This window comes from Temperatibacter marinus (assembly GCF_031598375.1).
Taxonomy (GTDB): domain Bacteria; phylum Pseudomonadota; class Alphaproteobacteria; order Sphingomonadales; family Kordiimonadaceae; genus Temperatibacter; species Temperatibacter marinus.
The window spans coordinates 1,655,001-1,712,671 of sequence record NZ_CP123872.1; the positions used below are offsets into that span (position 1 = coordinate 1,655,001).

General features: G+C 44.7%; 40 protein-coding genes, 1 tRNA gene and 2 rRNA genes (2 of these 43 cut by a window edge). 28 read left to right on the top strand and 15 right to left on the bottom strand.

Going from position 1 to position 57,671, the window contains the following annotated elements:
- From QGN29_RS07430 to QGN29_RS07440, 3 genes are all read left to right on the top strand, one after another.
- Window positions 1–2,141 (top strand): 23S ribosomal RNA (locus QGN29_RS07430) (it extends 606 nt beyond the left edge of the window).
- Window positions 2,142–2,222: 81 nt separating this feature from the next.
- Window positions 2,223–2,337: ribosomal RNA gene (gene rrf, locus QGN29_RS07435) — 5S ribosomal RNA — on the top strand.
- A 206-nt stretch (window positions 2,338–2,543) separates the two neighbouring features.
- Window positions 2,544–2,620, top strand: a tRNA-Met gene (locus QGN29_RS07440).
- A 661-nt stretch (window positions 2,621–3,281) separates the two neighbouring features.
- Here the strand turns inward: QGN29_RS07440 and QGN29_RS07445 are convergent.
- Together QGN29_RS07445 and QGN29_RS07450 are read right to left on the bottom strand one after the other, a co-directional pair.
- Entirely contained in the window at window positions 3,282–5,423 is a 2,142-nt protein-coding gene (locus QGN29_RS07445; protein ID WP_310797218.1) for a peptidase domain-containing ABC transporter, read from the bottom strand.
- A 9-nt stretch (window positions 5,424–5,432) separates the two neighbouring features.
- Complete coding sequence (locus QGN29_RS07450) at window positions 5,433–6,656, bottom strand: HlyD family secretion protein (RefSeq protein WP_310797219.1); 1,224 nt, start codon at window positions 6,654–6,656, stop codon at window positions 5,433–5,435.
- 410 nt (window positions 6,657–7,066) lie between these two features.
- Here QGN29_RS07450 and QGN29_RS07455 point away from each other — a divergent pair, with 410 nt between their 5' ends.
- From QGN29_RS07455 to QGN29_RS07465, 3 genes are all read left to right on the top strand, one after another.
- Window positions 7,067–7,507: a hypothetical protein gene (locus tag QGN29_RS07455; protein WP_310797220.1), complete on the top strand. Its 441-nt coding sequence runs from the start codon at window positions 7,067–7,069 to the stop codon at window positions 7,505–7,507.
- A 16-nt stretch (window positions 7,508–7,523) separates the two neighbouring features.
- Window positions 7,524–7,856, top strand: a complete 333-nt coding sequence (locus tag QGN29_RS07460; protein WP_310797221.1) for an SdpI family protein — start codon at window positions 7,524–7,526, stop codon at window positions 7,854–7,856.
- Window positions 7,857–8,082: 226 nt separating this feature from the next.
- Window positions 8,083–9,399: a radical SAM family RiPP maturation amino acid epimerase gene (locus QGN29_RS07465; protein ID WP_375164591.1), complete on the top strand. Its 1,317-nt coding sequence runs from the start codon at window positions 8,083–8,085 to the stop codon at window positions 9,397–9,399.
- 42 nt (window positions 9,400–9,441) lie between these two features.
- Here the strand turns inward: QGN29_RS07465 and QGN29_RS07470 are convergent, their stop codons facing one another.
- The gene (locus tag QGN29_RS07470) at window positions 9,442–10,740 is read right to left on the bottom strand and encodes a glycosyltransferase (protein ID WP_310797223.1); all 1,299 of its coding nucleotides are present in this window, start codon (window positions 10,738–10,740) and stop codon (window positions 9,442–9,444) included.
- Between the two features lie 696 nt (window positions 10,741–11,436).
- Here QGN29_RS07470 and QGN29_RS07475 point away from each other — a divergent pair.
- Together QGN29_RS07475 and QGN29_RS07480 are read left to right on the top strand one after the other, a co-directional pair.
- The gene (locus tag QGN29_RS07475; RefSeq protein ID WP_310797224.1) at window positions 11,437–12,261 is read left to right on the top strand and encodes a sulfotransferase; all 825 of its coding nucleotides are present in this window, start codon (window positions 11,437–11,439) and stop codon (window positions 12,259–12,261) included.
- A 146-nt stretch (window positions 12,262–12,407) separates the two neighbouring features.
- The gene (locus QGN29_RS07480; protein WP_310797225.1) at window positions 12,408–22,853 is read left to right on the top strand and encodes a DUF4347 domain-containing protein; all 10,446 of its coding nucleotides are present in this window, start codon (window positions 12,408–12,410) and stop codon (window positions 22,851–22,853) included.
- Window positions 22,854–23,094: 241 nt separating this feature from the next.
- Here QGN29_RS07480 and QGN29_RS07485 read toward each other — a convergent pair whose 3' ends face one another.
- Window positions 23,095–23,304, bottom strand: coding sequence for a cold-shock protein (locus tag QGN29_RS07485; protein ID WP_310797226.1), 210 nt, complete (start codon window positions 23,302–23,304; stop codon window positions 23,095–23,097).
- A gap of 760 nt (window positions 23,305–24,064) precedes the next feature.
- On the opposite strand from QGN29_RS07485, the gene QGN29_RS07490 reads away from it, so the two are divergent.
- From QGN29_RS07490 to QGN29_RS07505, 4 genes are all read left to right on the top strand, one after another.
- Window positions 24,065–25,429 (top strand): alkaline phosphatase PhoX, encoded by a 1,365-nt coding sequence (locus QGN29_RS07490; RefSeq protein ID WP_310797227.1) that lies wholly within the window; start codon window positions 24,065–24,067, stop codon window positions 25,427–25,429.
- A 353-nt stretch (window positions 25,430–25,782) separates the two neighbouring features.
- Complete coding sequence (locus QGN29_RS07495; protein WP_310797228.1) at window positions 25,783–28,890, top strand: efflux RND transporter permease subunit; 3,108 nt, start codon at window positions 25,783–25,785, stop codon at window positions 28,888–28,890.
- Between the two features lie 20 nt (window positions 28,891–28,910).
- Window positions 28,911–30,002, top strand: coding sequence for an efflux RND transporter periplasmic adaptor subunit (locus tag QGN29_RS07500; protein ID WP_310797229.1), 1,092 nt, complete (start codon window positions 28,911–28,913; stop codon window positions 30,000–30,002).
- Between the two features lie 57 nt (window positions 30,003–30,059).
- A complete protein-coding gene (locus QGN29_RS07505; RefSeq protein ID WP_310797230.1) occupies window positions 30,060–30,752 on the top strand; it encodes an aspartate/glutamate racemase family protein in 693 nt (230 codons plus the stop codon).
- 35 nt (window positions 30,753–30,787) lie between these two features.
- On the opposite strand, the gene QGN29_RS07510 is transcribed toward QGN29_RS07505, so the two are convergent.
- The 3 genes from QGN29_RS07510 to ppdK form a co-directional block, all read right to left on the bottom strand.
- Entirely contained in the window at window positions 30,788–31,423 is a 636-nt protein-coding gene (locus QGN29_RS07510; RefSeq protein WP_310797231.1) for a glutathione S-transferase family protein, read from the bottom strand.
- Window positions 31,424–31,460: 37 nt separating this feature from the next.
- Window positions 31,461–32,012, bottom strand: coding sequence for a class I SAM-dependent methyltransferase (locus QGN29_RS07515; RefSeq protein WP_310797232.1), 552 nt, complete (start codon window positions 32,010–32,012; stop codon window positions 31,461–31,463).
- A 130-nt stretch (window positions 32,013–32,142) separates the two neighbouring features.
- Entirely contained in the window at window positions 32,143–34,806 is a 2,664-nt protein-coding gene (gene ppdK, locus QGN29_RS07520; protein WP_310797233.1) for a pyruvate, phosphate dikinase, read from the bottom strand.
- 248 nt (window positions 34,807–35,054) lie between these two features.
- Between ppdK and QGN29_RS07525 the strand changes: the two genes are divergently transcribed.
- Entirely contained in the window at window positions 35,055–35,453 is a 399-nt protein-coding gene (locus tag QGN29_RS07525; protein ID WP_310797234.1) for a DUF4399 domain-containing protein, read from the top strand.
- Window positions 35,454–35,462: 9 nt separating this feature from the next.
- Here the strand turns inward: QGN29_RS07525 and phaR are convergent, their stop codons facing one another.
- The gene (gene phaR / locus QGN29_RS07530) at window positions 35,463–36,068 is read right to left on the bottom strand and encodes a polyhydroxyalkanoate synthesis repressor PhaR (protein WP_310797235.1); all 606 of its coding nucleotides are present in this window, start codon (window positions 36,066–36,068) and stop codon (window positions 35,463–35,465) included.
- 152 nt (window positions 36,069–36,220) lie between these two features.
- On the opposite strand from phaR, the gene QGN29_RS07535 reads away from it, so the two are divergent.
- Genes QGN29_RS07535 through QGN29_RS07545 form a run of 3 tightly spaced genes read left to right on the top strand, consistent with a single transcriptional unit; the run spans window position 36,221 to window position 38,307 of the window.
- Window positions 36,221–36,394 (top strand): hypothetical protein, encoded by a 174-nt coding sequence (locus QGN29_RS07535; protein WP_310797236.1) that lies wholly within the window; start codon window positions 36,221–36,223, stop codon window positions 36,392–36,394.
- A complete protein-coding gene (locus QGN29_RS07540) occupies window positions 36,387–37,598 on the top strand; it encodes an alpha/beta fold hydrolase (RefSeq protein ID WP_310797237.1) in 1,212 nt (403 codons plus the stop codon). Before QGN29_RS07535 ends, QGN29_RS07540 begins: the two co-directional genes overlap by 8 nt.
- Window positions 37,588–38,307, top strand: coding sequence for a methyltransferase domain-containing protein (locus tag QGN29_RS07545; RefSeq protein WP_310797238.1), 720 nt, complete (start codon window positions 37,588–37,590; stop codon window positions 38,305–38,307). The genes QGN29_RS07540 and QGN29_RS07545 overlap by 11 nt, the downstream gene beginning before the upstream one ends.
- Here QGN29_RS07545 and QGN29_RS07550 read toward each other — a convergent pair.
- From QGN29_RS07550 to QGN29_RS07560, 3 genes are read right to left on the bottom strand one after another with little or no spacing between them, the layout of a single operon-like run.
- The gene (locus QGN29_RS07550; protein WP_310797239.1) at window positions 38,291–39,028 is read right to left on the bottom strand and encodes a carbon-nitrogen hydrolase family protein; all 738 of its coding nucleotides are present in this window, start codon (window positions 39,026–39,028) and stop codon (window positions 38,291–38,293) included. The genes QGN29_RS07545 and QGN29_RS07550 overlap by 17 nt on opposite strands.
- Window positions 39,029–39,049: 21 nt before the next feature.
- Entirely contained in the window at window positions 39,050–39,244 is a 195-nt protein-coding gene (locus QGN29_RS07555; protein WP_310797240.1) for a helix-turn-helix transcriptional regulator, read from the bottom strand.
- Between the two features lie 11 nt (window positions 39,245–39,255).
- Entirely contained in the window at window positions 39,256–39,645 is a 390-nt protein-coding gene (locus tag QGN29_RS07560) for a hypothetical protein (RefSeq protein WP_310797241.1), read from the bottom strand.
- 233 nt (window positions 39,646–39,878) lie between these two features.
- On the opposite strand from QGN29_RS07560, the gene thiE reads away from it, so the two are divergent.
- On the top strand, window positions 39,879–40,520 hold the full coding sequence (thiE, locus tag QGN29_RS07565) for a thiamine phosphate synthase (RefSeq protein ID WP_310797242.1): 642 nt from the start codon (window positions 39,879–39,881) through the stop codon (window positions 40,518–40,520).
- Window positions 40,521–40,587: 67 nt separating this feature from the next.
- On the opposite strand, the gene QGN29_RS07570 is transcribed toward thiE, so the two are convergent.
- The 4 genes from QGN29_RS07570 to QGN29_RS07585 form a co-directional block, all read right to left on the bottom strand.
- Complete coding sequence (locus QGN29_RS07570; RefSeq protein ID WP_310797243.1) at window positions 40,588–41,145, bottom strand: peroxiredoxin family protein; 558 nt, start codon at window positions 41,143–41,145, stop codon at window positions 40,588–40,590.
- 124 nt (window positions 41,146–41,269) lie between these two features.
- A complete protein-coding gene (locus QGN29_RS07575) occupies window positions 41,270–41,764 on the bottom strand; it encodes a DoxX family protein (protein WP_310797244.1) in 495 nt (164 codons plus the stop codon).
- Between the two features lie 107 nt (window positions 41,765–41,871).
- Window positions 41,872–43,287 carry a protein adenylyltransferase SelO family protein gene (locus QGN29_RS07580; RefSeq protein WP_310797245.1) on the bottom strand — a complete coding sequence of 472 codons (1,416 nt, stop codon included), beginning with the start codon at window positions 43,285–43,287 and terminating at the stop codon, window positions 41,872–41,874.
- Window positions 43,275–43,856 carry a nitroreductase family protein gene (locus QGN29_RS07585; protein ID WP_310797246.1) on the bottom strand — a complete coding sequence of 194 codons (582 nt, stop codon included), beginning with the start codon at window positions 43,854–43,856 and terminating at the stop codon, window positions 43,275–43,277. The genes QGN29_RS07580 and QGN29_RS07585 overlap by 13 nt, the downstream gene beginning before the upstream one ends.
- Before the next feature lie 72 nt (window positions 43,857–43,928).
- On the opposite strand from QGN29_RS07585, the gene QGN29_RS07590 reads away from it, so the two are divergent.
- The 11 genes from QGN29_RS07590 to QGN29_RS07640 form a co-directional block, all read left to right on the top strand.
- Window positions 43,929–45,209 carry a PQQ-dependent sugar dehydrogenase gene (locus tag QGN29_RS07590; RefSeq protein ID WP_310797247.1) on the top strand — a complete coding sequence of 427 codons (1,281 nt, stop codon included), beginning with the start codon at window positions 43,929–43,931 and terminating at the stop codon, window positions 45,207–45,209.
- Entirely contained in the window at window positions 45,202–45,579 is a 378-nt protein-coding gene (locus tag QGN29_RS07595) for a c-type cytochrome (RefSeq protein WP_310797248.1), read from the top strand. The genes QGN29_RS07590 and QGN29_RS07595 overlap by 8 nt, the downstream gene beginning before the upstream one ends.
- On the top strand, window positions 45,545–47,548 hold the full coding sequence (locus tag QGN29_RS07600; protein ID WP_310797249.1) for a TonB-dependent receptor: 2,004 nt from the start codon (window positions 45,545–45,547) through the stop codon (window positions 47,546–47,548). Before QGN29_RS07595 ends, QGN29_RS07600 begins: the two co-directional genes overlap by 35 nt.
- Window positions 47,549–47,673: 125 nt before the next feature.
- Window positions 47,674–49,686, top strand: coding sequence for a sensor histidine kinase (locus tag QGN29_RS07605; RefSeq protein ID WP_310797250.1), 2,013 nt, complete (start codon window positions 47,674–47,676; stop codon window positions 49,684–49,686).
- 153 nt (window positions 49,687–49,839) lie between these two features.
- On the top strand, window positions 49,840–51,384 hold the full coding sequence (locus QGN29_RS07610; RefSeq protein ID WP_310797251.1) for a peptide MFS transporter: 1,545 nt from the start codon (window positions 49,840–49,842) through the stop codon (window positions 51,382–51,384).
- Window positions 51,385–51,535: 151 nt separating this feature from the next.
- On the top strand, window positions 51,536–52,966 hold the full coding sequence (locus QGN29_RS07615) for an amidohydrolase family protein (RefSeq protein ID WP_310797252.1): 1,431 nt from the start codon (window positions 51,536–51,538) through the stop codon (window positions 52,964–52,966).
- 11 nt (window positions 52,967–52,977) lie between these two features.
- On the top strand, window positions 52,978–54,294 hold the full coding sequence (locus QGN29_RS07620; RefSeq protein WP_310797253.1) for an amidohydrolase family protein: 1,317 nt from the start codon (window positions 52,978–52,980) through the stop codon (window positions 54,292–54,294).
- A gap of 97 nt (window positions 54,295–54,391) precedes the next feature.
- Window positions 54,392–55,585 carry a pyridoxal-phosphate-dependent aminotransferase family protein gene (locus QGN29_RS07625; RefSeq protein ID WP_310797254.1) on the top strand — a complete coding sequence of 398 codons (1,194 nt, stop codon included), beginning with the start codon at window positions 54,392–54,394 and terminating at the stop codon, window positions 55,583–55,585.
- Between the two features lie 4 nt (window positions 55,586–55,589).
- Complete coding sequence (locus QGN29_RS07630; protein ID WP_310797255.1) at window positions 55,590–56,084, top strand: GNAT family N-acetyltransferase; 495 nt, start codon at window positions 55,590–55,592, stop codon at window positions 56,082–56,084.
- Window positions 56,085–56,096: 12 nt separating this feature from the next.
- Entirely contained in the window at window positions 56,097–56,765 is a 669-nt protein-coding gene (locus tag QGN29_RS07635) for a nitroreductase (protein ID WP_310797256.1), read from the top strand.
- A 109-nt stretch (window positions 56,766–56,874) separates the two neighbouring features.
- Window positions 56,875–57,671, top strand: partial view of a GGDEF domain-containing protein gene (locus tag QGN29_RS07640; RefSeq protein WP_310797257.1) — the 5' end (the start) only. Its footprint extends 1,021 nt past the window's final position; only the first 797 of its 1,818 coding nucleotides appear in the window; the start codon lies at window positions 56,875–56,877; its stop codon lies off the right edge, out of view.

The window sequence follows — 57,671 nt, forward strand, 5'->3', positions numbered from 1 at the left end:
CGTAGCGAAAGCGAGTCTGAATAGGGCGACTGAGTACGATGCATTAGACCCGAAACCCGGCGATCTAGATATGAGCAGGATGAAGGTGCAGTAACATGCACTGGAGGTCCGAACCCACACCTGTTGAAAAAGGTCGGGATGACTTGTGTCTAGGGGTGAAAGGCCAATCAAGCCGGGAGATAGCTGGTTCTCCGCGAAAACTATTTAGGTAGTGCCTCGGATGAATACTAACGGGGGTAGAGCACTGGATGGATGCGGGGGGCGCGAGCCTTACCAATTCTAACCAAACTCCGAATACCGTTAAGTAATATCCGGGAGACAGACTGTGGATGCTAAGGTCCATAGTCGAGAGGGAAACAGCCCTGACCACCAGCTAAGGTCCCTAAATCATATCTAAGTGGGAAAGCATGTGAGACGGCCATAACAACCAGGATGTTGGCTTAGAAGCAGCCATCATTTAAAGAAAGCGTAACAGCTCACTGGTCTAATTAAGCTGTCTTGCGGCGAAGATGTACCGGGGCTAAAGATATGTACCGAAGCTGTGGATTCAATCATTAGATTGAGTGGTAGCGGAGCGTTCTGTAAGTCTGTGAAGGTGTGGCGCGAGCCATGCTGGAGATATCAGAAGTGAGAATGCTGACATGAGTAGCGATAAAGAGTGTGAGAGACACTCTCGCCGAAAGTCCAAGGGTTCCTGCGTAAAGCTAATCTGCGCAGGGTTAGTCGGCCCCTAAGGCGAGGCCGAAAGGCGTAGTCGATGGGAAACAGGTTAATATTCCTGTACCTTGTGGGATGTGACGGATGACGTAAATTGTTCTTCCTTATTGGATTGGAAGGGCCGTGAAGTTGTCCCTGGAAATAGCCCCACAATAATGACCGTACCCTAAACCAACACAGGTGGACTGGTAGAGCATACCAAGGCGCTTGAGAGAACTCTGCTGAAGGAACTCGGCAAATTACCTCCGTAAGTTCGCGATAAGGAGGCCCTTGTAGAAGGCAACTTTTATGAGGGGGCACAAAAGAGGGGGTGGCGACTGTTTACTAAAAACACAGGGCTCTGCGAAGTCGCAAGACGACGTATAGGGTCTGACGCCTGCCCGGTGCCGGAAGGTTAAGAGGAGTGGTGAGAGCCGCGAATTGAAGCCCCGGTAAACGGCGGCCGTAACTATAACGGTCCTAAGGTAGCGAAATTCCTTGTCGGGTAAGTTCCGACCTGCACGAATGGCGTAACGACTTCCCCACTGTCTCCAGCAGAGACTCAGCGAAATTGAATTCTCCGTGAAGATGCGGAGTACCCGCGGTTAGACGGAAAGACCCCGTGCACCTTTACTACAGCTTCAGTGTGGTATTAGGGACAATATGTGTAGCATAGGTGGGAGGCTTTGAAGCAGGAACGCCAGTTCTTGTGGAGCCAACCCTTGAAATACCACCCTTGTTGTCTCTGATATCTAACCACGGCCCATGAACCTGGGCCTGGGACCCACTGTGGCGGGTAGTTTGACTGGGGCGGTCGCCTCCTAAATGGTAACGGAGGCGCGCGAAGGTAGGCTCAGAGCGGACGGACATCGCTCGTTGAGTGCAATGGCATAAGCCTGCCTGACTGTGAGACTGACAGGTCGAACAGAGACGAAAGTCGGTCATAGTGATCCGGTGGTTCTGCGTGGAAGGGCCATCGCTCAACGGATAAAAGGTACGCCGGGGATAACAGGCTGATACTGCCCAAGAGCTCATATCGACGGCAGTGTTTGGCACCTCGATGTCGGCTCATCTCATCCTGGGGCTGGAGCAGGTCCCAAGGGTATGGCTGTTCGCCATTTAAAGAGGTACGTGAGCTGGGTTTAGAACGTCGTGAGACAGTTCGGTCCCTATCTGCCGTGGGCGTAGGATACTTGAGAGGAGCTGCCCCTAGTACGAGAGGACCGGGGTGGACGTACCTCTGGTGGACCTGTTGTTGCGCCAGCAGCATTGCAGGGTAGCTATGTACGGAAGGGATAACCGCTGAAAGCATCTAAGCGGGAAGCCCCCCTCAAGATAAGGTATCCCTTGAGAGCCGTGGAAGACCACCACGTTGATAGGCCAGGTGTGGAAGCGTAGCAATACGTGAAGCTTACTGGTACTAATTGCTCGATAGGCTTGAGAATTCCCCATAGCCAATGATAAGAATCATTACACAAAAGAACTTTAATCAACTTTCTCGAAAACTTATAAGACTTATATGATGATCTGGTGGTCATAGCATGCCTGTCCCACCCGATCCCATCCCGAACTCGGAAGTGAAAGGGCATCGCGCCGATGGTACTTCGGCTTAAGCCGCGGAAGAGTAGGTCGCCGCCAGATCTTCATATCAGTCTTATCCTTATAATTTATCACAATAAAGTCCATTTAAACCAGCCAAAGGCTGGTTTTTGCTTTTTATAAACCAGTCTGGGTATAAAATTATCTACCGCGGCAGGGCGCGCCGCAAAGCTTTGAACACTCAAAGCCGAAAATAAGCTCCCAGGGAGTATTCAGGATTATCCAGGGTTATCCCTTAACTATACCGACGCGGGGTGGAGCAGCCCGGTAGCTCGTCAGGCTCATAACCTGAAGGTCGTCAGTTCAAATCTGGCCCCCGCAACCAATTAAAGGCCCAAGGCACTCAGTGCCTCGGGCCTTTAACTTTGTTACGAGGACACAGCTTTTAACTGTGCACGCTAGCAGGAAAGGCTAGTGTGCCAGTTCGGCCAAAGTGAGCAAGCGAACGGCGGCAACGTGAGGATCGCAGAGCGACCGCAAACGGTAAATCTGACACCGCAAACGTCGCGAAGCGGACGGAGTATAACGACGTCAACTAAGGCCCGTTAACTCAATAAGTTAACGGGTTTTGTCGTTTTAGAAGGGCTACAGATCCGAACACCACGGTAGCAATGCGGAAGCAGGGGAAAGGCTCAATCATTCCCTTTAACGTTCATTATAAAAGCCTTTTAAGTCTTCATAGGTTAGTAAAACTGTTTTGAGGAATTGTTCATGATCATCACATTATGTATCACGTAAATTTTTAAAATTAAAATATATAATAAAAACATATAGTTAAATATATACTTATCAGGCTCATAAACCAAAGGCTGTACCTTTATGGTGTGGCGGATTCATCCAGATAGTATTGCGATCTTTTGGCTTCAAAGAATATTCAGCATAGACTGTTAACTAGCATAAAATTAATATTGATTGATGAGAGACCTTATTTTCGTGGACATGCTTTTTACGGAACTCCCTCTCAAGAGTTTTGTTTTTTATAAGTATTATGTAGTGTAATTCTTTAAATAGTTTTGCATGTATTCATGTTTGTTTACTTCGACTAGCCGCCCAGCCTGTGTCTGAAATACTCTATCGGCTGCCATAATAGTATCTATTCTATGTGCAATTGTAATTCGAGTCACTTTGAGCTCTTTGATTGCGTGAATAATTTTACGCTCGGTTTCGTAGTCCAAGTGTGATGTGGCTTCATCCATTATTAAGATATTGGGAGATCGGTATATCGCACGAGCTATTAATAACCTTTGCCTTTGCCCTCCTGAAAGAGCAGAGCCAAATTTCCCAATTGGCGTGAAGTATTTCATTGGCATTTTCATAACTTCGTCTTGTAGGCCAGCTTTCAAAGCCGCACTTTCCACGCGCTCCATGTCCAATGTTTCATCAAATAGTGCAATTGATTGAGCAATGCTTCCATGAAAAAATCCGCCATCCTGAAGAACAGCGCCACTTTGCCTTTGTAGATTTCTAATGCCAAATTGCTTTAGTATTATTCCATCAATCAATATTCCTCCCTGGGTAGGTTCTAATAACCCCAAGAGCAATTTTGCAATAGTAGTCTTCCCGCCACCAGAAGGGCCAGTGATAGCAATATGCTCTCCCTTCCTTATACGCAAATTAATTCCAGCTAGGATAAATGGGTCGTAATCAGAATACCTGAAGTAAAGATCTTTTAGCACTATGCTTTCTTTTAAATTTTCAGATTGGTAGTCGTCCTCAGAGAAACATTCGTCCTCTGATGTCAAAGCGATGTCAGCAACTCGGTCGAAATGAAGCGTTAGCATTCGATAAGCTACAAATTGGTCAACCAATCTCCCGGAGCTGTTGATGAAGCTATTTTTATATGCTGTATAGGCAAACAACATACCCAAGCTGAATCCGCCTGCATCTAAAATGATTTCTATTGCTAAGTATATAATTACTATATTTTCTAAACCAAATAGAAGACTATAAATAGCTTCCTGAATATTTTTTATTCTCTGAAGAATGATGTTGGAATTGAAGGAGTTTGTTAGCTTATGGAGCCATGAAGCATGCTGGCCCGCTTCAGAGCCGAAAACTCTAAGAGTTTGAATGCCTTCAACATTCTCTATCATCTCAGTTTGCTCTATAGCTGCATCAACAATAGAATCTTCTGTAGCATTACGTTCAAAATATAAAAAAGAATACTTGATTAGGAAGTACAGAGACATAAAAGCAATGCTCAACATCGCTAAAATTGTACTATAATAAAACATTAAGATTACTGTTGTCAGAGCTAATAGCCCATCGATTATAATAATTACAGCCCCCTCAGTTAATGTCTGATTTATTGGGCCAATTGATTGAAAACGAGAGAGAATGTCACCAGTATGTCTTTTTTCAAACCAAGTTATTGGCAAGCGAAGAAGCTTGAATCCTGTATCGGCCGATATGGAAATTCCAAGAATTGCGCCAATACGAAGCATAATCATAGATCTAAGAAATAGGGCGATAGATTGGATAGTTGTGAATATAACAAAACCTATAGCTAAAGTGCTTAGTAGATTAAAATCAAGAGAAGGAAGGACCGTGTCGACAGCTACCTGCATGTAAAAAGGTGACGCAAGTACATAAGCTTGTAGTACAAGGCTTAAAAGTATGACTTGTGCTGCCGATATCCATATACCATTGATTGACCTAATGAGGCTCCAAGGCCGAAAATTAAGTTTTGGCTTTAGTGTAGATTGTCGTGGTATTGGTTGAAATTCTGCCGCAACACCAGTGAAGTGCTTAGCTATAGTCTCCTCACTTAGCCATCGAGACCCTAATGCGGGGTCATGGATCAGATAATTGTTCTTCTTGATGCGTTCAAGAACTACAAAGTGCTTTAAATCCCAGTGAAGAACAGCAGGCAATATCATTTGTTTGAGCCCATCGAAGGTTGATTCGACAGCTCGGCCTTGAAGCCCCATCTTTTCCCCTTGCTGGAGCAATGACTTAATACTCAATCCTCTAAGAGAGGGGTTGAGTGATTGCCTAAGCGTCGCAAGGTTTGTTTTTGTGCCATAAAAGTTGGAGATCATGGCTAATACGGCCAATCCGCATTCTGTTATTTGTGTTTGTTTTACGAGTTGTACGCGTTTTTGTCCAAAAATGGATAAATCTAACATTGATATACTCTATCGTTTTCTAATAGCGAAAATGGGTTCTAGAAGCCATTCATAGAAAGTTTGCTTCTCAGCTATAATCCATGCGTTTACCGTCATTCCAGGCAATAACTTATATTCGGTTCCATAGGCGAAGATTGATGTTGCATCAATTTCGACGTCAGCTTTGAAGGTCGGGATAGCGAACCCGTTTTGCAGGTGAGTATTTTTAATGCTTGTGCTTACAAAGCGTATAGTCCCATCTAAAGTTCCAAATTTTTCATAAGGAAAAGCATCAATAGCTAATTTGACACGTTGGCCTTTATTTACAAATCCAATGGCTGCGGGAGAGATTGTAAGTTGTGCTTCAAGTTGTGCTTGAGTTTTTACTAGTTGCGAAATAATTTGATTCCGCGCGACAAACTCTCCTTTTTTTATGTGGAGTGCAGAAACATTACCATTGATTGGTGCCCTTAATGTGTAAACTTGATCCGCTTTAAGCTGGGCAATTGATTGTTGGGATTGCTCATAGATAGCTTTAATACTTGATACGCGCCCACGATTTTCAGCTTGCTTTCTTTTAATGAATTTATTGAATTCGGCCAGTTCAAAAATTTTCAGATCAAGTTCCTGTTTTATACGATCAACAACAATTCGCTCGGATAGCATAGTCATTTGACGACTCTCTAGTTCTCGTTTACTCATATTTCCGGCTTCAAATGTTTTTGTTGCTCTGGTAAAGTCAGTTGTGACATTTTCCATTAACGTTTCGTGTAATTTCAATCTTTGACGTAGGTGATATAGGTTTTTTTCAAGCCTCTTTTTGCGAAACGTGAGTTCCATGTTTTCAATTTTCATAGATTCGAGGAGGGAACTCTCTTGTTCACTTATTAATTGCGCTTGTAGATTTAGGGATCGTTCAATGGCTTCGTTATTTCGTTTAGTTGAAATGCCACCTTCGCCTGTTGCGATAGTAACAATTATATCTCCAGCTTTAACTTGATCCCCTAATTTGATATGTACTTTTGAAATTATACCTTCCCGTATTGGCACTATGTTTGAGACGCCTGTAGAGGGGTAAATGGTTCCGTGGACTCGAATAATTCGGCTATAATTTGCTTGGAATACATAGGCCAAAGCTACAAATACAGTTGCTACAAGAAAATAAACTACATATGCGCCACTATTTGGAAGCTGAGTAAGGGGGGTCCCTAGATAACGGATTTGCTGCTCGTCAATCACTTGTTTTCTGAACATTGGAATCCACTTTCAAATAATTGGTCTATGTAATCAAATTCTTTTGAGGAATAATTAATTGCTAATATAAAATTGAGTATATTCTATAAGTACTATTTTCTAACTTATTGTATGTAATATCAAACATTTTCATTATTCCTGTAGTTAGAGACAGTGATCTATCATAGATTTATAAATACTCCCCAAGAGCACTTAAATCCTGCATAAAAATGCAGAATAGTGAAATTTTACAATTCTAATTAGTATTATTCAATTTATAAATAATAAATACAATAATAACTCTATAAAATACATCAATGGTGTATAATATTCTTATTAGAGGAATTATACACTTGAAACTAATATTAGAATATGATTTAACTTATTTGTAGATTTATTGCAACTAATAATAGTAAGTTATGGAGGCAATCATGACGGATTGTATTGAAACATTGGAAGGTCTTAGTGAGGCAATCAAAGCAAACCCTGCCCTAATTGATGAAATTCTCGTGGACAAATTTGACCTTTCTTCTTTTGTAGAGGGTGCCTCCCAAATTGGTTTTGGGATGAGTGAAGAAGATATCGAAGATTATTTAGTGGAAAAATTCCCATCAACGTTGTCAGGAAAAGATACCACTTACTATAATAGGAATCCTGACACTGGAGAATTGCGCGAACTCACTGCCGATGAAATGGAAGCCGTTGCGGGAGGGACTACTGTGATTGCAGCAGTCGTTGCAGTTTATGTGTTTATATATGCAGGTGCTGTGCTTGTGGTTGCTGCGGTAATAAACACTGGTGTAGCCGTTGGTGTCGGAGCTATTGCATATGCAACTGTCGTGACGACCGTATCTGGTTCCTCTAGCGAATAATTGTTGAGATAACTGTATGGAAAATCTACGCTGGTTGATTTATCTGCCGCATGTAATTTCTGCAGCATTTGCAATATTGGGTGTGCCTTTGGCCTTAGGGCTGGTTGCACCGAATGGATTGTATGGAATCCGAACACATAAAACATTAGAGAATTCAGAAGTGTGGTACCTAGCCAATACTGCTGGGGGAATAGCAATGATTGTAGCGGGTGTTGTATCTGTGTGTATTGTTATTTTGCTTCACAAATATGTGGGGATAGATAATGTCCATAAACTTGCATTGCCAATGTTTGTACCCGTGCTCATGATATTATTATTGCTTGTGCCTGTATCATTGCATTTTGCATGATTAGTGTGATGGATCAAATGTTAAGTCCATACCCAATGTACCCACAATAATTTTAGCTAGTCTTGAAGATGCCTCGGTCCTGCTATTTCTTATATGGGAAAGAATTTTAATGAAGTCACCTTATACAGAATATCTTGAGTCAAAAACTGAAACCGAACTAAATATAATCGCACATATAAAGCGATTTTTGGAATGTTTTGTAGGGGACAGAGAGTTCAGGGAGAGCGTGTCTGATAGCAGCCAGTCAACCGATGCACTGGCTCTAGAAAGAGGTATTCAGTTAGAAAACCTTGAATCATTAAGGCCTGTTTACGATCAGGAATTTGCTCACTTTCGTAAAGATGCTACTGTTGAAACTTGGACGCTAACAGCACTTTGGGATGAGTATCATGGTACTCTTACTGCAAGTCTGCCCTTCTACGCTTGGTCTGGTGATAGTGATGGGGTCACTGAAGACTTTGATAATTGGCGTCAAAAACAAATGATTCGGACAGCATTCGATGTGGGTGCGGCAGCTCGGGGATTAACGCATCCACCTGTCGCCTTTGAATTGTCAGATGGATGTAGTGTTGGATGTTGGTTTTGTGGTATCTCCGCAAAAAAATTTGGCGGGCATTTTCCCCTTGACGCAGTTGGTGTTGAACATTGGCGCGAAATTTTGGAGGCTACTCAATCGGTAATTGGGAGAGGGATGGTAGCTGGATTTTGTTATTGGGCAACGGAGCCTCTAGACCACCCTGATTATGTCAAATTTTTGGAAACCTATTATCAAGTTACAGGTGTGATCCCTCAGACAACGACAGCAATACCTCTTAGAAATGAGGAGCTCACCCGAAATGTTTTGTCACTATGGGATAAGTCTAAGTTTGTACCCAATCGATTTTCTGTTCTAACTACTCCTATTCTTAGACGCATTCACAATATATTTACGCCTGAAGAATTGTTAGGTGTCGAATTGGTCTTGCAAGGTTTTGAGAGCCTGACTCCAAAATCGAATGCGGGTAAGGCATATGAAAACGGTGAAAATAAAAGGCCAGTGAAATCTAAATCTGATAATATGCAAGAAGGTACCATTGCTTGTGTTACTGGCTTTTTAGTTAATTTACCTAATAGCACTGTTAGGTTAGTAAGTCCGACGCTTCCTAGTAAAGAGTGGCCGGATGGCTATTATGTATTTAGCTCAGCAAAATTCAAAGATCCAAGTGACCTAGCTCAGAAAATGAGAGAAATGGCGTTCGCCGAAAGTCGAAAAATGTTGAGTAGTAAAACGCCTATCTCACTAAGTAGCAGTTATCGTTTTGAAAATGAAGGAGAAGCGATAAAATTAAGGAATGATATATTCGGATTTACTATGGATATTTTTTCCATTATTGGCCCAATGCTAGATAGTGGGAAATACTCTCCCAATGAGATTTTGAAAAAAGCAGTTGCTGATGGATATGATCCAATACTTGTCATGAAAATCATGAGCGATTTGACAAATAGTGGTTTCGTTGGTGATGTCCTCCGTCCTGCATCTGCGTCTGTAGAAGAATTAGTGTAAACTGGGACTGATCCTGCAAATAATATTCTGGGCCTATATATTTTAGTTGTCCTTGGATGGAAGACCCTTTTCGATCAAATCACAGCTTTCTTTAATTCCATTGTTCTTACTAATTTGAATAGCATAGTAGTGTGCGGCTTCAGCAACTTTCTTTGATTCTAATAATGCGACTATCTTGGATGCAACCCGTTCAATAGTGAATTCTTTCTCCAGCAGATAGTCACCAAGATTGAGCGCTTTTATTTTGTCGGCATTATCAAATTGATCGAAAGCAGTAGGTCTAATTAACTGAGGAATGCCTGCCTGAATTGCTTGAGACATTGTTCCAATTCCTCCATGGTGAACAGCTAACAGTGATTTTGAAAAAACATACTCAAAATCAGCATAGTTTAAATGCAGACACTTATTAGGAATCTCGATGTTGACGCCTTCAATATCTCCTCCAATAAAAATGCAGGGAAGCTTCAGTTTGTCACTAACTATCCATGCAATATGAATGAGAGAGGTCACATTAGTATAGCCAGTTCCAAAACTAAAAATTATTGGAGCCCCATGACTGTCGATAAATTTATCGACATAACTTCTACTTTTAGGTTTTACGTCATTAAATAATGGGAAATTTGTTAGCGTAAGCTGTTTTGGCCAATCTTCAGCGGGCTCACCGTACCATGGGGGGAATAGTGCTATTTGTTGAAAAGTAGGATTGAGGTGCATTTCGACTGACGCTTTGCCTATAGATGAAAGTCCCAGCTTCTTACGCAATTGGTTTGCCTCTCTTATGTGAGGTTTCATGAGTTTCCGTCGTTCTTGCTTATTAAGCTCGTTTTTGAAATATTTTGCCTTCTCACCACTAGGTAGCCATGCTGGAATCAACCATTTAGTCGGGGCTGATGGCGATAGGGCAGATAATATGACTATGGGAGACAAAATGAAATGGACAACTGGCAAGTCGAAACTTTCTGCGGCCCAAACTGCACCATTAAGTGAAGGGTTTGAGCACATGATAATAGGCTTCTTATCAAATTTTGTACGGACCGACTTTACATATTTGTATGAGGTTCGCAATGACGAACGCCCTAGAATAGGCCATGTAATTTGCCCTGCACCTTTGCCAAACATCCAAAACCTCTCATCTCTGATTAACTTATTGTGATTGTCTACTGTGCCGGTGCTAACATGTTCAAAACCTTCTGCTTTCACAAGGTCGCAAAAACGATCGTTACTTAAAAAGATGATGTGCGCGCCTCTGGCGGAAAGCTCCTTACCAATTCCAATTAGGGGATAGATATCACCGCTCGTCCCCTGTGCTGATATGATGAACGTTTGTTGGGAAAGAGCCATTCTAGTATTATCCAGAAAAATATACGAAAGCCAGAAGCATTGAGATTAATTTGACTGTGTGAAGCTAAGTAATTACTATACACTATTAAGTAGACTGGGTGTGGGTCAAGATGATAATCTATGTTAAATAGCACAGTCTCTAGTTTAAAGTATCTTGGTGGATTTCCATTTTTTTTCATAGAATGAGGTCAACATAGTACGGTGTGAACATTTCAAGATCTAAGGAATACAATGATTGCAACCAGAGTGATACAAGTAACCCTCTGAAAATGTTGTTCTTCTAAAGAAGTTGGATTTAATCGAGGAGATAATGTGCTTGGTCACTGATTATCACACTTTATATCACATTATATTTATAAAGTTTATTATATACTATGATATCAAGTAGTTAAATATATACTTATCAGGCTCATAACCTGAAGGTCGTAGGTTCAACCGCAGGAGCAGCGAGACATCGTCTCGCGTAACAGCGACAAGGTCAGGAAGCCTACATAAAATGTAGGCGCACCTAAATCTGGCCCCCGCAACACCTCATCAACGTCACTCATAACAATACTGTCGTAAGAATGTCGAAGAGGGACTGTATCCCAAAGGGGAGGAGCCGGGACCGAAGCGTGATCCTGTATTTTGCTCTTGCTCTCTTTCCTTAGGCCCCATAGGGTACTATGCTGTTACCAACCGGTTGGGGAGGCCATCATGGATCAGACATTACATTTCATTTCGGGCCTGCCGCGTTCAGGCTCTACACTTCTAGCAGCCTTGCTGCGCCAAAACCCAAGGTTTCATGCGTCTATCAGCAGTCCTGTTGCCGCATTGATGAATGGGATGCTTGAACAGATCGGAGCAGGGAGTGAATTTTATCGGTTTTTTGATCAGGACAAGCGCAGGGCTCTTTGTGAAGCTTTGTTCAAGGCTTATTATGCAGAACATCAAGGGGAGACCGTAATTTTTGATACCAATCGATCCTGGACAGCGCGGATGCATCAGCTTGAGATGCTATGGGGTGAGTTTAAAATGATCGTTTGTGTGCGGAACCCCGCTTGGATCGTGGACAGTTTCGAAACCCTTTATCGCAATCATCCTCTGGATTATAGCCGTGTCTATTCGGGAAAAACTCGCGGCAACATCTACAGCAGAGCGGAAAGTTTAATGGCTCATTCTGGTGTTATAGGCAGCGCTTGGGCGGCGTTGAAGGAAGCCTATTACGGCCCTCTCTCAGATCGGCTTTTACTGGTGGATTATGAATTACTTGCCAAACATCCTGAAAAATGCCTTTCGTTGGTTTATGACTTTCTTGAGGAATCGCCCTTTAAGCATGACGTTAACAAAGTTGCTTTTGAAGATGCAGTATTTGACCGTGATGTGGGGGTTGAAGGGCTCCACTCCGTGCGAGGAAAGGTTGAGCTTCAAACCCGTGCCACTCTCTTGCCGCCTGACGTGTTCAAAACATATTCTGAGATGGCCTTTTGGCATGACACCAAAGGGACGAGGGCAAATCTGATATCGCATAAATCTTATTGATATATCTTTAGTTTGTAATTGACTCTCATAAGAATATTATTAAAGTTTTAACTTAACTTAGTACCTGAGTAGTTCTATTTTTTTCACTTTACTGATTGCTCATGCGCCAGCCCTGAGTGATTTATTATTGCTCAAGGGGCAACGATATGGATTCTTCTCACATCACAATTGAAACAAGTTCATCTGACGACGTGCTCACCATTGAAAGCGGAGAGGATGCGACAGTTACACTGGTTATCGTAGACGGCAGCATTCCTGATAAAGAAACTTTCATAAAGGGGCTTGCAGCGGATACAGAGGTTGTGGTTCTAGATGGCGAAGTTTCTGGTATCAAGCAAGTGATTGAGTTGCTTTCAGGTTATTCAGGTCTAGACAGTATACATTTTGTGACCCACGGTGCTGAAGGGTCTTTCAGTCTTGGAACAGATAGGATTGACGCTGAAGGCCTCAAGCAAGACACAGCCTTTTTGAAAGCCATTGATGCGGCGGTGAAAGACGGCGGTGATATTCACCTTTATGGGTGTCATGTGGGTGCAGGAGAAGAGGGCGCAGAACTTTTAGAGATATTCGCAGCAGGCGCATCTGTGGATATGGCTGCAAGCGATGATATCACAGGAAGCGGCGGAGATTGGGATCTAGAGATTAAAACAGGCGCGATTGAGAGCGGTACCCCTTTTACGGCGCAAGCGTTACAAGATTTTACACATGTTCTGAGTGTGGATGACGAGGATTTTAACGGTGAAAACTTCTTTCCGGCTGCAGGCAGTATCACGGTTAACGGGTGGACTGTAGGCAGTACAGACCCAAATTCCTACATCATTGATGGCCCTGGCGGTGAAGGTGTTCTTGTTGAGGATACGTCCTTTTCAAATGAGAATATGTATTTCAAAAGTACAGATGGCAGTGAGTTTAAGCTGGATAGTTTCTATCTGTATACTGGTATTGCAAATCATACTGTCACTGTCTATGGCTATAAGGATGGGGCGAAGGTTAGCGGCGCAGAATTTACAGTTGATATCACCTCCTTCCAAGGAGAAACTGTAAATCTATCCGGTCAGTCACAGTCCATTCAAGATGCCTTTGGTAATATTGATGAGGTGGTGATTAAAGCAGCTGATATCTCACATATACTCGATACCATTCGTGTGTCTGCCGCCGAGGATAATGGCGGAGGCGGGGGCGGAGACGTTAATAGTACTCCGACAGTGTCTGGTATGGATGCTCTAGACCTTGATGTTGTCTATAATACAGCGTCAATCCTTGACCTGTCTGGGGTCTCTGTTGATGATGCGGATACAGACGATGCGCTCACTTTGACGCTGACATTTGGCAGCGGAACTCTCGCTGTCACAGGCGCAGGCAACGACGTCACTCTTGGAGGGGATAGTACGTCTACAGTCACCCTTTCCGGAACCGAAACAGAAATTAATGCAGCCCTGAGTAGTGGCACGTTCACTTTTAGTCCAGCGGCTGATAGTGCAGCGGATACAACGTTGACCCTCAGTGTGGCAGACGACGAGGCGGCGACGACCACAGCGAATGCTGTAGCGATTGTTGTGAATGCCGCGCCTGAGATTATTGAAGGGGAAGCACCGACGGCCGTTACAGAAGATACGGCGTCTAATGTCGATCTCTCAGAATTTGATGTGAGCGACCTTGACGGGGGTGTGGTTACGCTGACGCTTGCTGTTGATTCTGGTACTTTAACCGCTGCAGCAGGCAGTGGTGTTACGATCACTGATAGTGGTTCTAGCGAGCTCACCCTTGAAGGAAGTGTGGCTGATCTGAATAGCTATCTTGATACAGAGACTAATATAAAATTTACGACAGAGGAAAATGCCACAGATGATGTGACCCTGACCATCACGCCTAATGACGGTACTGTTGATGGGGTTGCTGTTCAAATAACCCTTGAAGTGACTGCTGTTGATGATGCCCCGACACTGACGGATAATACAGGCATAGATGGTGGCCTAACCGAGCTTGAAATTGTCTCCGAAGATTTAGGTGAATTCGATGCTGGTCAGATCCTCGAAGATACGGCTACAACTGTTGATCTCTCGGGCATTGATATTGCAGATATTGATAGTGAAAGTGTGACCCTCACGCTGACCTTGGAGGATACAGACGATGTCTTTGGTGACACCAATGCAGGCATATTCACAGTCATTGCTGAAAATGCCGATAGCTTCTCATCATCAAATGATGGAGATGTCACAATTGGTGGCAATGGGACAAGTGTCATTACACTGACAGGGGCGCCAAATGCAATTAATGAATTACTGGGGACAAGTGATGCTATTGTCTATCAAACATATGACAATAATGAAGACACTGAAACCCTGACCATAAGCCTGTCAGACGGCACCACGACAGTTAGTTTAGATCCGATTAACGTGAATATTACAGGCGTGGATGATCCGTCTGTTGTGACGGGATTGCCTGATGACTTGACAGCCACCGTCAACACAGAAACCAGTGTGGTCTTTTCTGATGTGAGTATTACAGACGTGGAAGACTTAGCGTCAATTACACTAACCATAGCGGGTGTTGGTGAGAATGCTGCAGGATCCCTGTCCCTTAAAGAGTCTGATCTCTTTTTCCTTGAGGATATCACACCCTCAGGCGGTATTTATGCCGGTGTGACCACAGTGACGCTCACGGGGACGCCTGAAAATGTGCAAACTTACCTAAGCACGGAAGGGAATATTACCTATACCCCCGCCACCGACGTGGAAGGCGACAGCACCAATACACTCACCCTCACACAGGATGCGAGTGACGACCAAACGCTGACCATCGCAACCATCGATATCGATGTGGATCCAGTGGATAGTCCGACCACATTGACGGGCGATTTATCGCTGCCAGCCATTAGTGAAGACTTTGGTCCCTCTTCAGGCCTTGGAAATATTGGTGTTCAGATTGTTGACGCAGACGATGAAGTCACTATTATTTTGTCTGTCAGCCAAGGAGGGATTGGTCTTTTCGTTACCACAGATGGAAATTCATTAACAGAGAATGAATTTACCCTGACGGGATCTGTTGACTATATCAACTCTATCTTAGATAATAGCATTAATAGCGGCGAATTTTTAAGTATAGAACTGCCACAAGATTATAATGGTGATCTTGAATTTACCATCAAAGATGTTGATGGAAATGAACTAGCCTCACAAACTGTTACTGTGACCCCAGTTGCAGACCCAACGACCATCACGATCGCTACAGGTCCTGACTATATTGAAGATCAGGGCGATATAAATTTTGTACTAGAAGACATTACCATTGATGATACAGACGGTGAAGTTCAGATTACCTTAACGCCAAAAATTGCCGAAGCCAATGAGGGTGAAACTGGAGGAGACTGGGTCTTTAACATTTTGTCTGTCGATGAAGACCAAGAGACTGACGGCACCCAAGTAGAGATTACCTTAGGAACAGGGGAGAACGCAACGACAGAGACGATTACGCTCTCTCGCGATGATAGCACCGGCGCAATCACCTTGTCGGGAAGCCCTGAAGCTGTTGAAAGTTATCTCCGGACAGAGGGCGGCCTTGAGTTTTCACTTCCAGACGATATAAGCGGTAGTACGGGGATTGAGTTTTCTGTTGGGGATAGTGGCCAAGATGGGGGAGGTGTAAGTTTTGATGGTGCTGAACCAGTTGCGGCCGATACCTATTCATTTACTATTCTAAGCGTCGATGATCCGGCCACTTTCACAGGTTCCCTCGCTTCAAATATTTTTGAAGAAGATGCGACCGTCGCAAATAATCAAATTAAGTTTTCTGAAGATTTCGCACTTTCTGATGTTGAACCGAAAACCACCCTTAAGATATCCGTCAGCGAGGGAGAGGTGAACTTTTTAGGGGAGGTGTCTGGTGTTGATGTTATTGGTGACAATTATGGACAAACCATCACTTTAAGAGGGGCAGCGGCAGATCTAACGACTGCTATCAAAAATAATCTATATTATTTGGGTGATCAAAACTTTAATGGAGAGGTGACTTTCAGCATTACCAATGAAGATGGAAGTGCCATTACAAATGCGGATGAGGACGAATTTGTATCCTCCATCTTAGTGGACGCTATTCCTGACATTTCGGTTGTTGATTATTCTACCCTGCCAACTTTTGTAGAAGATATAGCGGGCATTAGTTTTACCCTCAGTGATATTTCAATCGAAAACCCTGATGAGATTGTGAGCCTCACCCTTACGCCAGGCGAGGTGATGTATCCTGGAGATGTCCCAGTCATTGAGGGTGGGTGGAATCTGACAATCAGCTCAGCAGATGAAGACCAAGAAACTGACGGTGTTCAAGTCACTGTTACCTTAGGAGAAGGCGAGTCTGCAACAGAAGAACTGATCACTGTTTTGCGCAATGAAACAAGCGGTGCTATTACTTTAAATGGCTCCCCTGAGGCTGTGGAATCGTACCTTCAACGAACTGAAGATGGTCTCGTCTTTAATTCTGATTTGAATGTCTATGGCGCTACAACCTTTACGCTCACTGATGAGACAGGTCCAATCGATCAACCGAATAGTGACATATACATTTTAGCAGTCGAGGATCCCACAACAGTCACAGTTTTACAAGATCAGGTCAGTGTAAGTGATTTCAATACGCCTATTTATCTATCAGACCTTTTTGAGATTGAAGACCCAGAGGGCATCGCTCTAATTGAAGTCTCTTTCGATGGATTTACGGCTGATGTAGGCATGAATTTGAGTTCCTACTCATTAGACTATGGTGAATTTGAAAACGAAAATGAAATAAATGTGGACGGGACAATAAGAATAGAAACGCCCACTACTCTTGATCTTATTGATACTAAATCACTGCGGGTAGAAAACAGTAATGAGTTAATATTCGATCAATTCATTATAGCTATCGAGAATGATTCCATCACTCAATATGGACCAGATGCGGGTACAATTACAGTTACTTATACTGGTGAAGGTGGTCTTGAACAAACCGCTGAAGTCACTGTTAATATTGGCACATTTGGCGGGAATTCTAACGATACATTTATTGGCAGCGAAATTACTGGTTACGTAGACGGGGGTGAGGGGACAGACACCGCAGATTATACAAATTCTTCTTCCAGTGTATCTGTGAATCTTGCTGATGGTTTAGCAGAATCTGGCGGGGACGCAGAAGGTGATATCTTAATTAATATCGAGAATGTTACTGGCTCAAGAGTTGGTAGAAATCTCTTGACGGGAGATGACTCTGATAATGTGCTTAAATCAAGTGGCGGTGCTTTAGATACCCTCATTGGCGGTGCGGGCAATGACAGTCTAAGAGGATGGACAGCATCCAAACTATATGGAGAAGACGGGGATGACACCCTGGTAGGGTCTTCATTCAGTAATCTTAATGGGGGTGCCGGTAATGATAGTCTTACAGGTCATTCTAACACTAATTTAATTGGCGGTCTTGGTGATGATACACTTTCGGTCGGTCTCGGTGGTAGTAATCTAAGCGGGGGCGAAGGGAACGATCTGCTACAATCATTCATTGGTGGTTTTGGTTCCTCCTCTAAAGCGACAGAATTTAACGGCGGCACTGGCAATGATACAATTGTTGCAGGCGATAGCCGGGATGTCATCCGGGGCGGCGAAGGGACGGATAAAGTTTCTTACGCGCGTTCTGATGAAGGTGTGAATGTTGACCTTAGTATTGCCAAAACAGGTTCGGCTGCTTTTGGATTAGGCGGCTATGCAGGCGGGGATCGTTTTGAAAGCATAGAAAACCTGGAAGGGTCTGGTCATAATGATAGCCTGTACGGAGACGACGAGAATAACTTAATTGCTGGCGGCAACGGCAATGATAAGATTGGCGGTAATGGCGGCAATGATACTCTTGGCGGCGGTTCAGGCAATGATACCCTTTGGGGCGGCGCAGGGAATGATAGCCTGCTCGGTCAAGACGGCAATGACAGCCTTATGGGCGGTGAGGGTAATGATATCCTAAGCGGCGGTGCCGGCGAAGATACTATATACGGCGGTGTCGGCGATGATACGTTCACAGGGGGGGCTGGATCAGATAGTTTGGTTATTCTCAAGGGGCACGGCCATAACGTCATTACTGATTTCAATGTGATGGAAGACATACTGGATCTATCCCAAGCTGATTTTGGGTATGATGACGTCGACGATATGACCGTTGAGACAGTAGAAGGCGGCCTGAAAATCGTCTTTGACACAGACAATAGTGTTACGCTGCTGAGCGATGACTTAACCTCAATTGATGATCTATCCAGTGACTATATTGCTGGTGTGGGCTATGACGGTGATATCTTCATAGGAACAGATGAGATTGATGATATTACAGGAACGTCGCTCAGAGATAGCATGACTGGCGCCGAATTAAATGATGTATTTGAAGGTCTGGGTGGGGCTGATTACATTGATGGTGGTGAAAATATTGATACAGCGAAATATGGGCAATCAGATGATAAAGTCATTATCGATCTTTCCGATGAATCCGCTGAGAAAGGCGGCCATGCTGAAGGCGACATCCTCGTAAATATTGAGAATATCGAAGGGTCAAGTTTTGGCGATGTGATCACAGGGGACGCAAAGGAAAACGTCCTTAAAGGGTTAGGCGGCAATGATAGCATCATGGGCGGTGGCTATGATGATACCTTACTTGGCCATGAAGGGAATGATACACTCTTCGGCGGGACAGGACGTGATCGTCTTGCTGGTCAACAGGGTAACGATTTTATCTATGGTAATACGACCTTAGTCGCTGACGCTGAATCAGAAGACTCTTATGATAGTGATGTTTTCGTAGGCGGTGATACATTACTCGGGGGGCATGGTACAGATTACTTGGTCTCGGGCGGTGAAAATTCACGTTTAGATGGGTGTGAGGATAACGATACATTGATCGGGAGTGACTTTGCTGAATTCCTTGGCGGGGGAGATGGTTACGATAGTCTTTTAGCCAATGGTGGGGATGATAGTTTACGAGGCGGCTCAGGCAGTGATTATATGGATGGCGGTGACGGTATTGATACTGCCTATTTCTATGGAGGCAGTATCAATGTCGATTTAGCCAAGCATGATGGCACAGATGGGTCACATGCTCTTGGCGGTGATGCTGAAGGGGATGTTCTTAAAAATATTGAAAATATCCATGGGACTGATGAGAATGATAGCCTATACGGCGATGATGGCGCTAATCAATTATTCGGAAATGAAGGCGATGACAACATCTTTGGTGTTGAGGGCGCAGATTCTCTGTTCGGGGGCGACGGGACAGATACGATCGGCGGCGGTGCTGGTAATGACAAAATCTTTGGAAATGAAGATGCTGACCTGCTTTACGGCGGTGCCGGCGACGATAGCCTTGATGGCGGTGATGGTGATGATACTTTATACGGCGGTGTGGGCGATGATAGTTTCACTGGCGGTTCTGGATCAGATAGTTTCGTCATTCTCAAGGATCACGGACACGACACCATCACAGGTTTCAATATTAGTGAAGACATATTAGATCTATCTAAATCTGATTTTGGCTATAATACTACCGACGAGTTGACCGTAGAAACGGTAGAGGGTGGGCTGAAAATTGTCTTTGACATAGAAAATAGTGTCACGCTGCTGAGCGATGACTTAAATGCAGTCACAGATCTCACTTCAGATTTCATCAAAGGAATCGGTTTCGATAGCACCCTCGTAGGCACAGCTGCTGCTGATCGACTGGTGGCGGGAACTCTGGCTCCTAGTGATGAGATTTCAACTTTAACTCCTGGAGATTATGAAGGTGGTTCCGCTGGTAAGGATAGTGTTTCAGGCGGCGCTGGTGATGATACACTTATTGGCGGCGCCTCAGGGGATTATCTGGACGGCGGTGACGGCAGTGACTGGGTTGATTATTCAGGGTCGACTGCTCGTGTAAATGTCAATCTGAATGATGAGAGTGCAAGCGGCGGCGACGCCCAAGGGGATATTCTTGTTTCTATAGAGAATATTACAGGATCGGACAAGGCAGATGTCTTGATCGGAAGTAATGCAGGTAATGCCATTGAAGGTTTAACTGGCGCAGACCTAATCCAAGGATTAGGTGGAAATGATACCCTATCAGGCGCTGGTGCGAACGCAACGCTTGAGGGCGGTAGCGGGGATGATTTGTTAAGAGCCTCAGTGGATACCTCTGATAGTGAAGGCCAGAGCGGGTTGATTAACTTCTACGGCGGTGCCGGCGATGACACCATCGAGGCTGACGTGACAAAGGGCGGCGTTATTGATGGGGGTGCGGGAACTGATAGGCTTGTTTTAGTGGGCGATGAGAACACAATTTTCAACATAGATCTGGGTAAGGGGTCAATAGAAATTGGTGACAAATCCTATTCATTCAGCGGCATAGAGCAGTTTGTTGGAGGTGATAACGGTGATAGTTTCCAAGGGCCTGCTGCAGATTCTGAGGAGTATATCGATGCTTATTTTGATGGAGGCAAAGGGGATGATACTATAGTTGGAACAGGGTCTGCTGATACTCTTATCGGAGGCGACGGGAATGATAGTATCACAGCTATAGGTGTATCAAGCGTAGAAATTCAGGGGGACGACGGTGATGACTATATCAGAGTAATTTCAATAGGAGGTGAAATTTCTGGAGGCGACGGTAACGATACGATAGACACTCGCGAGACTGACAATAATCCAGGAGACGGTTTAACTATTCACGGTGGCAATGGGAATGATCTGATCTCAGCCAATCTCAACGACACAGTTTATGGGGGGAGTGGGAATGATACGATTACAACAGTGCAAGATGGCACCTTATACGGCGAGGATGGGAATGATGTCTTAACTGGCGGCTTAGCGCAGGACATATTATACGGCGGAGAAGGCGATGACAGTCTAAACGGCGGTGACTTAAATGACACTCTGGAGGGCGGAGCTGGAGCTGATACGATTGACGGCGGTGAAGGCGAAGACACGGCTAGGTATGATAGTTCATCAGCTAGTGTGAATGTTAATCTTGCCCAGCATAATGGTGACACGGATAACGGTGGCAGCTTTGCGTCTGGCGGTGATGCAGAAGGTGATGCGCTCATTAATATTGAAACCCTCAGAGGATCCAAGTTTGATGATACACTGTACGGAGATTCTGAAGACAACCTCATTTATGGAGGCGACGGTAGTGGTGCTGATGAAATAGGTGGTGGCGCTGGCAATGATACGCTGATCGGCGGGGCAGGCGGTGACACGATCTATGGCGGTGTAGGGGACGACCTTGTTAATGGTTCTGCAGGCGATGATACCCTTTGGGGTGGCACAGGGGCTGACACTCTTTCTGGCGGTAGCGGGGCTGATGTCTTTTTCTTTGATCAAGATCAAGGGGTTAACCACATCATAGATTTTAATTCTGATGAAGACGTTATAGATTTATCTGAACTTGCTTTTGCATATGGGTCTATTGATGAGCTAATAAATGATGATACGAATGTTAGAGATACACAAAATGGGTTCATTATTGATTTACCAAATACTGGTACGAGTATAGAATTTTACAATGTATCTAAAGATGAGCTTACTAGCACAAATACAAGAGGCGTTGGTTACGATTCGACGCTGACTGGCAGTGCAGCTGGCGAGCGACTAATTGCTGGTAATGATGATGTTGGGACCCTTAATCCGTCTGAATATGATGGCGGATCAGCCGGCAGAGACAGTGTGAGTGGCGGCGATGGTGCTGATACACTTATTGGCGGCGCCTCAGGGGATTATCTGGACGGCGGTGACGGCACAGACTGGGTTGATTATTCAGACTCGACTGAGAGTGTGACGATTGATCTGGATGATGATGCAGCTGAAGCCGGGGGGCACGCACAAGGCGATTATCTTGATAATATCGAGAATATATACGGCAGCTCACAAAACGATGCCCTGAAGGGTGATACGTCTGCGAATATACTTGATGGTCAAGCTGGGAATGATACACTTTCGGGGGGTGACAACGATACACTCAGAGGCGGTGACGGAGACGATGTCTTTATAACCTCTGGGAGTATCGCTAATTTAACCATTGATGGAGGCGACGGTACTGATGTGGTTGACTTCTCTAGTTCAGATAATGCATTTGACCCTGCTGGAGGAAATATTAATATTCAGTCGGTAGAGCAATTAATTGGGACAAAGTTTGGAGATTATATTGCATTAACCTCAATCCCAGAAATCTTCGGCGGAGAGGGAGCTGATACACTCTTTGCTGAAGGGGATGATCAAACCCTATACGGCGGGGCGGGAGATGATGAGCTTCATAGTGAAGGTAATGATACTACGCTAACTGGCGGAGCAGGACGCGATCTTTTTGATTTATCTCAGTCAGACGATCATTACTCAGTTGTGATTACGGATTTCAACGATGAAGATTCTTTCTGGATAGAGGGTGACGGTGATTATTCTGTCCAACAAATTGATGCCGATGAGGACGGAATAGCGGATGATATAATATTTCAGAATCTAAGGGACATTCCTTTGAACCCTGGGCCAAGTGTTACCTTCTATAATATGACTCTTGAGGAGGCTGAAGATTTGTATGAGAATTTTGGAATTCAGCCCGATGCATAGCTTACTTGTAAGTGAGTGCAATGATGATAGTGAAGGGATCTCCACCTGTCGGCCTACTATTCGCTAGGGTAGATTTAGTATCGATCCTAGGTCTTTTGCTGTAACAGTTGATCTGAGTAAGCCTTTATTTGAATTCAGAACACACCAGCAGATGAAAGATGATGCTAAAATCTTAAGTAGATACAAAAAAGGGGTTCGCAGAAATGCAAACCCCTTTTTCTTTAAGTTTAGTCTAAATCTCTTAAACGAGTTTTAGGTCTTCAGCAGATGATTTGCCGCGGCGCTCATCCATCTGAACTTCAAACTCAACCTGGTCGCCATCATTAAGACCTTTAAGACCAGAACGCTCAACAGCACTGATGTGAACAAACACGTCTGAGCTTCCGTCTTCTGGTTGAATAAAGCCGTAGCCTTTGTCTGAGTTAAACCATTTTACTGTACCTGTAGCCATAATAAATTCCTTTCGATCTACAATTTAGTTAAGTGCTCTACACCCATGAGTGGGTATAAAAGCAGCATTCGGTTGACATGTCCTCAGACGAAAAGATCCTGCGCCATAGGCTGCAAAGGAGGATAATCGCTCTGAAAGGACGGTGAGTGTAAAAATGAAGGGTACTGTATAAAGAGAGTGTAGCACTTCTCTATAGCTTGCCGAGGCACACCTTGTTTCCTTGCTGAAAAGAGAGTCGGCACGGTTCTTCAAGACCGGGAGTTCATCACGCAGAAGGGGTGTTTTGGTAGTATATCCTAGCGCAGCACCAGCGGTAAGGATTTGTTCGGCAAGGCCGAGATCGGCAAAATAAGTCAAGTAGTTTCTTCAATCGTAAGAGCATACTACAGGCTTATCGCCTTTGATGCTCGGGTAGTTCTTATTGGAAATGGGTGTAGAACAACTTCCAAAAAATTCAGTACCGTTGATGTTCGTCATCCACACACGGCATTTGCGCATCTTAAAGCATAGAAATTGTAGAATAGCAAGGAAAGACTTTCTGGCTTGTCGTTTGTTTGTGGAATAGTAGAGACAAAACGCAGCCAAAGGGGATTTTCTATGCTTTTATAATGCAGAAATCTGGGCGAAAATTCTCTCAGGCGAAAAGAATTATTAGAAATCTGAAATCAATTATTGATTTAGGGGATAAGACTGGCATGCTACTGTTATAAAAATGATCAAAGTCAGTTGAGTCTCACTGACACTTAGAGAGGAATAGACCATGAAAATGAATAGACGCCACTTTTCAATGTTACTGACTTCTGTTGCCTTTGCTGGTTTTGCAGCTCAACAAGGACTAGCTGTTGAACAGTCAGCCGTCGGCTACGGAGCTTTGAAGAAAGACCCCAATGGCTTGCTTGATCTTCCAGAGGGCTTTTCTTATACGGTTATCTCTGAACTCGGAAGCACTATGAGTGATGGTCATAAAGTACCGGACCGGGCTGATGGGATGGGTTGTATCCCACTCAGTGAGACAAAGGTTGCACTTGTAAGAAATCATGAATTGTCTGTGCCTCACCCTGTAGACGGCGATCCTGAAAAATTGGCGGAACTCACAACTCAGGCATTTGATACATTTAAGACAGGGGCTCCACTTGGCGGCGGCACGACAACTCTTATTTATGATATGACAACAGAGCGTGTAGAGCGAGAATTTATCAGCCTCATTGGAACAATTAGAAATTGTTCAGGCGGCATTACTCCCTGGGGCAGCTGGCTGACGTGTGAAGAGAATACGTCTGTAGCAGGGGATATGATCAAGAAAGACCATGGATGGGTTTTTGAAGTACCTGCAACGGCTACAGGACCTGTTGATCCAGTGCCTTTGAAAGGGTTAGGTCGTTTTAATCATGAGGCCGCGGCCGTAGACCCTGACACTGGAATCGTTTATCTCACCGAAGATCGTAACGATAGCCTTTTCTATCGATTCATTCCGAAGACGAAAGGCAAGCTTAGTGAAGGCGGACAGCTTCAAGCTATGGTCTATAAAGATAAAGATCAAAAGGCAGACAGCCGCAATTGGGGCTTTTTTGGTAGAACGTGGAAACAGGGGGACTGGCTTGACGCTGAATGGATTAATCTTGAGGATGTTGAAAGTCCGAAAGATGATCTCCGTGAGCAGGGCCATAAACAAGGCGGTGTTCTCTTTGCTCGCGGAGAAGGTATTCACTGGGGCGACGGTGAACTATATTTCTGCTGTACGTCTGGTGGGTCTGAAAAGCTCGGGCAGATTATTCGTTATGTTCCGGGAACCGCATCAGCAGGACAAAAATCTGCGGATGTTGGCGGACGGGTGCAGCTCTTTGTAGAATCAAATGATCCTAAGAAATTCAATTACGGTGACAATCTTACGGTTGCGCCCAATGGCCATCTTTTTGTCTGTGAGGATCAATATACTGATACAGTCCGCAACTCGATCGTTGGCGTAACAAAAGACGGTGCTCTCTATCAGTTTGGGCGTATTCTTTTGCAAACAGAACCCGCAGGGGCCTGCTTCTCGCCTGATGGCTCGACCATGTTTGTCAACCTCTACAGCCCAACCAGAACTCTGGCTATTAAAGGGCCTTGGGACAGTGTAAAAGCATAGTTGAATAGCACCATCTAACCATCAAAAAGAGTGAGACATGAGATATGGCTCGCTCTTTTTTTGTGGTCACTCTGTGGCAGCTTCCCCTTAAGAGACCGAGAAGACATTCAATCGGCTCTCCCGTCTGTGAGTCTCTTTTCCGATACTGAGCAGTCTTTCATGCTCTAAGTTGGGCATAAACTTTATATCGAAAGTTATAATCCCTTTGATATAGCGCTCTCTTTCTATCGCGATTGTCTGTCCGTTTGTCGCACTGCCCTAGCCATTTGTGAATGATTGATTCATCTTCTCTTCATGTAAATTTATGCCTTCAGAGCACAGATAATAAAAACGCAGAAGCGAGGAGAGGAACCGTGGGATTAACCGAAAAAAGTCTTAAAAATCCGGCAGCAGTCATTGTGGTAGCAGCAATGCTTGTTGTTCTTGGATTGGTAACGCTGACAAAGTTACCAGTGCAGCTGTTTCCTAGCATCGAGAGCCCCAGGCTAGCAGTCCAAACATTTTGGAGAGCAGCCAGCCCTTCGGAAATTGAATCAGAGATTGTAGAACCCATTGAAGAAGTGATGCTTGGTCTTCCGGGACTTGAAAGCCTCAGAACTTTCTCTAATCCTCAAATGGGTTGGGTGCAAATGGAATTTGCTCTCGAGTCAGATATGGATAGGGTTCTCATTGAAGTCATTTCACGCCTCAATCGCTTACCTCCTTTACCGGCGGATGCGGATCGTCCCCGAGTGATTATGACGGGCGGTGGTGATTCAAATGAATCTCTCATTTATCTCTTTACGCAATTTAGCGAAGATTCTGTTCTTGATCGTAAAGACTATGTTCCTTTCCTAGAAGATGAAGTATTACCGCGGTTGATGGCTCTGGACGGTGTATCTAACGTTGAAATTCAAGCAGGAGGAGGCCTGGGCGATGATCAACTGCAGATTATTTTTGATCCAGTCCGGGCGGCTCAATTAAATATTGATTTGAGCAATATGGCTCGCTCGATTGGTCGAAGTACAGACAGTTCAGGGGGATACCTGGATGATGGCCGCCGCCGATATATGCTCAACTTCCAAGGTCGGTATGAACCTGATGAGCTACGCGCTAAAATTCTTACATGGCGCGATGGTAAGCCTGTGACTATTGGTGATGTTGCGGAGATTGTTGAAGCACCAGCACCGAGCCAAGAAGTTGTTTATCAAAATGGTAACCCTGCCATTGGTATGCGAGTGATGAGAGAAAGCGGTGCTAATGTTTTAGCGACGATTGATGAACTTACAGCAGTTCTTGATGACCTTAATGCTGGGATTCTAAAAGAAAAAGGACTGCATATTGAAAAGTCGTTTGACCCTTCAGTCTTCATTAAGCGGGCAATCAATCTGCTGACAACAAATCTCTTTATTGGGATGATGCTTGCTATTGCTGTACTTTGGTGGTTCCTGCGTCATATCAGGGCAACTGTTTTAATCGCCGTTACCATCCCGGTCTGTTTGTTGGTCACCATTATCGTGTTAGGTGCCTTTGGCCGGACAGTGAATGTGATTTCATTGGCAGGGTTAGCCTTTGCCACAGGCATGGTCATGGATGCAGCCATTGTAGTATTAGAGAATATTGTCAGGCTAAGAGAGAAGGGGCGCACAAGTTTGGAAGCTGCTAAAGAAGGCGCTTCACAAGTTTGGGGAGCCCTGCTTGCCTCTACAGCAACGACTGTCGCGATCTTTGTGCCGATCCTCTTCTTAAAGGATGTTGAAGGACAACTCTTTGCTGATCTTGCGTTAACCATTGCCATTGGTGTTGCTGTGTCCTTGGTCGTCGCCGTAACTATCTTACCAGTGACGTCTCACCTTTGGTTGAAACATTTGCCAAAATCAGAAAAAGGGTCTGCAAAATCGGCAAAATTAGTGCGGGGGCTGATGACCTTGACGAAAACACCTCTTCGTCGTTTTGCTATGACGACGGGCCTGATCGGGTCGGCAATCGGGCTGAGCGTCTTTCTCTTGCCTAACTTAAATTATTTGCCTCCTGTAAAACGGGATGCGGTGGATGCATTCCTCATGTTCCCTTCAGGATCTAACATTCAGACAGTGAACGAAGAGATTGCTCAAGTGATGGTTCGTCGCCTCGAGCCTTATATGAAAGGGGAGAAGGAACCTGCACTGAAAAATTATTACATCATTACTTTCCCCAATGGCATGGGCGCGAGTCTTGGTGTCAGAGCGAAGGATCAGTCTAAAGTCAAAGAACTTGAAAAGTTAGTGAATGAAGAAATTCTTGTTGGCTTTCCTGATGTTATGACTTTTGCTCAGCAGGGGAACCTATTTGGCGGCTTTGGCGGTAATGGCGGTGTTCAGTTGAATATCCATGCTACTGATATGGACGCAATGCGGGATATTACATCTCAAACTATGGAATATATCAGAGAAGCTTTACCTGGCAGTCGAGTCCGCCCGAACCCAGATCCAAATGTGATTTCTCCTGAGCTGAAAATTTTCCCTAATGATCGTCGTTTGGCCGAGGTGGGCTTTAGTCGTGCGGATATTTCTCGGATCATCCGAGCCTTGGGAGACGGGCTATGGCTGGGGGAGCATTTCGATGGTCAAAAACGCTTAGATATGATCATGAAAGCGCAAGATTGGAATAATAACCCTGATCGCTTGTCATCTATCCCAATTGCAACACCGCGTGGCGGCATTGTTCCTCTTGGTGAAATGGTTAGAATAGAACGCAGTGTCGGGCCTAACTTTATCCAACGAGTGAGCCGGAAGAGAACTGTTACGTTCAATATTTCTCAGCCGGACAATATGCCACTTGAGGATGTTGTGACCATTTTGAAAAATGATGTAGAGCCAAAACTTCGGGCGATATTACCTACAGATGGATCTATTAGCTATGATGGAAGTGCAGATGCTTTAGACCGGGCAGTTGGGTCTCTAACACAAAATTTTGTCCTCGCTCTAGGTCTGCTCTTCATGATTTTGGCAGCGCTCTTTAAGTCTCCAAAAGATGCTTTGATGGTTGTTATCACTATCCCGTTGGCGACAGTTGGTGGTGTGATGGCACTGAAGATTTTGAATATGGTAAGTTTTGCTCCGTTAGATCTTTTGACGATGATTGGCTTTATTATCCTTCTTGGTCTTGTCGTGAATAATGCTATTCTTCTTGTGGCTCAGACCCGTAAAGGAGAAGACGAAGGCATGACCCGCGAAGCTGCTATAGAGCAAGCTTTGACGCTGCGCCTGCGTCCAATCTTCATGAGTACGCTCACATCAATTATGGGCATGCTGCCTTTGGTGCTCTTCCCAGGAGCTGGAAGTGATATCTATCGTGGTATGGCAACAACCATTGTTGGGGGTATGTGTGTTTCGACATTATTTACCCTTGTTCTTTTACCCTGTTTGCTTCGTATTCCTGACTTTGGTGATTTGAAAGAGATGATCACTAATCGGTCGAAGCACGTGCATCCTGCAGAATAACTATAAATCGGAGAAAATCGATGAAACATCTAATGAAAAATGTTGTGATGAAGGGCTTGGTCCTTGGTGCTATCTTTACAGGTGCCTCCCTTCATGCCAGTGCGCAGGACGCACAAAAAAGCCCGGCTGTTCTAGTTGAGGTGGACTCTGCTGATAGTGCCATGATGGCGCCAGAAGTATTGATGCCAGGAACGATTGTCAGTCGGAATGATAGTCGTATTTCGGCACAAATTTCGGGCCGAGTTGAATGGGTGGCAAGCGAAGGTACTCTGGTAAAAGAAGGTGATGTTATTGCTAAAATAGATGCTAGTGATTTTCGCCTTCAGGTGGGTAGAAGTGATGCTCAAGTAAAGCGATTAGAGGCGCGTATTGAATTTTTAAAATCTCAGCTGAAGCGCTACCGTGAACTTGCTTCTACGAACAATACGACAACAAGCCGCCTGGAAGAAGTTGAGAATGATCTTTTGATGACCAAGCAAGATTTGGCTCAAGCTCGGATTAATCATGAACAAGCAAAATTGGCCCTCTCCCGTACTGAGGTGAAAGCACCCTTTCCAGGGCGCGTGGTTCAAAGACTAGCCCAAGCCGGAGAATATAGTGCACCGGGTCGTCAGATTATCCGTCTTGTTGACGTGACAAATCTTGAAGTGAAAGCCCAAGCGCCTGTAAAATTATCACCGTTTATTAAAGACGGTCAAGATGTGACCCTTAACGTGAATGATAAGATCTATGAAACAAAGGTGCGGGCTCAAATTCCTGTTGGGGATGAAGTCAGCCGGACAATGGAAATTCGCGTCGATGTGCCAGAAGGGGACTGGGTTGTAGGCGCTGCTGTTGAAGTCGCCTTGCCCTCTCAAGCGCCTGAAAAAGTAGTTGCTGTGGATCGTGATGCACTCATTTTGCGAGTTGATGGGACATATGTATTCCGAGTTGGCTCTGACAATAAGGTAGAACGCTTACGTGTTAGAACTGGTGCTACCAGCGGCGCTCGTGTTGCCATCCTTGGCGGGCTTGTTGACGGAGATCAAGTTATCATTAGAGGGGGCGAACGTTTAAGACCGGGCCAGGAAGTCCGCTTGAAACCCAATGCAACTGAAGCAGTAGGCCGATAAGAGTTTACATTTTCCTCCAAAGTCCTTAGCCTTCCTGCCTGTCAGGGAGGCTTTTTTATGAAGACATTGGGACTGATTGGGGGCATGAGCTGGGAAAGCACTCAAGTCTATTATAAGCTCTTGAATGAGATGATCCGAAGCGAACGAGGGGGGCTACATTCTGCCTCGCTTCTTTTACATAGTTTTGATTTTGCAGAGATTGAGGCTTATCAAGCACAAGGTGATTGGCGTGCTGCGACGACAGCTCTCTGTGAAGCAGCTGTGGGTCTTAAAAAAGCAGGCGCAGAGTGTATTGTGATCTGTACCAATACAATGCATAAAATGGCTTTGGAAGTTGAAAAGGCGTCTGGACTGCCGGTTTTACACATTGCCGATGCAACGGCACGCGCCATTCAGAAGAAAGCTCTTAAAAAGCCCCTTCTTTTGGCAACAGATTACACAATGAAACAAGATTTTTATAAGGGCCGCTTGCGGGATTTACATCAAATTCATGTGGTCATTCCGAATGATGATGACTGTCAAAAAGTGCACGATATTATATATGAAGAATTATGTCAGGGGATTGTCTCTCAACAATCAAAAGAGACCTATATTGATATAATAAAGTCTTATCAGCAACAGGGCTGTGATGGGGTGATCTTAGGCTGTACTGAAATTGGCTTGCTCATTCATCCATCGGATGTGACGCTTCCCCTTCTAAATACGACTATTTTACACTGTAGAGAAGCTGTCCAGTTTGCTCTTAATTAGATAGATGAACAACTTTCTACGAGTGAGCGCCTGCCTTAAAGTGTGAAGGCGTCAATTTCTTTAAGTCGGGTTCGCCACTTCAAAAGGTGGGGATGTTTTTCCGTGATTTTATTACCTACCACACGGGTGAAATCTATAAAGGAAACAGCTGCAATATCAGCTACAGATAGTTGGTTAGCGGCTATATAGTCTCTTCCATCCAAGTGTTTATCTAACTTATCCATGAAATTACTGAGCATCGTTAGGCCGCGTTCTGCGAGTTCTGGAATCTGGGGATAATTAATAGGCCCAGGCAGAGCACGATCTTTAAAAGCTGGATTTGAATTCCTCAAGGCGTTTGGAATGGCCATGCCCAGTTCTTGTTCAATTTTAGATTGCCACCCAGCAATTTCAGCCTTCTCAAGCGCAGTTGTCCCCATTAAGGAAGGTTCTGGATAAGTCGCTTCAAGATAAGCATTCATGGCGGCTACATTTGTAAAGGTTGTACCATCCTCAAGTTTAAGCGTTGGAATTGTACACTCTGGATTGATCGCTTTGTAGGCGTCTGTGAGTTGCTCTGCTTTCATCATGTCGACTTCAATAGCCTTATGATTAATGTTTTTAAGGGCGAGCAGGATCCGAATTCGTCTTGGGCTAGGGGCGTGTTTGAAATCGTAAAAAGTAAGAGACATGTATAAATCCTTTATTAAAATTAAAAGCAAGGCCTCTCTATATTCTAGAGACCTTTGACAAAAAGACAACGTCCTGATCAATGATTTCTATTTTGAGGTCATAAATTGCGCTGATCCATTGGAAGGTTTTTTCACTATAGAAGGTGATATGCGTTGGATCATTTTTATAATGCCAAGTTTTAAAAGCGCTTTGATTGGTCAGTCGCTTGGTCATAACGGCGAGAATACCATCGTCGTTAAGGCAAGAGAAGAGCGTCTCTAAAACGGGTATAGGCTTCGCAATATGTTCAATCACTTCGGTCATGGTAATAAAATCATATTTTTGAAGCAAAGGGGCAGCAGAAGTGGCATAAAACTTATCATAGACTGCCATCCTATGGCCATGCTCCGTGAAAATTTTTGCCAAAACTGGATTGGGACCACAGCCAAAGTCAAGGCCAATTGAGTTGGGTGTTAATCGATCTAATATTGGTACAGCTGTGCGATTAAGAAATTTCCTATAGCCATTCGTGTCACTATTATCGTGGAGGTCATAGACGGTCTTTTCAGCGTGGGGATCTATATGGAATTGAGTTGGAACATAGACCAACGCGCAGTTAGAACACTCAATATAAGGCCTTTTCGTATCTTCGTAATAGAGATGCAGGTCAGCAGAAGCGCATAAAGGGCAGACCCTATTGGTCTGCCCTTTCTCTAATTTATGGATTGCTCGAGAGATGCTATTGTTCTCTTAAAGCAGCTTGTGCTGCGGCCAGACGCGCAATTGGTACACGGTACGGAGAGCAAGACACATAGTCTAGGCCCGTGCGATGGCAAAACTCGACAGAGGAAGGATCACCACCATGCTCGCCGCAAATGCCAAGTTTTAAGTCCGTTTTTGTCATACGGCCGCGTTCTGCACCAATCTCGACGAGTTCGCCCACCCCGTCTTGATCCAGAGACACAAAAGGATCTTGTTCAAAGATATTCTTCTTCACATATTCATCAAGGAATCGTGCGGCATCATCACGGCTAATTCCAATCGCTGTTTGAGTGAGATCATTGGTGCCGAATGAGAAGAAATCTGCACTTTCAGCAATCTTCCCTGCTTGAAGAGCTGCGCGAGGCAACTCAATCATTGTACCAACAAGATATTCTACTTTATTGCCTTTCTCTTTGAAGACATCTTCAGCAATGGCTTCTACGCGGTCTCTCAGGAGGCTAAGTTCATCTTTTGTGGCCACAAGGGGAATCATAATTTCAGGGATAACTGTGTCATCGCCTGCTTGATCTACGTCGATTGCAGCTTCAAAAATGGCCCTGGCCTGCATTTCATAAATTTCAGGATAGGTGATGCCAAGACGGCAGCCACGATGACCAAGCATTGGGTTGAATTCATGCAGTTCACTTGCACGTCTCTTCACAACATCGATGGGTTTGCCTATGGCCTCTGCAACTGCAGCGAAATCTTTTTCCTCATGAGGCATGAATTCGTGAAGCGGCGGATCTAAAAGTCTAATTGTCACAGGCAAACCATGCATGATTTTAAAGATCTCAGTAAAATCAGCACGCTGCATGGGCAGAAGTTTCTCCAAGGCTGTTCTACGGCCCTCTTCATTTTCACTTAAGATCATTTCGCGGACGGCGGTGATCCTCTCTCCTTCAAAGAACATATGTTCGGTTCGGCAAAGACCAATGCCTTCCGCTCCAAATTCACGGGCAGTGGTCGTATCGAGAGGCGTGTCAGCATTGGTTCTGACCTTCAAGGTTCTAGCGGCATCTGCCCATGTCATTAATTTGGCAAAGTCCCCAGCAAGCTCAGGCTTAAGGGTCGGTACTTCACCAATCATGACCTCACCAGAAGCGCCGTCGATAGTAATAATATCATGACGTTTAATTTCGCGGCCCATACAGACCATAGTGCCAGCTTTACTATCAATACGCAGCTGTCCTGCTCCAGAGACGCAGGGACGCCCCATGCCCCGTGCGACAACAGCGGCGTGAGATGTCATACCGCCACGCTGGGTTAAAATTCCGCGCGCGGCGTGCATGCCGTGAATGTCTTCGGGGCTGGTTTCGACACGGCATAAAATGACGTCCTTCCCTGCCTTTGAAAGTTCCTCTGCTTCGTCAGCTGTAAACACAGCCATGCCGCATGCAGCGCCTGGAGAGGCAGGTAAGCCTTTTGTGAGAATATCCCGCGGGGCATCCGGATCAAGAGTTGGATGTAAAAGCTGATCTAAGGCGGCAGGTTCAACACGCATCACCGCAGTTTTCTCATCAATGAGTCCTGCTTCTTGCATTTCAACAGCAATCTTAAGAGCTGCTTTTGCTGTTCTTTTGCCGGACCGTGTTTGCAGCATCCAAAGTTTGCCGCGCTGGACTGTAAATTCAATGTCTTGCATATCGAGATAATGGGTCTCTAATTTGTCAAAGACATCTGTCAGTTGACCGTAAACTTCCGGCATGCTTTCTTCCATCGATAAAGCTTTAGCCCCAGCATCTTCACGGCCCTTTTTGGTAAGATATTGAGGTGTCCTGATGCCTGCGACGACGTCTTCGCCTTGGGCGTTGATCAAATATTCTCCGTAATATTCATTCACACCAGTTGAGGGGTCACGAGTAAAAGCAACTCCTGTGGCGGATGTTTCGCCCATATTACCAAAGACCATGGCTTGAACGTTGACGGCGGTTCCCCATGAATCTGAAATATTGTGAAGTTTGCGATAAATTCGTGCGCGCTCAATTCTCCAACTTCCAAAAACAGCCGTAATGGCTCCCCATAATTGTTCCCATGGATCTTGTGGAAAAGGGCGTCCTAATTCTTCTTCAGTTTTTGCTTTGAAGGCCTCAGCAAGGTCTTGCCAATCTTTCTCGTCAAGATCTGTGTCAAGGTCCACACCCTTATCTTCTTTGTGGATCTCAATAAGGTCTTCGAAATGATAGTGATCAACACCGAGTACAACATCGCTATACATTTGAATGAAGCGTCGGTAGCTATCCCATGCGAATCTTTCATTACCGCTGGCGGTTGCAAGGCCTTTAACCGTCATGTCATTCAGTCCTAGGTTGAGAACTGTATCCATCATACCGGGCATCGAAACACGAGCACCAGACCTTACAGATACCAAAAGTGGGTTTACCGCATCCCCAAACTTAGCGCCCACGCTTGCTTCGATTTTTTCAATCGCGAGACGCACTTGGCCGTCTAAGTCTTCGGGATAGGATTGGCCATGGTCATAATACCATGTGCACATTTCCGTGGGAATTGTAAATCCTGGGGGAACAGGAAGACCTAAAGAAGACATTTCTGCTAGATTGGCGCCTTTGCCACCAAGCAAGTTTTTCATGTCAGCACGACCGTCTGCCGTACCATCACCGAAGCAGTATACCCATTGTGTCATGGTAAACCGAACTCCTATACGCACTCGCAAAAGCGAGCTATGTTGGGACCAAATCATTACTTAGTAATGAAACTGCCATCACCCTATTCAATCGTAAGATCAATTTCAACTGTTTCTCTAAAAAAATTGTGCACTGCAAAATACGAATGGCAGGGTTGCAAAATCATAATAGCAAATCTGAAGTTTGCTTGTATGAAGATTGATCTATATTAGAATGAAATCAGTATAATTTTGAAAAGGGGAGCATTATGCCAAAATTTCTATCGATTTTATGTCTTATGCTGGGCTCATTTGTTGCTCAAGCCGACGATGCTAAAGTCTATTTTATCGAGCCAAAAGATGGGGCTGTGGTAAAGGGACCTGTGAAAATTCTTTTTGGGCTAAAAGGCATGGGAGTCGCCCCGGCCGGCACAGATAAACCAGGGACGGGTCACCATCATTTGATTGTTAATGCTCCTTTGCCAGAAATGCTGTATAGTATCCCGGCTGATGAAAACCATATTCACTTCGGCGGCGGACAGACTGAAACTGTACTTTATTTAAAGCCAGGCAAGCACACTCTTCAACTCTTATTAGGCGATCTGAATCACATCCCTCATAAGAAGCCTGTCTTTTCAAAAGTCATCACCATCACAGTGACTGAATAATTTTTGGGATTATTGACCAAGTTTAGAAATTTGGTCCTGAAGAGCTGCTAATTGACTTTGTAGGGCAGAGATTTGCTCTGACTGTGGGTCATGCTCAGCTTTTTCTTGAGGCTTGCTTTCTTCTTCTGGTGCCGCCGCTTTCTGGGGCTGTTTATTCATGTTACCCGCAAAGAATTTCATGCCCTCTTGCATCATCGCCATATTTTGTTTGGTCATTTCTTCAAACATTTTCATAGGCTCTGGCTGTGAAAATTGTTCTTGAATTTTTTGCTGGTTGGCCATGAAAGTTTCTAGGCTAGCTTGAAGATAGTTCGGAACAAATTGCTGCATGCCTTCGCCGTAAAGACTGATCAATTGTTTAAGAAAACTAACAGGCAGCATATTTTCTGATCCACTGTCTTTGCTTTCTTTGTCAAAGATAATCTGAGCAAGAACAGAACGTGTGATTTCATCACCACTTTTTGCATCAACAACGACAAAGTCTCGGTCTTCTTTGACGAGCTCTGCAAGGTGATCAAGTGTGACGTAACTGCTTGTGTCCGTATTATACAACCGTCTGTTTGCATATTTCTTAATAATGATAGGACCATCAGTCTCTGTTTTCTTGCGTGCCATACTACTCTCCAAACCAAAAGCTATAGGGAGACTATACGCTGATTTTTTGCACTGCCGCAACATTTTTTGTGCAGTTGCGTTGATCTGGATAGACGTTTCTTTTTGCACGGACAAATAAAATCATTACACTAGGGACATGAGGAGAAAGCCTGATGGCTGAAAAAGACCAGAAAACCAACGATACACAGAAGAAGGCTGAAATGTTTCTTGAGCTTTGGCGCTTAAATCTATCTCTATGGGCGCATGAAAATCCAGAGTCAGTTCAAGCCATTTTGATGGAAAAAGGGATCGCAATGACAAATCTCATGGAGAAGAAGGGTGACTAGTGACTCGCTTAACCCTCTTTCGCCTCTCTCCCTCCACATGGCCAATACAATGGCTCTCTGGTCATCAGCCCCGTTGGCAGCCATGCATTTGATGATAGGAAGTTTACCTGTACATCCAAAATTGACAGCTCTTTTTGATGAGCTAAAGTCGACCCTTGACCCTAAGGATATGGTGGCATTTCAACTGTCGACTGCTCTGCAAAGTCGAGAGCGCACAGAAGCTTTTCTAAAGGGGGTTGAGGCTTATCAATCCTATTCATATGAAAGACAAAAGGCAGAGCGGACACTTTTCTTTCAAAAAGGAGCGATGCAAGTCTATGATTATGGCGGACAGGGGGACCCAATCGTTCTAGTCCCTTCGCTGATTAATCCTGCGTATATATTAGATTTAATGCCAGGGCGAAGCCTTGTGGAATATTTAACATCAAGGGAGCATAGAATCTTATTGGTAGATTGGGGATGTCCTTCTGATCTTGAGAAGTCATTTTGTGTAGATGATTATATCACTGAATTGCTTGTGCCACTTGTTGAAGAATTTAAGGAAGGCTGTCATATCCTCGGCTATTGCATGGGAGGCACTCTAGCAACGGGACTTACTGTTCTGAAAGCAGAAAAAATTAAGTCGCTTTCTTTGTTAGCTGCGCCTTGGGATTTCCATGCAGAGCAAGATCATCCCGCATTTCTACAAGCCCAAAAGTTATCCGCTGTTATCCAAAAGATGCCTCAGACAGATTTCCTTGATTTTACAATTCTGCAAACATATTTTGCCAGCCTTGATCCAACACTGAGTGATAAGAAATTTCGTGATTTTGCAGAGACAACTCCCGGCAGTTTTGAGGCTGAGTTCTTTGTCGCAATGGAGATTTGGGCAAATAGTGGTGCCCCACTTACCATGCCGGTTGCCGAGCAGGCCATGGTTCAGTGGTATAAACATAATTTCACCGGCAAAGGGACTTGGCAGATTGACGGCCAGGTCATCGCACCTCACACCATAAAATGCCCTGTCTTTGCCGTCTGTCCCGAGAGAGATCGACTTGTGCCTCCCGAATCAGCCCTCTCTCTTGCTCAGGCCATTCCGGAAGCCATTCTCCATAATCCCAAAGCGGGGCATGTGGGTATGGTCGTTGGGAGTAAGGCAGAAAAGAATTTATTTGCCCCTCTTCATAGATGGTATCAGGCACTAGGAAATTCCTATGAGACCTGATGTATCCTCCCTTAAGCTTTTTTACAATCGACCTATTGGGCGCGGTGTCGCTGCTTGCCTTAGTCAGAAGATTAGCACCCATTGGTCGTCTATCTCTTCTTTGGATGTGATGGGAATAGGATATCCTCTCCCTGTAATGGATAATTTACTTGCGAGCGGTGCAGACCTTTTTGCTCTCATGCCAGGCGGGCAGGGCGCCGCTGTTTGGCCTGATGAGAAGCATGGACGGTCTATTCTGATCGATGAGTATCACCTTCCTTTTGAGGACGGGTCTATTGATAGAATATTTTTGATGCATGCAATCGAATATGCTCACCAACCTGCGGCTTTCTTGCGAGAATGTTGGCGCGTTCTAAAACCAGGTGGTCGCCTTTTAGTGTTGGTTCCCAATCGTCGACGAGCGTGGTCTGCGCTCGAGCATACTCCATTTGGTCAAGGAACACCGTATAGTAGCAGGCAAATGCAAAAGCAGCTTGAAGACCAACTCTTATATCCAGTCCACGTGAGTTCAGCTTTAATGATGCCGCCTTTTATGTTACCAGGCATTGAAAAAATGATGAAGGTGAGCGAGTTGGCTTTGAGAGGAAGTTTTGAAATGTTAGGTGGTTTATTATTCATCGAAGCGGAGAAGCGCGTCTATAGCCGTTTAACCCCCCCACCAAAACGTCAGGGGGTTCGTGTGCTGTCTGGTGTTAGTCCTCGAGTTTAAGAAGTGAAGCTTTCCACATGTCATTCACTTTCTCTGCTAAGACTAATCCTTTTTCAACGCCCTTAAATTGCGCTAAACACTTGCCTTGATACCATGCACCACTTTGTCCAGCAGTCACAGCGGTGGATGCATCGGCCGCCGAATTTGCCATGATTACCAACTGAGTATAGTCATGAGAATATGCGCTCAGCATCTCGCTCTCTATATCTATGACTTTTGGGCTAAGAAATACACTGGCGGCATAAATTGTGCTCTTCTCTACAGCACAGCAAGCAATATGCTCAGGATGGGTAATGTCTGCGCAGATTGCATGGCCGATCTTTTCTCCGTTATGCGGCGTGACGACATGATGCTCTCCAAAATCAAAGACATCTTTCTCGGCGCCATGAAGGTGGATTTTTTTATAGATTAGAAAGTCATTGTTGGGGAGGATTATCAAATTTGCTAGGAAAAGGCCATCACTGTGCCGGAGGGGCAAGCCGAGGCTGATTGTTAGTTGGCATTCCTGGGCAATCTTATAAAGCGGCTGTAAACGCGAGTCTTTAGGAGCGAAAGCCATTTCGCTTGCAAGGTCAAGTTCATAGCCTGTGAGGGAGAGTTCAGGGTAGAGTATATAAGAGGCCCCATGGTCAGCAGCTTTCTGTGCGACCCTTGTGTGCGAGAGGATGGTCTTTTCTACATCCCCTCGCACTGATCCAAATTGAGCTGCGGCTATTTTCATAAGGCCTCTCTCTTTTGATGGTTAGTCTCGATCGTTGAATATTTCTTCAATCGGTTTACCAAAGGCACGAGCCAGTTTAAAGGCTAAAGGCAAACTGGGGTCGTATTTCCCTTTTTCTAGGGCGTTAATCGTTTGTCTTGACACACCTAGCTTGATGCCTAGATCGCTTTGTGTCCACTTCAATTCGGTTCTCAGATCCTTAATGATATTTTCCATAATTTTCGCCTCTAGTTATAAGCGCGTGAACGCAGCCCTGAACCAATGCCGTAACCGGCTAATAAGAGGGGGAGTACCATGATTGATGGAAATTCTGGCAAGCCTATATTAGTAAATAAACTCCAAGTGAAAGTCAGTCCAGCTGTGAAGCATGCACTGATGAAAACCCCTTCCAAATGGATACGACGCAGCATTTCATCCATTGCCATCACGCCTTTATAACTTTCATAGAGTGCCAAAAATGTGAAGATGGCGGGCAGGGCGACAAGCCCTACAAAGATAGGATCGTTGTGCAGATCCTTTTTTAAGGAGGCCATGATCAGTATGGAGATGACGTAAGCGGCCATATAGATAAAAAACCGGATCATATGTTTTTTAGAAATCGGTGGAAGTTTATGCATTTTATTTTCCTTTCTGTCGATTGTCGGGCGTTTTTTGCTCGGTCACTTGAATATAGCATGTAAAGCGCACTTTACATGTCAAGCATCCTTTACATAGAGTGTCTTTCTTTTTATGTCAAGTACCCTTTACAAATTTAGACGGCAAGAAATTTAAAACAGTTTAAGAGAAGGATGGTCTTTTTCATTTTAGCTCGTTATAAAAAGAGAATGATCAATTTATTTGGAAGATGAAGATGTCAGAGATAGACCCATGCCAACTATATTTATTATCGCCGCCGCAAATAGAGTCAGCTGAAGACTTTGCCGTTACTTTAGATAGTGTATTCTCTTCGGGGGATGTCGCTTGTTTTCAACTTCGGCTTAAAGAGGCTTCTGAGGATCATCTTATTCAAGTGGCAAATGCAATTCGTCCCGTGTGTATCAGTCATGATGTTGCTTTCATTCTGAATGATTCTGCTGAGCTCGCAAAACAAGTGGATGCTGACGGTGTTCATTTAGGTCAATCAGACGGAAGCGTAGAAGAGGCTCGCACGTTATTGGGGTACGACAAGAGTATTGGTGTGACATGCCATGATAGTCGACATCTTGCTTTTGAAGCAGGTGATAAGGGTGCAGACTATGTTGCCTTCGGCACATTTTTTGATAGTCCTACAAAAGCCAGTGACTACCGTCCAGAACTTGATATTTTAACGGGGTGGGATGAAGCTACGGAAATTCCAAGCGTGGCAATTGGCGGAATAACAGTCGATAATTGTCAACAACTTGCGAAAGCCGGCGCGCATTTCGTGGCCGTTTCTAGTGGTGTTTGGTCCTATCCAGAAGGGCCGGAGGCTGCGGTCAAAGCTTTCAATGCCCAACTGAAAGCGGATCTCTAATCATCCAATTTTATGCAGAATATAAAAAAGGCTCCTGAGGGAGCCTTTTCTTGTTTGGATTCTTATTTTAAAGTGCGCTTAGAATTTCTTCGACAGCGGGTCTTTTGCGATAGCTTTTTTCAAAAAGTTTCGCCTTTACAATCCCGTTAGTATCAATCACGAGAACCATGGGGTAAGGGACACCGTAGAAACGGCTTTTGCCTTTATACTCAGGGTTTTTAAGCTTTAATGCGTCAATAACTTTAGAGCCTGTATCTGAAAGTAGTGGGAAGTTAATGGACCATTTTTTCGTGAACATATCTAAAGTCTTCACACTGTCGTAACTAACCGCAGCCAGTGAGTAGCCTTTGTCTTGAATTTGCTTATTTGCATGTAACTGTAAATCGATCAGTTGCATCTGGCAGTAGGGGCACCAGTCAGCGGATCGGAAAAATACAAGGACAGTTCCTTTGCTGCCTTGCAAGGATTTAAGAGACTGTTCAGTACCCGTTTGATCTTTAAGGCTAATAAGGGCTGATATTTCTTTTCCAACTTCTGGTCCAACCATATCCGGTGCATCAGCAGCGTTAGCCAAGGCTGTCATTGAGAAGGCCATCAACAAAACAATCGATAGTATTTTTTTCATTTTAAACTCCATATCTCGATTAATTGAGCACTCGATACACCATTCCTGTCACATTGTAAAAATCACAAACTTGTTAGATGGCAGACTTGTCTCGTAAAGCTGAACAAAGAGGTCACCGAGCTCTCTATGTAAACTTTCTACGCAGCAACGTATCTATGGATTGGTCATTGCCACCTCTTAGGATAAAACTGGTGGTCACAGCAGCCCATAGTATCGGATATTCAAACCCACCATTTGTCCAGAAAAAACCCGCATCTAAATGTATGGTCGATGCCACAAGTAAGAGAATTGTTGCCCCTAATGCTGATACGCGTGTGAACAGCCCTACGGCAAGAGCAATGCCCGCAAAAAATTCGATAAAACCTACACTGAAGGCAATCGTCAGACCTTCTGAAAAACCAAGTTGATTTTCGAAAAATAGGCCTGTGGCTTCCAAGCCGGCACCGCCAAACCAACCAAACAATTTTTGTGCGCCGTGGGGAACTAGAAATAATCCTGCAATAAAGCGTGTCATTGTTTCAGCAGATAGAGCAAGGGTAGTGTTGGCTGGTTTTCCAATAAGAAATTGGGCAATGGGTGTGGTATTTGCTGAGAAAGTGGATTTTGATTTTTGTGTCATTAGAGCTGTCCTCATGTCCGTGTTAAATAATTGAGGATAGATATAATGTTTCTTCATATGTTTTTATAGACAAGAAAATATTTCCATAGAGTTTCAAATCTTGAAACTTACTTGAGAGCCTCTCCCATGGATCGAATAGCCTTGATTTTCTTTTCGAAGGGACCCCAATCATCTCTTTCATCAATGTGTGACCAGAGCGATTCCACTTCATCAATGAGCATAGAGCAGGCATCTTTTTGAGAAAAGTAAGGCGTGTCTAGAGCCGTTTTTTTATGGGGGCTATAATTGTTTAATCCTTGCTTAATTGAAGAGAAGGCGTCTTCTGAGTATAGGGCACAAAGAGGGCTATCTGAAGCTCGCTGCTCGCTAATTCCACCGCCATGCCAATCAAAAAAGACTTGATCAAAAGGGGCTTCAGAAGCGACCATCCACCCTAAGAACTCATTCAAAAACTCATCATCTTCTTTATCATTCTTGGCCTGCAGACCTAAGCGTTTGAGATAGGCTTGTCGCATAAAGGGTGTCAAATGAGTTTGCCAGTCGTCAAGGATACCTTTTATATCTTCATGAGGAGCAATGTCTGAAAAGGCACCGCCCAGTTGATAGAGGTCCCAATGAATGGCTTGGGGCTGGCGGCCGTAGGCATAGAGACCCGTGCGATCGAAATATGCTGCTGTAAAGCCAGGGTCAAGTGTAGGGAGGAACCGCCATGGCCCATAGTCAAAATTCTCACCAGTTATATTGATATTATCGGTATTCAAAACGCCGTGGACAAAGCCAGCGGCTAAAATCGAGGCCGTTAACTGAGCGGTCGCTTTGCTAACAGCTTCAAGAAGAAGGCAAGCATTCTGTGCCGAATCTTGAGAAGGCTGAATACCAAAGTAAGTCTCGAGACTATAGTCTATTAGTTTTTCAAGCAGGGTGTGCTGGCTGAGATAGGCCAGCCGTTGAAAGGTTCCAATGCGAAGATGTGAATGAGACAGCCTAACAAGGACACTTGACCGGGTTGGCGAGGGCTCGTCTCCCCGAGTGAGGCTTTCACCTGTCTCGATCAGGCTAAAACTTTTGCTGGTGTTCACACCAAGAGCTTCAAGCATTTCTGTAGCTAAAATTTCTCTGACGCCGCCTTTTAACGTCAAACGCCCATCACCGTCTCGGCTATAGGGTGTCACACCGCTTCCTTTTGTGCCAAGATCTAGAAGGCGATCATTCTCATCACGCATTTGTGCAAAGAGAAATCCTCTCCCATCGCCAAGATCGGGATTGTAATGACGAAATTGGTGGCCGTGATACCTGAGCGCCTGCGGCTGCTCAAGGTTATTGGGAAGAGGATGGAATTTGCCGAAATAGTTTATCCATTTTTCATTGCTAAGGTGGTCAAGGCCAATGGTTTTCGCGGCCTTGTCATTGCGCCATCTCAGAATATGCTTTGGGAAAGTTGCAGCATGCACTGAATCTCCAAACCCCTCACCTAAGGTTAGATAGCGAGGGTCAGGCGAATAGTATTTTCCTAAATCTTCCAAGAGACGATCTCATCAAGGAGGGGGCGGGGCCGTTCTGTTGGCTGCCGGTCTTGGCTGCCAAGGAAGATAAATCCAGCTACTTTCTCCTGCTCGTTTAATCCTAAACCTGAAGCCACAGTTGGGCTAAAAGCAGCCCACCCTGTTAACCATTGACCCACATAGCCTAGAGCATGGGTGGCAACTAATAAATTCATTATTGAGGCACCCGTAGAGAGTTCTTGCTCCCAGGCTGGAATCGGACGTTTGTCGGATAAGCTATGGATTGCCACGATGCAAATGGGGGCTTGCATGCCATAGTCGCGCATTTTTTCCCTGACAGAATCGCTGACATCTTTTTCAACTTCAAGAGCATGTGCAATGATATCCCCCAATTTCTTGCGATCATCTTCCAAAAGGGCAATATAGCGCCACGGCGCTAACTTGCCGTGATCGGGGACACGGGCAGCTGCTGTAAGGATGATCTCAAGCTCATCTATTGAAGGGCCAGGGCCTGTCATGTCTTTCGTTTTTACAGAACGACGGTTGAGTAATAATTCTATAGTTTCAGGATTTGCTTTGTTGAAAGACATAACTATCTCTTGCCAGTTGAATGATAAGTCGCATATTACATAGGAACTTTTAGTCATTAGGGGAAGAGAACAATGAAAAAACTTTTTGCTGTTGCTGCTATTGTCACTGCCGCTACAAGTTTGAGCGCTCATGATTATGCCATGAAGGGCGTAGACCTCTCTAAGGCCGTACCAGAGGCAGGAATGCGTCTGGCCAAGGGGTTTACTGCTCAAGTTTTTGCTGATGAAGTGGGCCGGGTTCGGCATATTGTTGCCCATGAAAGTGGATGGATCTATGCCTCGCTTGCTCGTCCGCAAGAAGGAAAAGGCATGATCGCCCTTAAAGATACAGATGGAGACGGTAAGGCAGACAAAAAAATATATTTTGCTGAGGGCCTCTATGGAACAGGGTTGGCTCTGGACGGAGACAAGCTTTATTACGGTGCTGATCAACGGGTTATTCGCTACACTTTAGTAGACGGAGAAGTGAAAGATAAAGGCGAGGTGATCGTCGATGGCTTCTCACTCAACAGACAACATGATGCAAAATCCCTGACCCTTGATGGTAAAGGTGGTCTTTATATTAATTTCGGCGTGCCTTCTAATAACTGTATGGAAAAAAGTCGCACGAAGGGGTCTCCGGGGCAAATGCCTTGTAAAATTCTAGAAAGCTACGGGGGCGTTTGGAAATTTGATGCTGATAAATTGAATCAGACACAACAGGACGGTATGCTTTATTCTACGGGTCACCGCAATGCGGTCGCGTTGGAATGGAACATGAAGGCCGATGATTTATACTTGGTTAATCATGGGCGTGATCAGCTTTTTAGCTTTTTTCCAGATCTTTATTCTCGTGAGGAAAGCGCTGAATTACCCTCTGAAGAATTCCATAGAGTGAAGAAAGGCGATAATCTAGGCTGGCCTTATAGCTATTATGATCACCGGAAGGGGGCGCGCATCAAAAACCCTGAATACGGCGGAACAGGGAAAGAAGTTGTGACTGATGCTAAAAAGCCTATTGTCGGGTTTCCTGGGCATTGGGCGCCTAATGATATTTTATTCCCTTCTGAGAAATCGGGCCTTCCTACTGGTGCTCTGATCGCTTTTCATGGATCCTGGAATAGAGGGTCGGCGCAGCGGGGGTACCGGATTGTTTTTGTGCCGCTTTCTGCAAAGGGGGATGTACAAGGCCAGTGGATTACTTTTGCAGATGGATTTGCTAACCCATCTGGAACAGGTGAAGCAGTAAACCAAGTATCCTCTAGTCGAAATGCTAAGCATCGTCCCATGGGGCTTGCTGAAGGCATAGACGGCAGTTTATATGTTACCAGTTTGATGAGTGGTGGTCGCATATGGAAAGTAAGTCATGAATAAAATTTGCATCCTCATAATAACAGGTATTGTCGCTGCTTTACCGGCAGTGGCAGATGGTAAAAAAACATATAGAGAGCATTGTTCCGTCTGCCATATGGAAGACGGAGGCGGTGTTCCCATGATGCAACCTGAATTGATAAACTCTCCCATCGTGAATGGGGAAAAAAATATATTAATAGACATGCTTTTCTTTGGCTCTGAGTCGAAATATGCTCCCGGGGAGAGTATGAATTTAATGGCTGGTTTCCAGCACTTAAAGGATAAAGAAATTGCAGATCTTCTCACGTATATTCGACAAAACTTTGACAACAAAGCCTCAAAAATCAACGGTGCTGATGTTACTCAGTACCGTCAGTCTCTTAAGCGTTAATGCCCCCGTCCAGTCTCAAACAGATGCAGAAGTTTCGGATCTTAAGGAGATTCAGGTTATCGGCCGCGTTTTTGACCTAAAGACGGTTGCTACTCGTGTGGATGTGCGTGTGGATCAGATGAAGGGAGCGGCGCTTGACCAACATCTTTCCCAGATAGCAGGATTGAAGCTTTTCCGCCGTGCAGATAGTTTTACAGCTCATCCCACTACGCAAGGGCTATCCCTTAGGGGTATTGGGGCTAATGCTGCGGGTCGAGTTCTTGTGACCCTTGACGGTATGCCGCTTAATGACCCATTCGGGGGATGGTTATATTGGTCAGCTTATAATCCGGCTCAAATAGCCTCTGTTGCCGTCGTAAAAGGAGGAAGTGTCGGGCAATTTGCTTCTTCTGGTCTCTCAGGCCAAGTAAGGTTGAATAGCAGGTCTCTTGATGGCGGACACCTCTCTGCTTCCTTCGGTTCACAAGGCAGGCAGGCGCTCTCCCTCGCTTATGGCAAAGGAGATCGTCTACAGCTATCGGCTGGTTGGCATAAAGGCGACGGCAGATATTTGCTCGATGAAAGTCAAAGAGGGGGAGTGGATATCAAGACAGCATTTGAAAATAAGCATGTCTCGCTCAGCCTAGGGCAAAAGCTAGAAATGGGCGAGGTGGGGCTTACATATCGCTATTTCGAGGAAGAGAGAGTGAATGGCATATCAACTTCGACCAATAGCACACAGGCTCATGATTTATCTATGAGGGGCGCATTTGAATTTGGAGGAGATACGCTTGAATATATCCAGTGGTATAAAAAGCGTGACTTGGTGAACAGTTTTGGATCTGTAAGAGATGAAAGCCGCTCGATCGAGCGCATTGCTCTCGATCAATATGATATGCCTGCGTGGGGACTTGGTGGCTTCTTTCGTTATGTGTCTGGGCCTCTTGAATTCGGCGCCGATTATCAGCGCCTCAGTGGTGAAACCAATGAAAATTTTAGAAATTTGGGTGCCGGCTTTACACGCGAGCGTCGTGCAGGCGGAGACCAACTCTTGTTGGGGGGCTATTCACGACTGCATTTTGAAGAAGAAAAATACATGATAATGGTGACGGGCCGTATGGATAGCTATAAAGTGTTCAACGGTGGCCGGTATGAATTTAATGTATCCGATAATAGTTCTGTGAGAGATGAAAATTATGATCAGATCAGTGATACAATCTTTAGCGGCGGTATCTCAGCTACTTATGGAAGAAATTGGCAAGTAACCTTCGGTGCCAATAAGTCATGGCGCTTACCTACGCTAAATGAGTATTATAGACCATTTCGGGTAGGTAATGATATTACAGAGGCCAATGGAGCCCTAAAACCTGAAAAACTATATACCCTGGAAGCAGGTTTGCGTTACACTGGAAATGTGTCATTTGGCTTGAATTTTTATACGGCTTTATTGAAGGATGGGGTTGGCAACATAACCATAGGTTTTGGACCTGGATTTTATCCTTTAGGGGGATTTGTCCCTTCGGGAGGTGTGCTAAGACAACGCTCGAATATTGATGAAATGGTCACTAAAGGCATCGAAATGAATGTAAGTGCAACGCAGGGTAGTTGGCGTTTTGCGCTGGATTATCTCTTTGCTGATAATGAAATTACAGCCTTTGATAACAACCCTGATTTGGTTGGCAAGCGATCCATTCAGACGCCCAAACATTCTGTGACACTCTCAACGGAATATGATTTTAGTAAAGGCATTATTAGTGCAGAAGGCCGGTATTCCGGCGCGATGTTTGATGATGACATGAATGCACGCAGTCTTGCTGACGTTTTAACCTTCAATCTTGGGGCAACCTATGAAGTGAACGACGCAGTTCATCTGCATCTTACTGCTCATAACATCTTTGATAGCAAAGTCATTTCTGCCGTGTCTGCAACGGGGCTAGAAACCCTCGCTCAGGGAAGATCTGTCGTATTATCAGTAGGCTATGCCTTTTAACGGATTGAAATTCCTATTTTGAAATGAAAAATACACCGATAAGCTTTGATTTTCTTGTCATAGGTTAAAGAGTGGACTAGGTCTTTAATCTGAAATGGGAATGATAATGCTCGAGAGGTGAGTGTGTGGCTAGGTTTGTTGTATTATGCGTATGGATGATTTACTCTTTGGGAGGAACTTATTCTTCCGCGTTTGCAGAAGGTGTCAGAGACCCTGATTTATATTGTTATAAAAACTCTGTGAAGCCACTCAATGAGTTTATCACTTATTCACGATCAAAAAGGGCTGCCCCCTCCTTTGAGGATGTTTTGTCTGGCACAGTTGCTTTAAGGCCTATGGATCGCGATGCCATTCATTTTGGCACGACCAATGATGTTTTTTGGTTCCATTTATCCCTTGAAAACTGTGAAGCCCGTGCTGAAGATTATATGCTTTTAACTCACAACGTTCGTCTTGCTGAACTTGTGATTTATAAAACAACTAACCCAGAAAAAAGCATTCTGTTTGATACCAATACGAAGGGGGCAACAGTTGCAATCCTTAAAAAATACGGCACGATAGCCACGCCTTTTAGTCTTGGTGCCGGTGAGAAGGTTGATTTCTATTTCAAGGTCAAGGCCCACAATGCCATGTCCTTTCCTGTGGAAATTCAATACGAAAACGAATTTGCATATCGTCAGGGTAAAGAGAAGGCGATACTGAGTGCGATCATAGCGGCCATTATCTCTTTGATCGCCTTCAATGCCTTAATGTTTGTTTTCACTCGCATGCAGGTTTTTTCTTTCTACGTCTTAATAGAACTTGCCTCCCTTGGCTACCTTCTTCATCACATTGGTTGGACGACAGCAAATTTATGGGGCGACGGGCCTTTTGACCATTTAGGTGCGGGATTGCTCTCAGTCTTGGCAACCATGATGATTGTGCAGTTTAACCGCTACTATTTTGAGACGAGAAAGAAAGCTCTTCTTTTGGATAGAGTGTTGAGATTTTTCGTCTGGGCCATGGGGCTTTGGTGTGTTGCTAAAATATTGACCATGTTTGGTGATTTCATTGCTCCTGTCGTGCTGAATTATTATGCTTATATTTTTGCCTATCCGAGCTTTTTTGTGGTGCTTGGGGCTGCGGTTTATTTTTCATTTTGGAAACGGCAGAAAACAACATTGAATAAAATTGCGAGTTATCTAATTTTGACAGCTTGGGTGGTTTTGGTTGGCAATATCATGATCATTGGCCTGCGCGCCAATAGCATTTTACCTGATGCAGGTGTGTCCCCTGCAATAGAATTTGGGTATGCGGTATTAATAGAAGCCGTACTTGTTTCGCTTGCTTTGGCTATCCGTATTAAAACTCTTTATAATGAACGCGAGAAATTAAGTGTGCAAAGTTTAGAATTAATTCGCCGCGAACAAAAATTGTTGACAGAGCGTGAGCTTGCAAATCAATCAGCGATTGAGACTGGGAAGCTAATCCTATCGGTTGGTCATGATAGTCAGCAAATGCTTGCGGCCATAAGAAATTATTCAGACATTCTTATACGAGACAAAAACTTAGAGAAAGTAAAAGTGATCGGGCAAGCGATGAAAGACAGCTCGCTAATCCTAATGGATATTCTTCGGAATGCTATGAATGCGGGGGATAGACGGTCGATCGCCTTGGAAGTTCAACCCGAAGAATTTGATGCCCGAAGTACATTTGATGCCTTGAATTTGATTTACAAGCAAATTGTAAGGGAAAATAATAATCAGTTATCTTTTAAAGGGGCTGATGTCGTTTTGAAGACAGATCGAGTGGTTCTGATGCGGATTATTGGAAACTTTATTAGTAATGCCACAAAATATACACAGGATGGAAAAATACTTGTTACATGCAGAAAACGCAAGAATGCTATTGCTCTTGAAGTCTGGGATACTGGGTGTGGCATGTCGGAAAATGAATTGAAGTCGTTCTTAAATGCCACGTTTAAACTTCGCAGTGTGGCAGACCAAGAAAAATATAAAGGCACGGGGGTAGGCCTGCAAGTTTGTCTTGAGCTTGCTGAAAAAATTGACGGGGATATCCAGTTTTTTAGTCAGCAAAACAAGGGGACACGAGCTGTCCTCCTAATACCGGCCAAACACAATGTCGAACGCCTTGGATAGAAGCCTGTCAAAGATTTTTACTTGTCCTATAGACTAGGAATGTGCATTCTGACCACTTTCAGAATCACTAAGATGACTTAGGATTCGAGAGAGGCGCGGGGGGCGCCGCGGTTTTAGCCGCACATATTGCAGAAATTAACATAAAGGATCGTCATGACTGAACAAGCCATCGACAAAACTGGATCTCAGGAACGGGAGTTTCTTGGGCATCCAATTGGACTGACTGTCTGCTTTTTAACAGAGATGTGGGAACGATTTTCATACTATGGGATGCGTGCACTTCTCATCCTGTTCCTAACAAAGCATTTTCTTTTTTCAGCTGGGGAAGCTAGCTTAATTTATGGTGCCTATACAGGTCTGGTGTATATGCTGCCGGTGCTGGGGGGGTATCTAGCTGATAAATATCTCGGCAGTAGGAAGGCCGTAACATATGGAGCACTGTTGCTGGTGCTCGGACATCTTTCACTTGCCTTTGAGGGGCCGCAAGCTGTGTTGAACGGCGATATGGTGGAACGATCGGAAATGCATGTTTCTATCTTCTTCCTTTCTCTTGCTTTAATTATTACTGGTGTCGGCTTCTTGAAAGCGAATATCTCAACAATTGTCGGGGCCCTATACGGACCGAATGACCCACGTCGCGATGGTGGTTTCTCTATTTTTTATATGGGCATTAACTTAGGGTCTTTGCTTGCAACTTTCTTCGTTGCTGGTATTGGAGAAATATATGGATGGGGTTACGGCTTTGGTTTGGCCGGTATTGGGATGCTTCTTGGGCTCCTCGTTTTCTGGAAATATCAACATCTTCTTGAAGGCCGCGCTGATCCGCCAGATCCAGAGGCATTAAAGAAGCCTGTTTTTGCAGGTTTGAGTACAGAAGTGATTATCTATCTTGGGGGCGTCGTTGCTGTTCTTGTGATGTGGTGGCTTGTGCAAAATCAAAAAATGGTTGGTTCCCTTCTTGGTGCATCCGGTGTGCTTATGGTCATGGTCGTCATGGTCTATGGGTTTACAAAGTGTACGCAAATTGAGCGTGAGCGGTTGATAGTTGCCACAATTTTAATCGTCTTCCAGACCGTTTTTTGGGCACTTTTTGAGCAGCAAGGGTCAAGTTTGACTTTGCTGGCTGATCAGCAGTTTAATAGAGATCTTGGCCTTTTAGAGGTGACTGCTGCACAGGTTCAAACCATGAACCCTCTGTTTATTGTTATTCTTGCGCCGCTGTTCGCTTGGTTCTGGTTGAAGTTGTCACAGAAGGGGCTTGAACCTTCTACACCAGCTAAATTCGGTATTGCTATGTGTTTAGTGGGCATTGGATATATCCTCTTCTCTTATGGCCTCGGTCTTACCGATGGTCCTGGCAAAAGCTTCTTCTGGCTCTTTGTGATTTATCTGTTTATGACGATGGCAGAGCTATGTCTTAGCCCTGTAGGCCTCTCGATGATCACTAAGCTTTCTGTGGCCCGTCTTGTGGGAATGATGATGGGAATGTGGTTCCTCTTCACGGCCTTTGCGAATTTTGTCGCCGGATTCCTTTCAAGTTTAACAGGAACAAGTAGTCACGGTGCAAACTCCGCTCAGCTTGATGTGGGAGCAACTATTGACCTCTTTAATTCGATTGGCATGGTTGCGATTGGTATTGGTATTATCCTCTTTATCCTAACACCTATGATGAAGAAATGGATGCACGGCGTCCATTAAAGTGTTATTATATAACATTAATTTTATTAAAAAGGGCTGTTTATGGCCCTTTTTTTCTTGACGAAATGACTTATTTTGTCAGTCTGTACATGACTGTGAAGAGTGGACATGTAAGGCTCTGCTCTCACCATATTCTCAGAGGGGACTATCAATGAAAAAACAGTTAACATTCGGCAAACGGATGGGCCGTTTCGCATTAAAGCCTGTGATGGCTGTTGCTCTAGCGCTAGGCGCAGGGCAGGTTACCGCAGTGCAAGCTGGTGATAAAGGAGCGTGGAAATCCACCTATAAGCCAATGGCAAGCAAAACCACATTCATAACAAATGTGAATGTCTATGATGGAAAAGGCGGCGAGCAACTGAATGTGAATGTTGGCTTGCGCAATGGTAAGATCTTTTATGTGGGGTCTGGCAAAGGGCCAGCAGTGGCTTATGATGTTACCATAGATGGTAAGGATCGCTGGTTGACGCCAGGTATTATCGATGTGCATTCTCATCTTGGTGTCTATCCAAGTCCAAGTACTGGGTCTCACTCTGATGGCAATGAAATTGGGGAGCCGGTTACAGCCGATGTGTGGGCCGAACATGGTATCTGGCCGCAGGATGCAGGCTTTGCAGCAGCAGCAGCAGGCGGTATTACAGCCCTACAAATTCTCCCGGGATCAGCAAATTTGATAGGGGGCCGGACGGTTACTTTGAAGAATGTCTATGGTCGCATGCATCAGGATATGAAATTCCCTGGCGCACCGCACGGGGTTAAGTTTGCATGTGGCGAAAACCCTAAACGGGTGTATGGGCGCGGTAATAATCCTGTGAGTAAACGTCCGTACACACGCATGGGTAACATTGCTGGTTTCCGCCAAGCTTTTGCTGATGCAACGCATTATAAAGCAGAATGGGATCAATATGAGGCTGATACGAAAGCCGGTAAAAATGTTCCTGCTCCAGCGCGTGACTTGAAAATGGATACGTTAAAGTCAATCATTGAAGGTGATATTTTGGTGCATAACCATTGTTACCGTGCGGATGATATGGGTAGTATGCTTGATGTAGCAAAAGAGTTCGGTTTCAAAATTGGTACTTTCCACCATGCTGTAGAGAGTTACAAAATTGCTGATCGTTTGAAAGAAGCGGGAACCTGCTCTGCCATGTGGGCAGACTGGGGGATGTTCAAAATGGAGGCTTTTGATAGCATCCGCGAGAATATCCCATTTGTGCATAAGGCGGGTGCCTGTGCCATTGTTCATTCAGATGATGATCTCGGTATTCAGCGTCTTAATCAAGAAGCAGCTAAGTCTTTAGCAGACGCTCACAAAGTTGGTGTGAAGATTACCAAAGCTGAAGCTTGGACATGGTTGTCGCTCAATCCCGCTAAATCATTGGGTATTGATAAGGTTACCGGGACGCTTGAAACAGGGAAAAACGCAGATGTTGTTCTGTGGTCAAAGAATCCGTTTAGTGTCTATGCCGTTGCAGATATGACTTTTGTTGATGGCGCCGTAACATGGGATATTAATGATAAATCGAAACAGCCAATTGCAGACTTTGAATTAGGGACTGTTGGCGAAGAGAGCAGTAAGTAGGGAGACGACAGATGAAATTAGTAAAATCAATCGTAGCAGCCACACTCGCTGTTTCTGGAATTCTTGCAGGACCTGCAGGATCACTAAGTGCCGAAGATATAGCTGTTGTTGGCGGTAAAACTCATACAATGGGATCAGACGGCATCGTAGAAAATGCGACAGTATTGATCAAGGACGGCAAAATTGTATCTGTCACTGCCGGTGGTGCAGTCCCTGAGGGATACCGTGTCATTGATGCGAAGGGTAAAATCGTTACACCAGGCTTGATGAACCCAGCCACAACGTTGGGTCTCAATTATGTGCCGTCTTGGGCGGACAATAATGATGCCAGCTTCTCGAAGGGTAAGATCACAACAGGACTTGATGTCACTTGGGCACTAAATCCAGATAATGTACGCATTCCTATCGCCCGTGTTGAAGGGTTAACAAGAGCCGTGACAGGCTTTACATCAGCGTATCCATTTTCTGGACAAGGCGCTGTTATTCACTTGAATGGGGATGACTTGGTGTCTCGCTCAAAAGCCTATATTCGTCTGAATGTTACAGGCCGTACTGCTGGCAGCACGGGAGGCAGTCGCGCGGCACTTTGGCAGACAGTCGTGGATACATTATCGAAAGCTCAAAAGTCTCTTCCAAAAGAAGAGATGAAAGCCGATAAGAAAAGAAAGAAGAAGAAAAAGAAAAAAGGGGCTAAAGCAGCTGCTCCCAAGAAAGCTGATGCAAACACCAAAGCTCTGCACGGTGTTTTAAAAGGGGAGACAACCCTTGTTGTTCAAGCTCATGAAAAACACGATATTCTTCGTGCCCTCAAGATCAAGAAGATGTTTGACCTTAAGAAAATGGTTATATATGGCGCATCAGAAGCATGGCGCGTTGCGGATCAACTGGTTAAAGCCGACGTGAGTGTTGTTATTCGCGTGCATGATAACTTACCGAGCAGCTTTGAGCGTCTCGGTGCGACACTGAAAAACGGTGCTCGCCTTTCAAAAGCGGGTGTTAAAGTTATGTTTACTGGGAACGGCGGAGATAATTTCCGCTTAATGCCTCAGCATGCGGGGAATGCCGTTGCCAACGGCATGTCATGGGAAGAAGCCATGAAAGGTATGACTGTTTATCCAGCAGAAGTTTACGGTATCTCTGATCGTTATGGGACACTTTCCGCAGGTATGGATGCGGACGTTGTTGTCTGGAACGGTGATCCTCTTGAAGTGATGACAAGCCCTGATGCCATTCTCATTCGGGGCGAGCAAGTTAGTTTAACTTCACGTCAAACTAAATTACGCGATCGCTATAAAGAGTTAGTGGCGAACCCTGCTTACCGAAAATAAATGTCTGATCTATTGTCAGATCTTAGCAAGCCGGGAATCCCGGCTTGCTTTTTTTGTGCGCTGCGATAAATTGACTCTCAGTGTATAGGAGGTCCCCATGTCAAATCAGAAGCTCACATCATTTAACCCACCACAACGTCTCTTAATGGGGCCTGGGCCAAGCGATATTCATCCTCGTGTCCTTGCGGCAATGGCCAGACCAACAGTTGGCCATCTAGACCCGGCATTTCAGACTATGATGGAAGAGATAAAGGCAGGGCTTCGCTATGCATTTCAGACAGAGAATGCCTTGACGTTTCCTGTGAGTGCACCAGGCTCGGCAGGTATGGAATGCTGTTTTGTGAACCTGGTAGAACCTGGAGATACAGTCATTGTTATCCAGCACGGCGCGTTTGGTGGCCGGATGAAAGAAAATGTGGAAAGAGCTGGCGGTCATGCAGTGTTGGTCGCTTTTGAATGGGGACAACCAATTGAATTGGAAAGTGTTAGAGCGGCTCTTGAAACACATGCATCAGCAAAAATATTGGCCTTTGTTCACGCGGAGACATCAACAGGTGTGTCTGCGCCAGCAAAAGAGCTTTGCGACCTGGCTCAGGCTCATGATTGTTTAACAATAGTTGACTGCGTTACCAGCTTAGGCGGAAGCGAGCTAAAAGTTGATGAATGGGGCATTGACGCAGCCTATTCCGGAACACAGAAATGTTTGTCATGTCCTCCAGGAATTTCACCTGTCACCTTCTCAGAGAGAGCAGCAGATAAAATCAAGCAGCGTCAGAGCAGCGTTCAAAGCTGGTTTTTAGATCTTTCCTTAGTGATGGCATACTGGGACAATAGCGGCGGTGGTGCGCGGACCTATCATCATACGGCGCCTGTGAATGCCATGTATGCACTTCATGAAGGACTTGTGATGCTTCAAGAAGAGGGGCTTGAAGAAGCTCAGATGCGCCATCATGCTATGCATCAAAAATTAAAAGCAGGCCTTGAATCTTTGGGACTCGGCTTGATTGTGGATGAAAGCCATAGATTATCGCAACTGAATACAGTTTCTATACCTGATGGAATTGATGAAGCCGCTGTGCGCCAGTATGTTTTACAAAAGTATGATCTCGAGATTGGCGCAGGTCTCGGCGCTCTAGCAGGAAAAGTCTGGCGGATTGGGTTGATGGGCTCTTCTGCAACTGAGCGGCATGTGATGACATGTCTCACAGCTCTAGAGGATGCCTTGAAGGCCCAGCAATATTCGGTTCAAGATGGTGCAGGAACCGCTGCTGCTATGGCTGTAGAGGATTAATCCTATGAAAATTGAATTAAGAGATCTCGCTCACTGTCATTTTGAAGACCTTTACAATCAGAAAAACGATTCAGATGTTCTGGCGTGGATACCGGGAGAATATCCCTTAGATAGAAGAACGTTTGATACGAAAACTAGTGATGCTCTCGCTAAGGGGCAAACAGTAGAGCAAGCAAATTACACAATCTTTGTGGACGGGATCATTGCAGGCATGATCGGGCAATTTCCAAGAGACGGTGAAGACCGATTTGAAGTTGGCTATTTTATTGGGCAAGAATTCTGGGGCAAGGGAGTTGCTTCAAGAGCCCTTGTTCTCTGTCTTAAGAACCTCAGAGAGTTAGGGTTTAATCATCCGCTGTATGGCTGCCATGCAGCCGACAATCCGTCATCAGGTCGTGTTTTAGAAAAGGCCGGCTTTCAGCCTGAAGCTGATATCCCTTTCACTCTTGCTGATGGCACAGTTGTTATGGATAAATGTTGGGTTTTTCATTTCGAATAAAGGAAAATATTTATGAATGTTTCTGAAGCTGTGCTTAGTCGCCTTTCTGTGCGTGATTTTTTAGATAAGGAAGTCGACACGCTCTTATTGCAAGAGATTCTAGAAAAGGCTGGCAGGGCTCCTTCAGGGGGCAATTTACAGCCCTGGCGTCTTTATGTGATTAAAGACGAGTCGATGAAAGCCTTCCGAAAAGAGGTGGACATTATGTTTGAGGGTGCCAATCCCAGTCAGCAACGGCCAGCACATCTTGCTTATCCCGTGAATTTAAAGGAACCCTATAAGACTAACCGCTATAAATGCGGGATGGATTTATATGCTAAATTGGGTATTGAACGCGGTGATAGAATGAAAAGGCTAGAGCAATTTCGTCGTAACTTTGACTTCTTTGGTGCACCTGTAGGGCTGATGTTTTATATCGATAAACAGATGGAATATATTCAGTGGAATGACGTAGGGATTTATATGCAAACCATCATGTTACTTCTAAGAGAAGCAGGGCTTGATAGTTGTGCACAAGGGGCATGGTCGCAGTTTCCCGACTTAGTGTCTCGTTTTGTTGGTGCCCCTGAACATCTTATGTTGGTCAGCGGTATGTCAGTTGGCTATCGCAATCCAGAGGCTGAGGTGAACCGTCTGGTGACAGACCGAGAGTCGAGTTCAGTAATCACGACATTTGTATAAAATAGGGTATTTACACGATTAAAATGCCCGCCATACTTGTTAATCCTATTGTAATCATCTCGTAATAGAATTCCTTTATGAGAGTTTTGAGTGATTATTTAGGTTGAGTATGAAATATAAAATTAAAAACAGTCAGCAGCTAATCGAGGCAGTTAAAGAATCTATTCAATTTGCCTTTCAACCAATTGTCAATGCTGGTACAGGCGGAACTTATGCTGTCGAGGCTTTGCTGAGGGGGCATGAGGCGTGTGGGTTTGCATCGATCGCAGGTGTATTCGATTGTGCTTGGGAGTTGAGATGTCTGGAGCAAGTTGACCGCGAGCTAAGGAAAATTGCTATTGAGTCTTTTGCTAAGCTCTCCTTTAGGGACCATATCAAACTTTTTTATAACTTGGATGGGCGCATCTTTGAGCGGGAAGATGAAGACCCCAATTGGTCGAGTGAGATCTTAGCAAGAAATGATATTCAGCCCTCTCAACTCGTGTTTGAATTATCCGAGCATTATAATAACTCCGATGCTTCCTATTTTTCCGAGCATTTGCAAAGCGTGAGGGACAGAGGAATTCGAGTGGCCATTGATGACTTCGGTCGTGGCTTCTCAGAGATGAAGCTTCTTTACGACCATCAGGCTGAATATTTGAAAATAGATCGGTTTTTTGTGGATGGCATTGCAGCGTCTAATAAAAAGAGATTGTTTGTTTCCTCAATCGTGAATTTAGCGCATGTGCTTGGTTTAAGAGTTGTGGCTGAAGGCATTGAGGAAGAGCAGGATTATCTTGAGTGCCGCGCGATTGGATGTGACCTGATTCAGGGGTATTTCATATCGGTCCCAGAGACTAATCATGCTAATCTGAAGCCTGCATATGAGCATATTGAAGCAGTTCTTTCGACGGACCGGCGCAGAAA

Excerpts from the sequence above, each read along its gene's own strand:
- QGN29_RS07510 (WP_310797231.1), bottom strand. The coding sequence starts at position 31,423 with ATGTCTCTTACTTTTTACGATTTCAAACACGCCCCTAGCCCAAGACGA.
- QGN29_RS07625 (WP_310797254.1), top strand. The coding sequence starts at position 54,392 with ATGTCAAATCAGAAGCTCACATCATTTAACCCACCACAACGTCTCTTA.
- QGN29_RS07575 (WP_310797244.1), bottom strand. The coding sequence starts at position 41,764 with ATGACACAAAAATCAAAATCCACTTTCTCAGCAAATACCACACCCATT.
- QGN29_RS07485 (WP_310797226.1), bottom strand. The coding sequence starts at position 23,304 with ATGGCTACAGGTACAGTAAAATGGTTTAACTCAGACAAAGGCTACGGC.
- QGN29_RS07475 (WP_310797224.1), top strand. The coding sequence starts at position 11,437 with ATGGATCAGACATTACATTTCATTTCGGGCCTGCCGCGTTCAGGCTCT.
- QGN29_RS07570 (WP_310797243.1), bottom strand. The coding sequence starts at position 41,145 with ATGAAAAAAATACTATCGATTGTTTTGTTGATGGCCTTCTCAATGACA.
- QGN29_RS07525 (WP_310797234.1), top strand. The coding sequence starts at position 35,055 with ATGCCAAAATTTCTATCGATTTTATGTCTTATGCTGGGCTCATTTGTT.
- QGN29_RS07620 (WP_310797253.1), top strand. The coding sequence starts at position 52,978 with ATGAAATTAGTAAAATCAATCGTAGCAGCCACACTCGCTGTTTCTGGA.
- QGN29_RS07470 (WP_310797223.1), bottom strand. The coding sequence starts at position 10,740 with ATGGCTCTTTCCCAACAAACGTTCATCATATCAGCACAGGGGACGAGC.
- QGN29_RS07550 (WP_310797239.1), bottom strand. The coding sequence starts at position 39,028 with ATGAAAATAGCCGCAGCTCAATTTGGATCAGTGCGAGGGGATGTAGAA.
- QGN29_RS07635 (WP_310797256.1), top strand. The coding sequence starts at position 56,097 with ATGAATGTTTCTGAAGCTGTGCTTAGTCGCCTTTCTGTGCGTGATTTT.
- QGN29_RS07630 (WP_310797255.1), top strand. The coding sequence starts at position 55,590 with ATGAAAATTGAATTAAGAGATCTCGCTCACTGTCATTTTGAAGACCTT.
- QGN29_RS07615 (WP_310797252.1), top strand. The coding sequence starts at position 51,536 with ATGAAAAAACAGTTAACATTCGGCAAACGGATGGGCCGTTTCGCATTA.
- QGN29_RS07555 (WP_310797240.1), bottom strand. The coding sequence starts at position 39,244 with ATGGAAAATATCATTAAGGATCTGAGAACCGAATTGAAGTGGACACAA.
- QGN29_RS07450 (WP_310797219.1), bottom strand. The coding sequence starts at position 6,656 with ATGTTCAGAAAACAAGTGATTGACGAGCAGCAAATCCGTTATCTAGGG.
- QGN29_RS07595 (WP_310797248.1), top strand. The coding sequence starts at position 45,202 with ATGAATAAAATTTGCATCCTCATAATAACAGGTATTGTCGCTGCTTTA.
- QGN29_RS07505 (WP_310797230.1), top strand. The coding sequence starts at position 30,060 with ATGAAGACATTGGGACTGATTGGGGGCATGAGCTGGGAAAGCACTCAA.
- QGN29_RS07445 (WP_310797218.1), bottom strand. The coding sequence starts at position 5,423 with ATGTTAGATTTATCCATTTTTGGACAAAAACGCGTACAACTCGTAAAA.
- QGN29_RS07590 (WP_310797247.1), top strand. The coding sequence starts at position 43,929 with ATGAAAAAACTTTTTGCTGTTGCTGCTATTGTCACTGCCGCTACAAGT.
- QGN29_RS07535 (WP_310797236.1), top strand. The coding sequence starts at position 36,221 with ATGGCTGAAAAAGACCAGAAAACCAACGATACACAGAAGAAGGCTGAA.
- QGN29_RS07480 (WP_310797225.1), top strand. The coding sequence starts at position 12,408 with ATGGATTCTTCTCACATCACAATTGAAACAAGTTCATCTGACGACGTG.
- phaR (WP_310797235.1), bottom strand. The coding sequence starts at position 36,068 with ATGGCACGCAAGAAAACAGAGACTGATGGTCCTATCATTATTAAGAAA.
- QGN29_RS07560 (WP_310797241.1), bottom strand. The coding sequence starts at position 39,645 with ATGCATAAACTTCCACCGATTTCTAAAAAACATATGATCCGGTTTTTT.
- QGN29_RS07585 (WP_310797246.1), bottom strand. The coding sequence starts at position 43,856 with ATGTCTTTCAACAAAGCAAATCCTGAAACTATAGAATTATTACTCAAC.
- QGN29_RS07460 (WP_310797221.1), top strand. The coding sequence starts at position 7,524 with ATGGAAAATCTACGCTGGTTGATTTATCTGCCGCATGTAATTTCTGCA.
- QGN29_RS07490 (WP_310797227.1), top strand. The coding sequence starts at position 24,065 with ATGAAAATGAATAGACGCCACTTTTCAATGTTACTGACTTCTGTTGCC.
- QGN29_RS07545 (WP_310797238.1), top strand. The coding sequence starts at position 37,588 with ATGAGACCTGATGTATCCTCCCTTAAGCTTTTTTACAATCGACCTATT.
- QGN29_RS07600 (WP_310797249.1), top strand. The coding sequence starts at position 45,545 with ATGTTACTCAGTACCGTCAGTCTCTTAAGCGTTAATGCCCCCGTCCAG.
- QGN29_RS07610 (WP_310797251.1), top strand. The coding sequence starts at position 49,840 with ATGACTGAACAAGCCATCGACAAAACTGGATCTCAGGAACGGGAGTTT.
- ppdK (WP_310797233.1), bottom strand. The coding sequence starts at position 34,806 with ATGACACAATGGGTATACTGCTTCGGTGATGGTACGGCAGACGGTCGT.
- thiE (WP_310797242.1), top strand. The coding sequence starts at position 39,879 with ATGTCAGAGATAGACCCATGCCAACTATATTTATTATCGCCGCCGCAA.
- QGN29_RS07500 (WP_310797229.1), top strand. The coding sequence starts at position 28,911 with ATGAAACATCTAATGAAAAATGTTGTGATGAAGGGCTTGGTCCTTGGT.
- QGN29_RS07455 (WP_310797220.1), top strand. The coding sequence starts at position 7,067 with ATGACGGATTGTATTGAAACATTGGAAGGTCTTAGTGAGGCAATCAAA.